This is a genomic window from Streptomyces sp. CB01881, from assembly GCF_002953255.1.
In the GTDB taxonomy this organism is placed as follows: Bacteria; Actinomycetota; Actinomycetes; order Streptomycetales; family Streptomycetaceae; genus Kitasatospora.
Map to the genome: position 1 here is coordinate 1824821 of NZ_CP026498.1, position 56591 is coordinate 1881411.

Sequence of the window (56591 nt, forward strand, 5' to 3'; positions counted from 1 at the left end):
CGGTGACCACCAGTTGCAGCGGCGGGGTGGGGCGGCCGGGCGGGCGGCGGGGGCTGCGGCGCAGCAGCGGGGCGCCGAGGGCGGGGCTGTAGCGGTCGCCGAAGGCGGTGAGGCGCTGCATGAACCGGTCGGCGCGGGGGCGGCCGTAGAGGTCGGGGGGCGGGTTGTGCAGGTCCATCCGGCGGGGTCCTTGGGGTCCTGGGGCGACGGGCGGGGGCGGGGGCGGGCTGCGGTCCGTCAGCGGCCGGCGGCGGCGCGGGCGGCCGGGGAGGTGGCGAGGTAGCCGAGGGCCTGGCTGGAGGAGCCCTCCTGGGTGGGGTGGTAGCCGGGCCGCAGGTAGCGCAGGCCGGAGCGGACCGACCTGAGCGGGTCGGGCAGCAGGCCGCGCCGGGCGATCCGGCCGGCCTCCCGCCAGCTGGGCCGCAGCCGGCCGTCCAGGGTCGGGTCGGCGGCCAGCAGGAAGCGGGCGCCACGCACCCAGAGGTGGACCAGCAGCGGGCCGGAGACCGCCATGCCGCGGACCCGCCGCAGGTAGCCCGGGTCGAGGTGGACCATCAGGTCGAAGGCGACGCTGCGGTGCTCGACCTCCTCCGCGCCGTGCCAGCGCAGCAGGTCCAGCATGGTCGGGTCGGCCTTGGCCCGGTCCAGGCCCGGGGAGTTGAGCGCCCAGTTGCCGAGGAAGGCGGTGAAGTGCTCGATCGCTGCGACGAAGGCGACCCGCTCGATGATGTTCTCGCGCCGCCGGGCCGGTGACAGCCCGGGCTTGTCGCCGAGCACGCGGCGGAACAGCCAGGAGACCTGGCGGACGTACGGGCGCGGGTCGAGGCCCTGGCCGAGCAGGTGGTCCAGCACCTCCTGGTGCGCCTCGGCGTGGATCGCCTCCTGCCCGATGAAGCCGAGCACCTCCTCGCGCAGCTGCTCGTCGCGGATCAGCGGCAGTGCCTCCTTGAACACCTTGACGAACCAGCGTTCGCCCTCGGGGAGCAGCAGGTGGAGGACGTTGACGATGTGGGTGGCCATCGGCTCGTCCGGGATCCAGTGCAGCGGCAGCCCGGCCCAGTCGAAGCGGACGTCGCGGGGCTCCAGGACGAGGGCGTCGTGCACGCGCGCGGCGGGGGCGGCGACGGCGGGGACGGGGGTGGTGCTGGACATGGGAGGGCCCTCCTGACCTGCGGTGGCGGCTCGGCTCAGGGGAAACGTACTCGCGGGTAGCGGTGGCGACAAGGGTTTCGGCACCCCTTATCGACATCGAGTCTAATAAGTGATGTGCACCGGGCGGCACCCCGGGAAACGCGCGGGCCCCGCCGAATCCCGGAGCGGGTTCGACGGGGCCTGCGGTCGGCCTGCCGTACGGCGGGACCTGCGGTTTCGGCGGGGCCCGCGACGCGGGCCGGCGGTCAGACCGCCATCGCCAGCATCAGCGGCGCCGCCCGGGCCGCCAGCAGCTCGGCGGCCGCCTTCAGCCGGTGCACGTTGTCCACCGGCATCGAGGTGGCCAGGCAGCCGACCGTGCTGCCGGCCATCACCGGGACGGCCGCGCAGACGGTGCCGAGCGCGTACTCCTGGATGTCCAGCACCGGCACGGTGGCGGGCTGGCGCTCCAGCCGGTGCATCAGCTGGTCGGCGTCGGTGACCGTCCGCGAGGTGAGCCTGGCCACCGGGTGCCGGGACAGGTGGTCCCGGCGGGCGTCGTGGTCGAGCTGGCTCAGCAGGCACTTGCCGATCGCACTCGCGTGCGCGGTGGCCCGGAAGTCCACCCACTCCTGCACGGCCGGCGCGTGGTCGGCGGCCGAGACCGCCTCCACCGACAACTCGCCGTCGTGGTACCGGGTGAAGTACACTGCGGCACCCAACTCGTCGCGCAGATCGGCGAGTTTGCGGTCCAGCCGGGCGCGCACCAGCTGCTCCCGGTTGTACTGCCCGAGCAGCGCGAAGGTGCCGCCGAGCACCCAACCGCCGTCCTGGCACTGGAGATAACCCTCGATCTCAAGGATCTCGGCGAGCCCGCGAACCGTCGACAGGCTCAGGGACGTCTCCCTGGCGAGGGAGACCAGGGTGGCACCGCCGGGGTGCCGGTCGACGGCCTCCAGCAGTCTGAGGGCGTACTGCAAGGAGGTGAACGGACCGGGCGTGCCCCGGTCCAGTGCGGCGTGACGACCCGGGGCTGGTGTCGACATGTCGTCCCCTTCCGATGTCCGCCCGCGGAGCGACCTGCGGGCGCCTCCAGCCTAGCCACCCCGGGGGCCCGGCAGTTGCCGTCCGCGAATATTCGGTGAAGGTGCTGGACGGGCCCAAGGGCCGCGTGCTTCGCACGGGACCGGCGGACGCCCCCGGGGACTCCCGCGAACGGCGCCCGTCGGCCCCTGAACGCGGACCGGCGGGCCCCGACCGGCGGCACCGTCCCGGACGACGGAACGGGCCCCTCCCCCACTGCCCTGGGGGGAGAGGCCCGGTCGCGCCCGCCGGGGTACGGGCCCCGGCGGCCGGTGAGGGTGGCCAGGCGGGACGTCAGCCCTCGTCGCCGGAGCGCAGCTTGGCGACGGCGGCCTCCAGGCGGGCGCCGTACTCCTCGTCGGCGGCGTGGAAGTGGGCGAGGTTCTTCTCGACGATGTCGTCGCGCGAGACCTGCGCCAGGAAGCCCGCGATGTTGTTGATCAGTCGGGTCTTCTCTCCGGCCGACATCAGGCGGTAGAGCTCACCGGCCTGGAAGAAGTCGTCGTCCTTGGTGTGCGCCGGCGTGGTGTAGGTGCCGGTGTAGCCGTCCAGCCCGACCGGCGCGGCGAGCGCGCTGTCGGTCTGGGCGGGGCCGTCGTACGAGTTGGGCTCGTAGTTCTTGCCGCGGCCGGACTTGTTGACGGCGGAGAAGCCGTCACGGCCGTAGTTGTTCGCCTCGGTGGCCCGGGGGGCGTTGACGGCGAGCAGGGTGTGGTTGACGCCGAGGCGGTAGCGCTGGGCGTCGGCGTAGGCGAACAGGCGGCCCTGGAGCATCTTGTCCGGGGACGGGCCGATGCCGGGCACGAAGTTGTTCGGCGAGAACGCGGACTGCTCGACGTCGGCGAAGACGTTCTCGGGGTTGCGGTTCAGCACCAGGCGGCCGACCTTCACCAGCGGGTAGTCGGCGTGCGGCCAGACCTTGGTGAGGTCGAACGGGTTGAAGCGGTAGTCCGCGGCCTCCGCGACCGGCATCAGCTGGACGTAGAGGGTCCAGGACGGGAAGACACCGCGCTCGATGGCCTGGTGCAGGTCGCGCTGGTGCGAGTCGGCGTCGGCGCCGAGCACCTCGGCGGACTGGTCGCCGTCCAACGAGCGGACGCCCTGGTTGGTCTTGAAGTGGTACTTCACCCAGAAGGCGTCGCCCTGCTCGTTGACCCACTGGTAGGTGTGCGAGCCGTAGCCGTTCATGTGGCGGTACGAGGCCGGGATGCCGCGGTCGCCGAAGAGCCAGGTGATCTGGTGGGTGGAGGCCGGCGAGTGGGCCCAGAAGTCCCAGACGTTGTCGGCCTCCTGGATGCCGGTGTACGGGTCGCGCTTCTGCGAGTGGATGAAGTCGGGGAACTTGATCGGGTCCTTGATGAAGAACACCGGGGTGTTGTTGCCGACGAGGTCGTAGTTGCCCTCCTCGGTGTAGAACTTCACCGCGAAGCCGCGCGGGTCGCGGACGGCGTCGCTGGAGCCCAGGTTGCCGGCCACGGTGGAGAAGCGGAGGAACAGCTCGGTGCGCTTGCCGACCCCGGAGAGGAAGGCGGCCTTGGTGTACTGCGAAACCTCGTCGGTCACCTCGAAGTAGCCGTACGCGCCGGAGCCGCGGGCGTGCACGACGCGCTCCGGGATGCGCTCGCGGTTGAACCGGGCGAGCTTCTCCAGGAGCTGCTGGTCCTGGATGAGCAGCGGGCCGTACTCGCCGGCCGACGCCGAGTTCTGGTTGTCGGCGACGGGCGCGCCGGACTCCGTGGTCAGGATCTTGGACATGGGGGGTCCTTCGGGTGTCGATAAAGGCGTTGCGTGAAGGGTGAGGTGGCTGGCCTCAGGTGACGGATGCTCAGATGACGAATGCTCAGATGCCGAGCAGGCGCCAGGTGGCGGAGCGGCGGCGGGAGGAGTGCTCGCCGTCCGGGCCGTCGGCCGGCCGGAGCGCGGCGACGGCGGCGGCGGCCGTGGCCTGGTCCGCCAGCGGGCGGGCGGCGGCCAGTGCGGCGGCCTCGTCGGCGGCCAGTCCGGCCTCGGCGAGCGCCGCGACGGCCTCGGCGGCCGGGACGGCGTTGAACCAGCGCAGCGCGAGGGCGGCGCGGCCGGCCTCGGTGAGCCGGCCGGTGAGGCGGAGCCGGGCGAGGCCGCCGTCCGGGTGGACGTTGATCCGGACGTGCGTGACGGGGCGGCCGACGTCGAGCCGGAAGCGGTGGCGGGTGTCGGGCTGGAGGCGGGTGCGGGGCAGGATCTCGAACCAGCCCTCCCGGTCCTCGGACGGGTCGCCGCCCGCCGAGGCGTCGTAACCGGTCAGGTCGGCCCAGCCGGGGGCGTTGGCGACGAAATGGGTGGTGTCCACCTCGGCTGCCAGGACCTCGCCGCCCCCGGCCAGGGCGATCTGCACCCAGTCGTTGGCCTTGTCGCGCCGACGCCGGGTCTCCCAGCCCTCGCCCATGACGGAGGCGCGACCGGGAGCGTTCAGGTTGTGCGGGGAGGAGAAGTAGCGGTCGGACGCCGCCTCGGCCACGCCGCCGTACTCCTGGGCGGCCAGGTCGAAGGTGAGGCCGTCCAGTTCGCGCGGGTCGGGCAGCACCTCGCCGTGCACGCGGAGCCGGGCGACGCCGCCGTCCGGGAAGATGTTGAGGCGTACGTGCGTGAAGCGGGTGCCGTTGTCGACGGCGAACTCGTGCGCGGTGTCGCCCTGGAGCGGGGTGCGCGGCAGCAGTTCGACCCACTCGGCCGCGGCCAGCTCCTCCGGCGACGGGTGCCCGGGGACGGCCGCGGCCTCGACCGAGGCGCTCTCCGGGTAGTTGCCGGTGAAGTGCGCGGTGTCGACGACCAGCCCGCGGACGACGCCGCCGACGCCGAGCCGCACGATCGTCCAGTCGTGGTCCTCGTCGGTGGGGTGCGGCTGCTCGGCGCTGACGCCGCGGCGGCGCTTGGACTCCCAGCCGTCCATGATCTGGCCCTTGTGGCCGAAGGTGTGCGCGCGGAACTCGGCGGGCTTGGCGACCAGCAGGTTCTCCGCGTCCGCGAAGGTGTCCTCGTTGGTGGCGACGACGCCGGCGCCGAGCAGCCGGGAGGCCAGGTTGACCAGCTCGGTGAACGGAGCGCTCGGGGTGTTGACGGTGCTCACTGAGACTCCTCGTGACGGGTGACCGGGCGGGTGACCGGGTGGGTGATCTGGCGGCCGAACGGCTCGGCCGTGACGTCGACGACCCGGCCGCGGAGCCAGGTCGTGCGCACGGCGCCGGTCAGCGTCCGGCCCGCGTACGGGGTGACGGGGTTGCGGTGGTGCAGCTCGGCGGCGTGCACGGCGAAGTCGGCGTCCGGGTCGAAGGTGACCAGGTCGGCGTCGTGACCGACGGCGATGGCGCCCTTGGTCCCGGTGAGGCCGACCAGGGAGGCCGGGCCGCTCGCCATCCAGCGGACGACGTCGCCGAGCGTGTGGCCGCGGCGGCGGGCCTCGGTCCAGATCGCCGGCAGGCCGAGCTGGAGGGAGGCGATGCCGCCCCAGGCGGCGGCGAAGTCGCCGCTGCCGCCGAGTTCGGGCAGCAGCTTGAGCTCGGGGGTGGACGGCGAGTGGTCGGAGACGACCGCGATGAACTCGCCGGCGGCCAGGGCCGCCCAGAGCGCGTCGCGGTTGGACTCGTCGCGGATCGGCGGGCAGCACTTGAAGGCGGTGTCGCCGTCCGGGACCTCCTCGGCCGCGAGGGTGAGGTAGTGCGGACAGGTCTCGGCGGTGACCCGGACGCCGTCCTCGCGGGCCTGGCGCAGCAGCGGCAGCACGGCGGCGGAGGAGACGTGCAGGATGTGGACGCGGGCGCCGGTGCGGCGCGCGGTGTCCAGCAGCCGGGCCACGGCCGCGGTCTCCGCGTCGGCGGGGCGGGAGGCGAGGAAGTCCCGGTAGTGGACGCCGGGCTGCTGCGGGGCGGCGGCCAGGACGGCCGGGTCCTCGGCGTGGATGATCGCCAGTGCGCCGATCCGGGCCTGCTCGGCCAGCGCGGCCTCCAGGTCGGCCTGCTCGACGTGCGGGAACTCGTCCACGCCGGAGGGCGCGAGGAAGCTCTTGAAGCCGAACACGCCCGCGCGGTGCAGCGGTTCGAGGTCGGGGACGTTGCCGGGAACGGCGCCGCCCCAGAAGCCGAGGTCGATCCAGGCCTGGCCCTCGGCGACCTTCCGCTTGGCCTCCAGGCCGTCCACCGTGGTGGTGGGCGGGACGGAGTTGAGCGGCATGTCGATCACGGTGGTGACACCGCCGGCGGCAGCGGCCCGGGTGGCGGTGGCGAAGCCCTCCCACTCGGTCCGGCCGGGCTCGTTCACGTGCACGTGGGTGTCGACCAGGCCGGGGAGCAGGGCGGTGTCGCCGAGGTCGGTCAGGTGCTGGTCGCCGGCCAGGAGGGAGCCGTGCTCGGCGATCTGCTCGATCCGCCCGTCCCGGATCAGCACGTCCGCGGGACGCTCGCCGTCCGGCAGGACCACCCGGCGGGAGCGGATCACCACGGTGTCACTGAAGGGCATGGGGACCTCCGAAACCTGGAAGAGGGGTTGCCAGAAGAAGAGTTGAGGACTTCGTCGAAGGATTGCCCGGAGCCTAGGGCCGCCTTCAACAAAACGTCAATGGAGGAACGTACGAGAGGCGTACGGGTCGTCACCGGCCCAGGAGCGCGGCCGCGAGCCGCTCCCCCGCGACCTCGGCCAGCTCGGCCGCCTTGGTCATGCTGTCCCCAGGCTGTTCGGCCAGGTCGGTGAGGGCGTAGGCGGCGGCGAACCCCGCCGCCCGCCACTCACGCTCCGACAGCTCCAGCCGTCCTGCCACAGCGGCCACCCGAACCCCCGCCCGGGCGGCCGCCGCGGCAACTCCGGCGGGTGCCTTGCCATGGAGCGTCTGAGCGTCCAGGCAGCCCTCGCCGGTCACGACGAGGCGTGCCCCACGCACGGCCTCGTCGAAACCCAGCAGTTCGAGCATGAGCTCGATGCCGGGTCGCATGGTGGCGCCGAGCAGGGCGAGGGCGGCGAAGCCCACCCCGCCCGCGGCCCCGGCGCCGGGGGCGTCGCGGAAGTCCCGTCCGACGGCCTCGCCGACCACGTCGGCGAAGCGGGTCAGGCCCTCCTCCAGGATCACCAGGTCGTCGCCGTCGGCGCCCTTCTGCGGGCCGTAGACGGCGGTCGCGCCGCGCGGGCCGAGCAGCGGGTTGTCCACGTCGCAGGCCACCACGACCTCGACCCCGGTGAGCCCCGCCGCCGGTGTCCCGGCGGCCAGCGGGCCGAGGTCCAGCCGGGCCAGCCGGCGCAGCGCGGCGCCGCCGGGCGGCAGCTCGGCGCCGTCGGCGTCCAGCAGCGAGACGCCCAGCGCCTGGACCATGCCCGCGCCGCCGTCGGTGCAGGCGCTGCCGCCGAGGCCGAGCACGATCCGCTTGGCACCCAGGGAGACCGCCCGACCGATCAGCTGGCCGACGCCGTAGGAGCCGGCCGCGAGCGGGGCGGCCCGGCCGCCGGGGAGGCGGGCGAGCCCGGAGGACTGCGCCAGCTCGACCACGGCGGTGTCGCCCCGGACGGCGAGCGCGGCGGCCACGGGCAGGCCGGTGGGGCCGGCCACCTTGGCCGGGATCCGGGTGAAGCCGGCCGCCAGCGCGGCGGCCAGGGTGCCCTCGCCGCCGTCGGCGACGGGCAGTTCACGGACGTCGGCGCCGGGCGCGGCGCGGCGGATGCCGGCGGCGATCCGGGCGGCGACCTCGGCTCCCTCCAGGGTGCCCTTGAACTTGTCGGGAGCTACGACCACATGGCCCTGGGCGGGGGTGGCGGGCATGGCGTGGGCCTCACTTCCGGACGGGTCTGGCGATGGTTCGTCAAGCATGTGCCCTGGCGGCCGTGGCGGCCCGGGTTCGGATGGGGGCAGCCCCCTCCCCGCCGTTCCCCTCGTCCCGCTTCCGACGTACGAGGGGCTCCCCTCGGCGAAGGAGGGGGCCGGGCGACGCGCAACGGCACGACCGAAGTGCCCCCGACAGGGAGTGCGCGTCACCGGCTTGGACGATCGGCAGGAGGCGGATGAGCCCCAGCCCGCCTGCCGATCGGGCCTGGCCTCCTGGTGGCGCGGGCACGACCGGATAGGTACACGCCACCAGGAGGAGTCTGTGGGGCCGGGGCTTCAGCGCCCCGGCACGGGGCCGGGGCCTCACCACCCCGGCCCCGGAGGGTGTCGCGCACCGCGCGCCCGGGAAGGGCGGCGGCGGGCGACGCGTGGGCTACTTGACCTCGCGGCCCGACAGCCGCTCGACGCCGCGCAGCAGCGCCGAGTGGTCCAGGGAGCCGTCGCCGTTGGCACGGGCCGAGGCGACCAGCTGGGCGACGACCGCGCCGACCGGCAGGGCCGCGCCCACGGCGCGGGCGGCGTCGGTGACGATGCCCATGTCCTTGTGGTGCAGGTCGATGCGGAAGCCGGGGGCGAACTCGCGGCCCAGCATGTTCGCCTTCTTGCGGTTGAGCACGGTGGAACCGGCCAGGCCGCCGCCGAGCACGTCCAGCGCGGCGGCGAGGTCGACGCCGGCGTTCTCCAGGAAGACCACGGCCTCGGCCAGGACCTGGATGTTGACGGCGACGATCAGCTGGTTGGCGGCCTTGACGGTCTGGCCGGCGCCGGCCGGGCCGACGTGGACGACCGTGGTGCCCAGCGCGTCGAACAGCGGCTTCGCCTCGGCGAAGTCCTCGGCGGCGCCACCGACCATGATCGACAGCACGGCCTCGACGGCACCGGCCTCGCCGCCGGAGACCGGGGCGTCCAGGGTGCGGACGCCCTTCTCCTTGGCGGCGGCCTCGACCTTGATCGAGGTCTGCGGCGTGATGCTCGACATGTCGATCACGAGGGTGCCGGCCTTCACGTTCTCCAGCACACCGCCCTCGCCCAGGATGGCCTGCTCGACGTGCGGGTCGGCGGGGACCATCGTGATGACGACCTCGGCGTCCTTCACCGCGTCCGCGATGCTGGTCGCACCGTGGCCGCCGGCCGCGACCAGGGCGTCGATCTGCGGCTGGGTGAGGTTGTAACCGGTGACGTGGTGACCGGCCTTGACCAGGTTGGCGGCCATCGGGCTGCCCATGATGCCGAGGCCGATGAAGGCGATCTTGCGGCTCATCGCGTGGTTCCTTTGTACGTGGAGGGGTGTGGGGTACCGAGGGCCGGTTCGGCGGCGCGCGTCAGCGGGACGGGCGCAGCTCGCGCGGGAGCCACTCGAAGCTGTCGGCGCTGACGCCGGTGGAGGGGCGGTACTCCAGGCCGATCCGGCCGGTGTAACCGGCGGCCGTGAGGCGGGCGAAGAGGTCCTCGAAGTCCAGCCCGCCGGTGCCGGGCTCGTTGCGGCCCGGGTTGTCGGCGATCTGCACGTGGCCGAAGCGGTCGGCGTAGGTGTCGATGACGGCCGCCAGGTCCTCGCCGTTCTTGGCCAGGTGGTACAGGTCGCAGAGGAACTTCGCGTTGCCGAGGCCGGTCGCGGCGTTCACCTTGTCGACGACCTCGACGGCGGCGGCGGCGGAGACCAGCGGGTAGTCCGGGGACTCCGGTGCGTTCAGCGCCTCGATCAGCAGGACCGCGCCGATCTCGTGGGCGGCCCGGGCGGCGAGGGCGAGGTTCTCCAGCGCGAGCGCGTCCTGCCCGGCCGGGTCCGCACCCTCGACCCGGTTGCCGTAGAGGGCGTTGAGCGCCCTCGTGCCGAGGGAGGAGGCCAGCCCGGCCGCGACCGGGACGTTGGCCCGGAAGCGCTCCCGCTCGGCCGGCACGGAGACGGTGCCGCGGGCGCCCTTGCTCAGGTCGTCCAGGAAGTTGAGGCCGGTGAGCTGGACGCCGGCGTCGGTGAAGGCCTTGCGGAGCGCGTCCTGCTCGGCCTCCGACGGGGCGTGCTCCTCGCCGAACGGCCACCACAGCTCGGCGGCGGTGAAGCCGGCGGCGGCGGCTGCGGCCGGACGCTCCAGGAGCGGCAGCTCGCCGAACAGGATCGACAGGTTGACCGTGAAGCTGTGCTGGGCGGCGGCCGTCACGTCAATCACCTCTCACTCTCTTCCTTCATCCGCAACTTCCACGATCCGGAAGAGGGATTCTGCTTGGTGGAAGCATGTCCGGAGCGCCGATCGGGTGTCAAGACCGTCGCAACAATTTGTTGAAGCCTCTCCGGAGTGCTCCACCGCAGGCCCGGTCACTGTTCGATCGACCAGCCCCTGACCCCGCCCGCACCCGCTCGCTAGAGTGAGCGGGTGCGATTGATGGTGGAGTTCACGACAGAACCGTTCGAACTGGACACGTTCCCGGAGCACGCGGTGGCGGCCCGGAAGGTGGTCGACGAGGCCGGCCTGGCCGTCTCGGTCGGCCCCTTCGGCACCGGCGCGGAGGGCGAGGCCGAGGAGGTCCTGGCCGCCGTGACCAAGCTGCTCCGGAACACCCTGGACGCCGGCGCGACCCGGATCTCCGTCCAGGTCAGCGTTCTCGGCGAGGAGGGCGGTACGCCATGACCGAGCACCTGGAACACCCGCTCTCCGCGGCGATAAAGCCGCTGCTGGCCGCCGTCGGCGCGACGCCCGTCCCGCTGGACGAGGCCAAGGCCGAGGACGTCGTCCTGGAGTGGGAGGGCGTCCCGGCACTGGCCGTCCGGCTGCCCCACCTGAGCAGCGCGCTGGACCGCCTGCTGGCCGAGATGACCCGCCAGTTCGACGGCCGCCCGCTGTCCGAGCTGGACCGCGGGGAGAAGCAGCGGGTGGTCGCCCTGCTGGAGGAACGGGGCGCCTTCACCGTCCGCCACGGGGTGGAGACGGTCGCCACGGCGCTGGGCGTGAGCCGCTTCACCGTGTACAACTACCTCAACCGCCAGGACGGCTCGAAGTCCGGCTGAGTACGAACGGACGCGCCCCTGCGGGCGCGTCCGGGGGTGCCCCTGCCGGTCCGGCCAGTCTTCACCAGCCCCCGGCGGGGCACACTTGTCTCATCGCACACGAAACGGCCTGGTAACCGGGGGCCGCTCAAAACGTAACCACCAACCGTTAAACAAAGTGTTGACGGCCCGGGTGGGTGGATCTAGCTTGTGCGGGTGGCACCACTCTTCAGGAGGTCCACCCGTGACCAACCACCCCCACGCCCTTGACGCCCTGGCGGCGGCCGACGCCGCCGAGCTGAGGACGATCCTGCTGGAGGTCTGCTCCAGCCCCCGTTGGGCCGACGCCGTCGCGGCGGCCCGCCCGTGGTCCGACCGCGCGGCCCTGCTCGACGCCAACGCGTCGGCCATGGCCGCGCTCGCGGCCGACGACCTGCACGACGCGATGGCCGGCCACGCCCGGATCGGCAAGCCCAGGACGGGCGACGCCACCTCCGAGCGCGAGCAGGCCGGCATCAGGGGAGTGGACACCGCACTCCTCGACGAACTGCACGAGGCCAACGCCGCCTACGAGGCCAAGTTCGGCCACGTGTTCCTGATCTGCGCGACCGGCCGCACCGCGGACACGATGCTCGCCGCCCTGCGCGAGCGCTTCCCCAACGACGCCGCCACCGAGGCGGAGATCGTCCGGGGCGAGCTGCGGAAGATCAACGACATTCGCATCAACCGCCTGCTCGACGAGGCCTGACGCCGCGCGCCTGACGTAGCGTCAGTTCCTTCCGACGTAAAGTCACATCTGCCATCAGTAAGGTCACTTCACCCATGACTGGCATCTCCACCCACGTGCTCGACACCAGCCTCGGCCGCCCGGCCGAGGGTGTCCCGGTCGAGCTCGCACTGCACACCGAGGGTGGCTGGAAGGTGCTCGGCACCTCCGCCACGGACTCCGACGGCCGGGCCAAGGACCTGCCGGCCGTGGAGGCGGGCTCGGTCGTCCGGCTGCTCTTCGACACCGCCGCGTACTACGCGGCGACGTCGGACGAGACGCCGTTCTTCCCCGAGGTCTCGATCGTCTTCACGGTCGCGCCCGCGCAGCACCACTACCACGTGCCGCTGCTGCTCAACCCGTTCGGATACTCGGTCTACCGCGGAAGCTAGACCGCCTCATTGATTGGGAGCCATGTCATGGCCCACGTGCTCGGTCAGAACCAGTACGGCAAGGCGGAGAACCGCATCGTCCGGATCTACCGTGACTCGACCCGTCACGAGATCAAGGACCTGAACGTCTCGGTCTCCCTCCAGGGCGAGTTCGAGGACGTCCACCTCACCGGGTCGAACGCCAACTGCCTGCCCACCGACACGACGAAGAACACCGTGTACGCCTTCGCGAAGGAGTACGGGATCGAGTCGGCGGAGCAGTTCGGCATCACCCTGGCGCGGCACTTCGTGGACGACACCGAGCGCGGTGTGGTGCACAGCGCCCGGATCCGGATCGAGGAGTACGCCTGGGACCGGATCAAGACGCCGGACAACTCGGCCCGCTTCATCGGCTCCGAGGAGGTCGGCCACTCCTTCGTCCGCAACGGGCAGGAGACCCGCACCACCGAGATCGTCTACGACGGCGAGAACGTCCAGGTCATCTCGGGCCTCAAGGACCTCATCGTGATGAACTCCACCAACTCGGAGTTCTGGGGCTACATCAAGGACAAGTACACCACCCTCCAGGAGGCGTACGACCGCATCCTCGCCACCCAGGTGACGGCGCGCTGGAAGTACGGCTTCAACGGGCGTGACGGCGAGGCCCAGCCCAACTGGAACCGCTCCTACGCCCACGTGCGGCGCCACATGCTGGAGGCCTTCGCGGAGACCTACTCGTACTCGCTGCAGCAGACCCTGCACGCGATGGGCACCCGCGTCCTGAACAACCGCGCCGAGGTGGACGAGGTCCGCCTCGAACTCCCCAACAAGCACCACTTCCTCGTCGACCTGGAGCCGTTCGGCCTCAAGAACGACAACGAGGTCTACTACGCCGCCGACCGGATGTACGGCCTGATCGAGGGCACCGTGCACCGCGAGGGCGTCGTCCCGGTCATCCCGGTCGCCTGACCTCCCCACCCTCATGACCCCGCCCGGCACCGCTGCACCCTCCGGCCCCCACGGGCCGGCCGCTGCCGGGCGGCCGGAAACACCCGCTGCACCCGCACCACCTGTTTCTCCACCCCCCACCCACCGGAGATCGTGCCCGCCTCACGGCGGCCGGCCCGGGGCGCCGGGGAGGCCGGCCGAGGGACCCTTGCACCGCCGTCCCGCCCTCGGCCAGGGCATTGCCAGCCAGTCTCCAGCGCCACGGGCGCGCCGCGAGCCACGGGTACAAGAGGGGCTCGACATGGCACCCAGCAACACCAGCAGCACAGACGGCGGTTCCACCCCTGCAAGATCTTCTGGTCCGGACGGTGCGTCAAGCAGCCTCCCCGGCAGGCCGTCCGGACCGGAAACCCACCCCGTGGACGAGTTGCTGCCACCGGTGAAACTCATCACCACCGGCCTGCAGCACGTCGCCGCGATGTACGCGGGAGTCGTCGCTCCCCCGCTCATCGTCGGTGCCGGCGTGGGGCTCTCCCCCACCGAGCTCGCCCTGCTCATCTCGGCCAGCCTGTTCACCGCCGGGCTGGCCACCCTGCTCCAGACCCTCGGCTTCTGGAAGATCGGAGCGCGGCTGCCGTTCGTGAACGGCGTCTCGTTCGCGGGCGTCGCGCCCATGATCGCCATCGCCGAGGAGCACGGGCCGAAGGACGCCCTCCCGGTGATCTTCGGCGCGGTGATCGTCGCGGGGGTCCTGTGCTTCCTCGCGGCACCGTACTTCTGCAAGCTCATCAGGTTCTTCCCGCCGGTCGTCCAGGGCACCGTGATCACCCTCATCGGGGTGTCCCTGCTCCCGGTGGCGGTGAACTGGGCGCGCGGCGGCTCGCCGGGCGCCCCCGGATACGGCTCCGTGCGGGCCATCGGCCTCGCCGCGATCACCCTCGTCGCGGTGGTGCTCTGCAACCGGCTGCTGCGCGGCTTCTGGCAGCAGCTCTCGTTGCTCATAGGACTGGCGATCGGCACCCTGCTCGCCTTCCCGCTGGGCCTGGCCGACTTCGGCCCGGTCCAGGACGCGAAGGTCTTCGCGCTCCCCTCCCCGTTCCACTTCGGCGCACCCGTGTTCGACGCGGCCGCGATCGCCTCGCTCTGCATCGTCATGGTGGTCTCGATGACCGAGTCCACCGCCGACATGCTGGCGCTCGGCAGGATCGTCGACCGTGAGGCCGACGAGCCCGTCCTCGCCGCCGGCCTGCGGGCCGACGGACTGGCCACCGCGCTCAGCCCGGTCTTCAACGGCTTCGCCGCCAGCGCCTTCGCCCAGAACATCGGGCTGGTGGCGCTGACGAAGATCCGCAGCCGCTTCGTGGTCGCGGCCGGCGGAGGCATCCTGATCGTGCTCGGGCTCTTCCCCGTGCTCGGTTCGGTCGTCTCCCTCGTACCGCAGCCCGTCCTCGGCGGCGCCGGGATCGTGCTCTTCGGCACGGTCGCGGCGAGCGGGATCCGCACCCTCGCGGAGGCCGGGATGGAGTCCAGCTCGAACACCATCCTGGTGTCCGTCTCGCTCGGCGTCGGCATCATCCCGATCGCCGTCCCGGCCTTCTACGACGCGTTCCCGGAGGCCGTCCGCACCCTCATGCACTCCGGGATATCGGCCGGCTGCGTGATGGCCGTCCTGCTCAACCTGCTCTTCCACCACGTCGGGGTCGCCCGCCGGTCGCCGGCCGACGGAACACCCGGCACGACGGTGCCGACGGCGACACCGTCCTGACCCACCGGGCGGGCATGCGCCCCATGCCCGCCCGGCCTCCCCCATAGGAGTTCCCCATGGCAGTCCAGCCTCCGCCCGCCGACCAGCGGATCGTCATCGAGAACGTCGCGATCGCGACGGTCGACGCCAACGACACCGAGTACGCCCGCGGCCACGTGGTCATCCTCGGCAACAAGATCGAGTCGGTCGGCGACGGCCCCGCCCCGCAGTGGCTGGACAACGTGGTACGGCGGATCAACGGCGAGGGCCACCTCGTCACCCCCGGCCTGGTCAACACCCACCACCACTTCTACCAGTGGATCACCCGCGGCCTCGCCCAGGACAACATCCTCTTCGACTGGCTGGTCGCCCTCTACCCGACCTGGGCGCGGATCGACGACAAGCTCGTCCACGCCGCCGCGCAGGGCTCGGCCGCCGCGCTGCTCAAGTCCGGTTGTACGACCGCCTCGGACCACCACTACGTGTTCCCCGAGGACGGCGGCGACATCCTCGGCGCCGAGATCGAGGCCGTCCAGGAGCTCGGCATGCGCTTCACCGCGCTGCGCGGCTCGATGGACCGCAGCAAGAAGGACGGCTTCCTGCCGCCCGACCACGCCGTCGAGAAGACCGAGGACATCCTCATCGCCTCCGAGGAGGCCGTCGCCCGGTACCACGACGCCTCCGCCGACTCGATGCTGCAGATCGCCCTCGCGCCCTGCTCCCCCTTCTCGGTCTCCACCGAGCTGCTGCGCGAGTCCGCCGTGCTGGCCCGCCGCCTGGGCGTGCGGCTGCACACCCACGGCTCCGAGACCGCCGAGGAGGAGGCGTTCTGCAAGGAGCTGTTCGGCATGGGCCCGACCGACTACTTCGAGTCGGTCGGCTGGCTGGGCGAGGACGTCTGGATGGCGCACTGCGTCCACATGAACGACTCCGACATCGCCAAGTTCGCCGAGACCGGCACCGGCGTCGCCCACTGCCCGTCCTCCAACGCCCGCCTCGCCGCCGGCATCGCCCGCGTCCCCGACATGCTCAAGGCGGGCGTCCCGGTCGGCCTCGGCGTGGACGGCACCGCCTCCAACGAGTCCGGCGAGCTGGGCACCGAGCTGCGCAACGCGCTGCTGATCAACCGCCTGCACGGCTACCCGACCGCGCTCACCGGCCGGCAGGCGCTGCGCCTGGGCACCATGGGCGGCGCCCGGGTGCTCGGCCGGCAGAACGAGATCGGCTCCATCGAGGTCGGCAAGCTCGCGGACCTCGCGCTCTGGAAGGTCGACGGGATCATGCACTCCTCGATCGCCGACCCGGTCGCCGCCCTCACCCTCGGCGCGCTGCCGCCGCTGGCCACCCTCTTCGTCAACGGCAACGCCGTGGTCGAGAAGGGGCAGCTGACCACGGTGAACGAGGACCGGATCGCCCAGGCCTGCGCCCGCGCCGCCAAGGAGCTGGCCGCCCGCCCGGTGTAGCGCCGGACCCCTTTGGAGGGCCGCTCCGCAGTACCCCCGAACTCCGGGCCGCCCAGGGACGGTGCGTCACCCGGACTCCGCCCGCCGCCCCCCTCGGGACGGCGTGCGGAACACAGCCCCGGACCCACGGCGAGGGTCCGGGGCTGTGGCGTGCCCGCGCACACCCGCCGGCCCGCTCCCACCCCCGTGGGGCGCGGGCCGGCCGGGCTACCCGGCGCGCCCCGGCCCGCGGACGGCCGCCGGCAGGGCCAGCCCCGCCAGGGCGAACAGCCCCGCCAGCACCACCCAGCCGGCACCGCCGTGGTCGACGGCCGTCACGGTGATCACCAGCGGGCCGATCACGTGGGCGGCTGCCTGCCCGCTCATGAACACCCCCTGGTACTCGCCGTGCGCCCGCGGATCGGCCAGCTCCAGACTGAGTGTCCAGCCGCCGGCCGAGGTCAGCAGCTCACCCAGGCTGTGCACCAGGGCCCCCGCGAGGATCACCCCGGCCGCCAGGGCCGCCGGCCCGGACTGCGCCGCCGCGTACACCAGGCAGGCGCCCGCCAGCAGCAGCGCGCCCCGCGCACAGGCCGACGCCGCGCTCGCCACGTCCGTCACCCCCCGGCTCGCCCGGACCTGGAACAGCACCACCAGCAGGCAGTTGGCCACGTTCACCGCGGAGACCACCCCCGGCGGCGCGTCCGTGCCCAGCACGATCCAGAGCGGGAGACCCACCGTGAGCACCGCGAGCTGGAGCTCCAGCACCGCGTGCAGCCCGGTGACCAGCAGGTACCGGCCGTCCCGCAGCGCGGTGCGCCGCTTCACCGGCCCGCCGGCGGCGCCCGCCGCCCGGCCCGGCCCGGCCGGCACGGGCAGGCCGGCCAGCAGCGCCGTCACGCCCAGGAAGCTCGCCGCGTCCAGCACCATCATCGTCACGTACCCGGCGTACGCATCGGCCTGCAGCGCGAGGGCCGCACCGCCGGAGCCGACGACGAGGCCCGCGTTCATCACCGAGCGCAGCAGCGCCCGGGCGCGGACCTGGCCCTCGGCGGGCAGCGCCCGGGCGATCAGGGCGCTGCGCACCGCCACCGCACCGCGCTCCAGCACCGTCGCCGCACAGGCCAGTGCCACGAAGGCCGCGAAGGAGTGCACGAACGCGTAGCCGAGCACCGCCACGGCCTCCAGCGGCCCGACCACCAGCAGCAGCCGCTTGCTGCCGACCCGGTCGGCCAGCCGCCCCATCGGCACGCCGGCGAGCACGCCGCAGATTCCGGCCACGGTGAGGCCGAGTGCCACCCGGCCGGGCGTCAGGCCGACGGAGCGGGTGAAGAACAGGACGCTCACCGTCACGAAGAGCCCGTCCCCGACGGTGTTCACCAGACTCATCAGGACGAGCCGGCGCAGGAGCGGATCGTCCGGCAGCAGGCGGCCGAGAGCAGCGGGGCGCACCGCGGTGGAGGTCATGACAGAAGGACAGCGGGGTTCCCGGGCGGGCGGAATTCTTTTACCGTTGCGGTCAATGTTCGAGTTCCGCTTCGATGTCGACGACCTCGCCGCCACCTGGTTCGCGTACTCGCCGCTCCAGGAGACCGTGCTGAGCCTTCGTCTCCGCCGGTTCGCCGCCCGCTACCCGGAGCACCAGCCGTGGATCGCGGCCTGGCGGTCCCGGTACGAGACGCTGGACACCGCGCTGCTGGAGTCGCTGATCGCGCCGGTCGGCTTCGTGCCGGACTTCCTCACGCCCCGTCCGGCGGCGCCCCGTCCGGAGTTCACCGCCGAACTCGCCCGGCTGGCGGCCACACCGCCAGAGGTGGTGCGCGCCGACGTGCTCGCCGCGTACCGGGGCGACGGGAGCCCGCTGCCGCCCGTGCTCGTGGGGCTCGTCGACGACCCGGCGGCGCTCACCGCCCGGGTGGCCGAGGCGCTGGAGGCGTACTGGCTGCGCTGTCTCGCCCCCGGCTGGTGGCCGCGGGCGCGGTCGGTGCTGGAGGCGGACATCGCGTACCGGGGCCGGATGCTCTCGGAGCGCGGCGCGGAGGGGCTCTTCGCCGACCTCGACGCGCGGCTCTCCTGGTGCGCTGGGGTGCTGCGGCTCACCGATCCCCATCCGGCCGTGCAGGCCGTGGGCGCCTCGGTGGACGTCGCCGGGCGGGGGCTGGTGCTGATCCCGACGCTGTTCGGGCTCGGCGCGCAGACCGACATCACCCAGGTGGGGCCGCCGCTGATCACGTACCCCGCACGCGGGAAGGCCACCATGGCCGAGGGTCTGGGCGGCGGCCACCGCGGGGAGCCGGCGGGGGCGGCGGCCGGGCCGCTGACCGGGCTGATCGGCGCGCCGCGGACCAGGCTGCTCCTCCTGTTGGAGTCCCCCGCCAGCACCACCGAACTCGCCCACCGGCTGGGGGTCACGCCGGGCGCGGTCAGCCGCCACCTCGGTGCGCTCGCCGCCGCCGGCCTGCTGGAGCGCACCCGGCACGGGCGCAGTGTCCTGTACCGCCGCAGCCGTCTCGGCGACGCCCTGGTCGGGCGGGGGCCGCAGACCGGGGACGGCTGACGGGCCCGGGGCCGGCTGACGGGGGCCGGCGGGACGGGCTCAGGCCGTGCGGCCCAGGGTGGCGAGGTAGGCGCGCCAGCCGCCGTGGTGGGTGATCTCACGGTGCACGCCGCGGTCGGCCTCGCCGCGGGCCAGCAGCATCGAGAGGCAGGCGGAGCCGTCGTCCAGCTCGATGACGCCGAGTTCGAGCTCACGGGGCTCGCCCGGCAGGATGACGTCGCGGAGGTGTTCGAGGGTGATGTCGTACAGCTCGCCCTCGATCGCGGTGTCGGCGGCCGGGTCCGGGTGCAGGCCGGGACAGACGTCGCCGATGGAGAAGAAGCGGTAGCCGGGCGCGGTGCGGACGGGGCCGACCAGGGCGTCGGCGACGGAGGCGTGGAACGGGCCGCCGACCATGGCCTGGCCGTTGAAGAAGATGCGGGGCACGGGGGTCCTCGGGGGGAGAGGCCGTTCCGCACGGCGACGGGAAGACGGTGGATTCGTCGCCGTACGGAACGGAGCAATGGAGCGGGAGGAGTGCTACAGCCTGGCAGGCGGCAGCCTCTTCCGTACTGGATAGATTGGGGCTCAGCCCAGCAGGGGAAGCGCGGGGAGGGTCAGGAAGTCCGCGAACTCCTCGGCCAGGGCGACCTGTTCGAAGAGCTTGGCGGCCTCGCGCCAGCGCCCACCGGCGTAGGCCTCGTCGCCCAGCTCGGCCCGGAGCCCGGCGAGCTCCTCGGCCACCAGGCGGCGCACGAGCTCGGCGGTGGCCTTCTCCCCGGTGTCGGAGAGCACGACGCCGTTGTTGATCCACTGCCAGATCTGCGAGCGCGAGATCTCGGCGGTGGCGGCGTCCTCCATCATGTTGAAGATGCCGACGGCGCCGAGGCCGCGCAGCCAGGCCTCGATGTAGCGGACGCCGACCTGGACGGCGTTGTGCAGGCCCGCGTGGGTGCAGGTGCCGCCGGCGCCGGCGATGTCGAGCAGCTGGGCGGCGGTGACGGGCTCGGCCGGGCCGGGGTTGTCCTTCTGGTTCGGGCGGTCGCCGAGGACGGCGTCGAAGCAGGCGCGGGCGACGGGCACGAGGTCAGGGTGGGCGACCCAGGAACCGTCGAAGCCGTTGCCGGCCTCGCGGTCCTTGTCGGCCTTGACCTTCTCCAGGGCGGCCGCGTTGACCGCGGGGTCCTTGCGGCTGGGGATGAAGGCGGCCATGCCGCCGATCGCGTGGGCGCCGCGGCGGTGACAGGTCTGCACCAGCAGCCGGGTGTAGGCGGCCATGAAGGGGGACGCCATGGTGACGGTGTTGCGGTCCGGCAGGATGTAGTGCTCGCCGGCGTCGCGGAAGTTCTTGACGATCGAGAACAGGTAGTCCCAGCGGCCGGCGTTGAGCCCGGCGGCGTGGTCGCGCAGCTCGTAGAGGATCTCCTCCATCTCGAACGCGGCCGTGATGGTCTCGATCAGCACGGTGGCGCGGACGGTGCCGTACGGGATGCCGAGGGCGGCCTGGGCGTGCGTGAAGACGTCGTTCCAGAGCCGGGCTTCGAGGTGGCTCTCGGTCTTCGGGAGGTAGAAGTACGGGCCGGAGTTCGGGTCCTCGGCGCCGCGGGCGGTCAGCCGGGCCACGTTGTGGAAGAAGTAGAGCCCGAAGTCGAGGAAGGCGCCGGCCACCGGCTTGCCGTCGACCAGCAGGTGGTTCTCGTCCAGGTGCCAGCCGCGCGGGCGGACCACGACGGTGGCGAGTTCGGCGGCGGGCCTGAGGGTGTAGGCCTTGCCGGCCGGGGAGGTGAAGTCGATCCGGCCCTCGAAGGCGTCGATCAGGTTGATCTGGCCGCTGACCACGTTCTCCCAGGTCGGGGAGGTGGCGTCCTCGAAGTCGGCGAGCCAGACCCTGGCGCCGGAGTTCAGCGCGTTGATGACCATCTTGCGGTCGGTGGGGCCGGTGATCTCGACCCGGCGGTCCTGGAGCGCGCGCGGGGCCTCGGCCACCGTCCAGTCGCCTTCGCGCACGGCGGCCGTCTCGGGGAGGAAGTCCAGGACGCCGGCGCGGGCGATCTCCGCGCGGCGGGTCTTGCGGCGGGCCAGGAGCTCCTGTCGGCGGTCCTCGAAGGCGCGGTGCAGCCCGACGACGAAGGCGACCGCCTCCGGAGTGAGCACCTCCTCCGCCCGATGGACACGCGGACCGGCGACAGTGACGACCGGAGCGGCGGGGGAGGCGCCGGCGGGTCCCTGATCTGTAGCCATGAGCAGGACACTCCTAAGACGGTTGAGCATGGCGAAGGCAGTTCCGGTGGGAACTTCCTTGATCTGAACCGATCTGAACCCACCTACCGGAGGGTTCGATTCTGTAAGGTGGAGACTAGTTTCCGCGATACAGAATTTCAACGGTTTGTTGAGGTGATCGCAGGGACTCTACTCCTCCCCCGACAGCGAAGGGAACGCCGGTGGTTGCGACCCCCGACACAGCATCGACGACGGGCACGGACCGCGCGAGCGGCGGTGTGCAGTCCGTCGAGCGCGCCTTCCAGCTGCTGGAGGCGCTGGCCGACTCCGGCGGCGTGGCCACGCTCAGCGAGCTCTCCACCTCCTCCGGGCTGCCGATGCCCACCATCCACCGTCTGGTTCGTACCCTCGTCCAGCAGGGCTATGTGCGCCAGGACACCGCACGCCGCTACACCCTCGGCCCGCGGCTGATCCGGCTCGGCGAGACGGCCGGCCGGCTGCTGGGCAGCTGGGCCCGCCCCTACCTGGCCGAGCTGATGGAGGCCACCGGCGAGACGGCCAACCTGGCCGTACTGGAGGGCGGCGAGGTGGTCTACGTCGGGCAGGTGCAGTCGCGGCGCTCGATGCGGATGTTCACCGAGGTCGGCCGCCGGGTGCAGCCGCACTGCACCGGCGTCGGCAAGGCCCTGCTGGCCCAGCTGCCCGAGGAGGAGGCCCGTGCCGTCCTCGGCCCCAACCCGCTGCCCGCGCACACCGAGTTCACGGTGACCGACCCGCAGGAGCTGCTGAACCAGCTGGCCGAGGCGCGCGAGCGCGGCTACGTGGTGGACGACCAGGAGCAGGAGATCGGGGTGCGCTGCATCGCCCTCGCGGTACCGGGCGCGCCGACCCCGACGGCCCTCTCGGTCTCCGGTCCGGAGGCCCGGATCCGGGCGCTGGAGGAGCAGGCCGGCGCGGCCTCGCTGGTACCGGTGATGCACCACATCGCGGCCCGGCTGGGGCAGGTCCTGGCCCCCTGACACGGCGCCACCGGCGCTTTCCCGCGCAGGAGGCCGACCCGGTCGGCCTCCTGCGGAAGCGTTCGCCCGTTCGAGCGGCCCGAGGGCGGGTTGCCCCGGCCGCGACGGGCCGGTCGGTCACGCTGAATGCGGACGCGCCCCGCGACGGTGCGGGGCGCCGGAACGCGAAGGACAGGGTGAGCGGCGATGTCGCGCAGAGGGTCCGTACGGGGTTTCTTCGGCAGGTCGGCGGAGGCCGGGGCGCCGGAGGCCGGGGCGCCGGTGGTCGGGCGGGCGGCGGTCAGGCCGTCGGCAGGCCGGTCGCTGGCCGTCAGGTCGCTGACGGTCGGGTGTGCACTGGCGGCGCTGGCCGCCGGTCCCGCGTGGGCGTGCCCGGACGCCGATCCGGCCCCGGGGACCGACCCGGCGGCGGCACCCGCGGCCCCCGCGGCCTCCGATTCCGACCTGGAGGTGGTCCGGATCGATCCGGACCCCGCCGTACCCGGCGGCACCACCACGGTGCACGCCTTCGTCGCCAACACCGGCCCGGACCGGACGGCCTCCTCGTTCACCGTGGTGATCACCCTGCCGGAGGGCGTGACGCCCGAGAAGCCCTACTTCCCGGAGAACTGCCACGACTTCCAGAACGGCCACCGGGTGCGCTGCACCTTCCCGGCCGGCCGGGGGCGCTACCGGAGCGCGACAGCGCTGATCCCGGTCCGGCTCGCCCCCACCGTCCCCCTCGGCGAGCTGAGCGGCGGCTACGTCGCGGTGCGCAGTGACGACGACCGGAACGAGGCGAACAACCGGCAGCCGTTCAGCATCCAGGTCCTGGAGACCGCCCGCTGCTGACGGGCGGGCGGTCCGCAACGGCCGCTCCTACCGGTAGACGCGGACGTAGTCCGCGGCGAAGGTGATCGGCGCCGTGCCCTGCGGCGCGGGGTGGTACTGCCCCGCGCTCAGGGACAGGTTGAGGATCGGGTACGCGGCCCAGCCGGCGCCGACGCCCTTGCCGTCGGAGAACACCTTGGTCCCGTTGACGTACCAGTCGACCGAGGTGGCCCCGTAGGAGGTGCCGATGGTGACCCAGCTGTCCTTCGCTATCGCCTTGGCATCCGTGTAGTACAGGTGCCCCGGAGTGATGTGGTTGGTCAGCTCCAGCAGGTTCGGGTTGTCGGTGTGGTACTCGAAGGAGTCGATCTCACCGTGGGCGCCGCTGGTGCCGTTCCAGGTCCACAGCGCCGGCCAGGCGCCGGTGCCGGCGGGGAGCTTGACCCGGGTCTCGATGTAGTCGCCGGTCTTCACCTTGAAGCCCTCGCTGGAGTACTCCGTGGTGAGCAGCCCGGTGTCCCAGGCCTGCTTGCCGTTCTCCAGCGTGTGGGTGCTCGGCTTGGCGGTGAAGGTGGCGACGCCGCCGGAGACGGTGACGTTGTTCTTGTTCAGCCAGTCGAGCTTGTTGTCGTTCGGGTTGTGGTCGCCGTACTGGTACGAGCTGCTCCGGTCGGCCGTCCAGCGGGAGCCCAGGTCGAGGCTGTTGAAATCGTCCGACCAGGTGAGCTTCTTGCCAGCGACCGGAATCGCGCCCGGGGCGGCGGTCTGCGACGGGGTCGCGGGCGTCGGGGTCGCGGGCGGCGCGGGCGTCGGGGTGGCGGTGGTCGGGGTGACGGTCGGCGCGGTGGCCGCCTGGGCCCCGCTCACCGCGGGAACGCCCAGGAGGCCGGCACCGCCGATGGCGAGCGCGCCGGTGACGGCGAAGGCGGCGTTGCGACCGCGGTGGCTGGGGCGGGCATGGCGCGGCGTGCTGCGCCGGGCAGGCTTCTGCATGGCAGTGTCCTCTGCGACGCCTGCGAGGTGAGCGTCGGGTTCGGGCTGAGGTTGCCCGGCCGCCTGTCGAGCGGCTTCACCCCTAGCCGCGGCCCGGGCGCGGGGAGCGCACGGACCGGGCACTGACCTGGGTCCCCCGCTCCCGTCCGCTGTGGCGCTCGGTTGCCGGCCGGCGGGTGGACAGGACTCGGCGTCCCGACGGCGGAGGTCCGCGAAGCGGACGTCCCGAGCAGGCTAGGCAGGCCGTCCGGGGGGCGACAACTCGACGGGGGGCGTTGTCGTGCAGGTCATAGTGGAGTCGATCAACGACGGTACGGAGTGGATCAGCTGGCCGGGCGGGCACCGGGAGGACGGTGAGCGGGGCGCCGGCCGGACGGGCGGTCGTGGGTTGGGTGGTCGTGGGTTGGGCCGTCCTTGGCCGGGCGGTCCTTGGCCGGGCGGTCGTCGGCCGGGCGGTCAGCCGAGCCAGCTGTTCACCTGGCTCATCGCGTCCGGGGACCAGGCCAGCTCCAGGTGGTTGAGCCCGCTGAGCAGCCGCGTCCCGCCGACCGTACCGATCCCGGTGGTGTCCAGGGCGCTGCGGGTGAAGACGATGCCGTCGCTGGGCCCGCGGTTCTCGTTGAGGACTCCCGGGATGTCGGCAGAGCCGCCCGCCATCAGGAAGGTGGCGACCGCCGCCGGGACGCCCGCCTGCTGGAGCGGCCCGATCAGCGAACCGGCGTCGATCGCCGCCTGGACGCCCTGGCCGGAGGTGTAGTAGCCCTGACCGCCGTAGTAGGTCGTCCACCAGTCCTGAGCCGAGCCGTCCACCCCGTAGACGCCGTCCCAGCGGGCGAGCAGCTGGCGCTGGCCCGGGTAGCAGTCGTACCCGCCGGTGGGCAGCACCCCGAGGCAGGGCTGGGCGGTGTACGTGCCGTAGCAGGTCATGTACAGGTGCGGCGAGGGCGCGTTGGCGGTGCCGCCGCAGGCCGGCCAGGTGGCCAGCGAGAACGCCCAGCCGTGCGCGTAGACGTAGTCCAGGCCGCCGTTCGGCCCGCCGAGGGTGACCAGGCGGCGGACGTCTCCCGCGTAGGCCCGGCCCCAGGACGGCCGTACCGAGGAGACGTACGCGCGGGCGGCGACCTCGCCCTTGCTCCAGGCGACCACGTCCACCTGGGACACCCCGAGCCGGGCCCGGATCAGGGCGATCGCGTCGCCGACGGCCTGCGCCTGGAGCAGGTTGTCGCCCTGCTTGTGCGCGAAGCCGATCGCGAAGACGCGGTGGCCGGTACCGGCGAGGTACTGGGCGAGGCCGGTGGAGGGGCAGGCGGACGCGCCGCAGCTGCCGCTCTCGTTCGGGTTCGCCCAGGCGCGGTCGGCGTTGTCGTTGGCGCCGTGGACCAGCAGGACCGGGACGTCCCGGCTGCCGGTGTCCCAGCCGGCGGCCGAGTAGAGCAGGAAGCGCCCGGAATAGGGCTGGCGGACGCCGCCGAAGTAGGTCAGGCGGGCGCCGTCCTGGTCTCCCCGCCCGCCGGGCGGGTACTGCTCGGCGCGGAACCCGGCGGTGGTGTCGAGGTAGCGCTCGACCTTGGCCCAGCCGTTGCCGGGGGCGGTGAAGGTGGCCTCCAGGGTGAGCGGGGCGGTGGCCGCCGATGCGGGCGGGGGCGTGCCGAGGAGGAGGGCGGTGAGGGTGAGGAGGACGGTGAGGGCGGCTGACAGACGTCCGGCGGGGGTGGGCGGGGTGGCCGTTCCGGCGACGGGACCGGTGGCTGTTCCGGTGACAGGTCTGGTGGTGGTGGCGGGCATCGGCGGCTCCCTGGCCGGAAGGTGGCGGGCTGCTGGGCCGGCCCACGTCCCGGTGGGCCGGATCCTGCACCGTACGACCGGACCGCCGGGCCGCCCATGTGCCGGTGTCACACCCCGCGGGCGGAGGGCGTGGCGGCCCCGGCCGTGGCGTCGGCGGGCCCGCACCGTGACGGGGTGGGCGCAACGCCGCCGCGAAGGTCACCCGTCGGATAGGTTGGAGGTCCATTCGCAGTGCCGTACGCCCAGACGAGAGACGAGGACCCGTCCCGCCATGACCGCGCCCCTGCCCGCCTTCGCCGGCCGCACCTACCTCTTCCAGGTCGACAACGGCGCGGCCTTCCGCAACGCGTACTCGGCCGACGGCAAGCGGCTGCGCTGGGAGGGCCTCGGCGAGTCGGCCGGCCAGTGGGAGGACGTGGCCCTGCACGTCGCCCAGGTGGGCCCCGAGCTCTACTTCGTCAGCTGGACCGAGCAGAGCGGCATCACCGTCAGCCACCTGATGGACCTCGGAAAGCTGACGGTGCGCGCGTTCTGGACGTACGAGGGCGAGGGCGGCCGGGTCGGCGAGCTGCACACCGGCACGCTGGAGCCGGTGGGCTGAGGCGGTGAAACCGGAACGCCGGGCCCGCTCACCCCTCGGGGTGGGCGGGCCCGGCGTCCGACGCGGGCGGGCCCCGCGTTCCGGTGGTCCGCGCGGCGGACCGCGGTCAGACCGACCGGGCGGGGACCTGGAGGCGCTGGGAGAGCCACTCCAGCGAGGACGGCAGCAGCTTGCTCCAGGTCTCGAAGTTGTGGCCGCCGGTCTGCATCATGCTGTACGAGACCTTCATCGGGCTGTTGACCGCGGCCACGAACGCCTCGGTGTCACGCTTGTAGTCGCCGTCGCCCTCCTTGGTGCCGGCCAGCAGCACGGACACCTTGGGCTGCGGCAGGTTCTTCAGCCGCCACATGAGGTCGGCCTCGTGGCGGCGCTGCTGGCCGCCACTGCCCTTGAAGAGGTCGACGGTGGTCGGGTCGTCGGCCGCCTGGTAGTAGCCGGAGAGCGAGACCGCGGTCGGGAAGGCCTCCGGGTGGCGCATGGCCAGCTTGAGGGCGCAGTAGCCGCCGGTCGAGTTGCCCATGAAGCCCCAGGCCTGCGGGTCCGAGGAGACCCGGTACGACGCCTGGATCGCGGCGGGAACGTCCTTGGTGTAGTAGGTCTCGGACTGCGGGCCGCCCGGGATGTCCTCGCACTCGGTGTCCTGCGGCAGCGCGGGCGACGGCGTCATCAGCACCAGCACGGTCGGCTGCATCCGGCCCTCCTGGAGCAGCTTCAGTGCCGCGCCCGGGTAGTTCAGCCGGGTCACCAGGTTCTTGGCGATACCGGGAAAGCCGGTGGAGACGATGATCGCCGGGAACTGCTTCTGCGCGTACTCCGGCTGGAAGTACTGCGGCGGCAGGTAGACGTACCCCTCGGTGGAGAGCCGGCTGGCGGCGCCGTCGATCCGCACCTCGCGGATCTCGCCGGACTGCCCGGGATCGCGGCCGAGCGCCCCGCCGCCCTGGACGGCGGCGTGGCCGATGGTCTCCACCTGCAGACGGCCCGAGGCGTCCGCCTTGTTCTGGATGACCACCGGGCCGTTGTCGCCGGTGCCGAGCAGGTCGTCCCAGCTGCTGTAGAAGGCGAAGTAGTTGTTGGCCACCAGGCCCAGTGCCGCGAGCACGGCGAGCTGGGTGGCGAGCAGCGTGCCGATCCGGCCGAGCACCGCCTGCCAGGTCCGCTTCGCCAGTCTCGGCCACAGCCAGACCGTGCCCGTCATCATCCCGACGGCGATCAATGCGGTCAGCGCCAGCACCTTGTGGCTCGTCAGACCCATGTCCTACTGCTCCCACGCCTCGTACGTCCCGGCCCCGACCGCCGGCGGCCAGTTGCCAGGACACTCGGGGCGGCCGCCCCGGTTCCCCCGTCCACCACGGAGGCCGTCGCCGAGGCGCGATCAATAACCCTAGCGGTCCGCGGAGGTGCCCCGGACCCGCCGACCAGCGGGGATCGGCGGGCCGGGCGGGGGCCGGAGGTATGACACGGGGCATCGCGAGGTGGCACGAGGTGGCGCGGAGTCAGCTGGCTGGGGTTCAGAGGCGCGGCCTGCGCCCGGTTCGACTCCGGCCCGGTTCGGCTCCGGCCCGGGCGCTCTCCGGGCACCGACGTCGGCACCGACGTACTGCGGCGCCGACGGCGTCGGCACCCGCAGCCCCGGCCGGCGACGGTGCGCGCCGACCGGGGTTCAGCCCAGTCCGCCGTGCCGGGCGGCCGCCAGGGCCGCGGTCACGGCACGGTCGGCGGCCGCGTCGTCGACCGGCTCGGCCGTGATGAGCACCCGGAAGTAGAGCGGTGCGGCGAGGGCCTTGATGACCGCCGCCGGGTCGATGCCGGCGGGCAGTTCCCCGCGCCCGACGGCCCGGGTGACGATCGGCTCGGCCCGCCGCAGCCGGTCGTCGAAGATCCGCGACCGGACCTCGGCGATGCCCGGCGCCTGGGCGGCCTCCGACAGCATCACCGCGAGCACCGCCGCACCGGACGGCCCGCGCAGCCAGGCGGCCAGCCCGCGGGCGAGGAGCCGCAGGTCGCCCTCGACCGTGCCGGTGTCCGGGATCGGGATGTCCGCCGCGATCTGCCCGGCCAGGGCGTCGACGATCAGGGCGTCCCGGTCCTTCCAGCGCCGGTAGACCGTGGTCTTGTGGACGCCGGCCCGGCGGGCGACGGCGTCGACGGTGAGCGCGGCGTAGCGCATCTCGGCGAGTTCGGCGAGCGTCGCGGCCAGGACGGCCACCCGCACCTTCTCGCCCCGCCCGACCGTCGGCCGCCGGTCCGCTCCGGGGGCACGGCCGTCGTCAAAGGCGTGGGGCCGGGAGGGCAGGGAATCGGGACTCATTGCAACTCCTGGTTGCGTTACGACTGCCGGCGTGACACGCTCACCGTATCGCAACCAGGAGTTGCGTTACGCCCAGGCATCGCCACCAGGAGGGGAACGCGCATGTCCAGGCCCTACCGCCACACCACCCCCGTCCCGAAGAAGTCCGCCACCGGCCGGGTCGCCGCCGTGTACGCGCAGATGGAGACCGACTTCCTGCTGGACGACGGTCCCCTGATGAGCCTCTCCCCCGCCCCCGACGTGCTGGCCGGCACCTGGGCACTGCTGCGCGAGGCCGAGATCGTCGGCACCGCCGCGCGCGCCGACAAGGAGGCCGTGGCGAGCGCCGTCTCGCTGGCCAACCGCTGCCCGTTCTGCACCGAGGCGCACGCCCTGCTCGCCCACGGCGCCGGGGACCACGACCTCGCCGAGGCCGCCCGGGCCGGCCGCACCCCGGACGACCGGCGGCACGCCGCACTCCTCGCCTGGGCGGCCGCCACCCGCTCCCCCGGCAGCCCGGACCTGGCCCGGCCGCCGTTCCCCGCCGACCACACACCCGAGTTCGTCGGGACGGCGCTGGCCACCCACTTCATCAACCGGATGGTGACCTCGCTGCTCGACGAAGAGGCGCTGCTGCCGAGCGCACTGCGCCGCTCGCAGTACGTCCGGCGGGCCGCCGCCCTGGCCATCGGGCGCGTCGCCCGGAGCAGCCCCGAGCCCGGGGCCGGCCTGACCGTGCTCGCCGGGCCCGTCCCCGCCGGCCCCGCACCCGCCTGGGCCGGGGAGGGCCCGGTCGGCCCCGCCTACCTGGCCCTCAGGGCCGCCGCCTCGACCGGCGGCGAACTGCTCGGCGAGGCCGGGCGGGCCGCCGTACTCGACACGGTGGCCGCCTGGGACGGCGGCCACCCGCCGCTCGGCGGCGACCCGGCCGGGCGGGAGGTCTGCGTCGACCTCCCGCCTGCCGAACGGCCGGCCGTCCGGCTCGCACTGCTGGCCGCGCTGGCGCCGTACCGGATCACGGAGGCGGACGTGGCGGCGTGGCGCGCCGCGGCCGGGGGCGGGGGCGGGAGTGAGGAGCGCGGAGACGGCGAGCTGACCAGGGTGCTGGCGTTCGGGGCGATCACGGCCACCACGCGGGTGGAGTCCTGGATCGTCGCCGGGGCGCGCGCGGACTCCCCCGCGTAGCCGGCAGCACGGCGCCCGCGCCGGTCGGCCGGGGCCTCCCGAGCGGGCCGGCCGCCGGGCGCGGGAGCGGGAGCGGTCCGGCGGCCACCCTTCGTGGATCGCGGCCCGTCGGGGCTGTTCCGCGGAGGCGGAAGTGGACTTTACTGGTAGGGAAGGCACCCGAGCCGGCGGGCAGGCGGGTCATCGTCACCGCCGGTGGTTCAACGGTTCCGCCGTTCCCACCCGGCAGGAGGTCATGCCATGAGCCCGCCTTCGCAGCAGCAGGCCTTACCGCGCCTCGTCGTCGACAACCCGGGCCGGCTCCGGGGGCAGGTCTTCGTCCTCGCCGACCAGCCGATGCTGGTCGGCCGGGACTCCGCATGCCAGATCCATGTCGGCGAGCCCGGCGTCAGCCGGCGCCACGCCGTGGTGTGGCGGTCCGGCGGTCACACCACCGTCGAGGACCTCGCCTCCACCAACGGCACCCGGCTGAACGGCCACCCGGTCCTCGGGCAGCAGGAGGTGCACACCGGGGACGTCCTGGACTTCGGCCCGTTCGAGGTCCACTACGAGGAGCCGCGCGACAGCGGCGCCACCGTCCCCGGGGTGGGCGCGACGGGGCCGACGGCCAGCTTCCGGACCGTAGCGCCACCCCCGCCGGGGACGCCGCCCCCGCCCTGGGAGCCATCGCGGCCTCCGCCGCAACAGTCGGCGCAGCAGTCGGCACAACGGGCCGCAGCGGCCCAGCAGGCAGCTCAGCAGGCTGCGGCTCAGCGGGCAGCGGCGGGACAGCGGGCGGCTCAGCCGCCGCCGAGGGAGCAGCCACCGCCCGGGGGCGGGCCCCGCTTCGACGTGGGGCGGCAGGAGGCCGAAAACCTCAACAACGTCGCCAGGGACCAGTACAACTACGTGATGCAGGAGCGGCGGGACGGCTTCTTCCGCGAGATCGCCGCCACCCGCACCCGGGCACGGCACCTGATCCTCACCGGGTTCCTGGCCTTCGTGGTCGGCGGCGGGGTCTACGGCTGGGCGTTGGTGAGCTTCATCGTCCGGACCAACAACGCCGCGCAGTCCGGGAACCCCGACTTCACCGTGCCCGACCTGCTCGGGCCGAAGGTGGGCGGCGTGCCCGTCGGGGCCATCGGCTTCGCCGTGGCCGCGATCGGCGTCGTCCTGCTGGTCGTCGGCATCGTCCTGCACATCGTGACCACCTCGCGGCGGCGCCGCTTCGAGGAGGACGAGTCGCGCCGCCTCAGCATGCCGCCACCACCGCGCTGAGTGCACCGCGGCACCGGCTACGGCACCGACCGCGGCACCGGCCGGTTGGGGCCGCCGCATCGAGTCTCACCACGGGAGGCCGTCGTGGTCTTCAACATCGGCAACCAACAGGGCGGCGTGATCAACAACGTCGCCGGCGACCAGACCGTCCACGGCGGCCAGTCGGGCCACCTCACGGCGGACGGGCAGGACGTACGCGACCTGGTCGGCGAACTCCGGACGGCCGTCGAGCAGACGCAGCTGCCGCCGGCGGTGGCGCCCGAGGTCCGGGCCGAGCTCGACTCGCTGGACGCGGAGGTCGCCCGGCCGGAGCCGGACCGCGAGGCGGTGGCGGGCCGCCTGACCCGGATCACCCGGCTGCTCACGTCGGCGGGCGCCCTCGTCGCCGCCGGCACCGGACTGCTCGGACCGCTCTCCGCACTGGCGGGCTGGCTGGGCACCCTGGGACAACCGATCCTGCACGCCCTCGGGGGCTGAGGCCGGGCGTGGAGCGGGCCAGGCCGGCCGGGCATGGGGGGTCAGGCCGGCCCGACGTGGAGCGGGCCAGGCCGGCCGGGCATGGGGGGTCAGGCCGGCCGGGCGTGGGCGCGGCGGCCGGTCGGCGCCGCGCCGCTGCGGGCGGCCCGGCGGTCGCCGAGGGCGTTGCCGGCCCGGAGCAGCGCCGCCCCGACCAGGACGAAGGCCCCCGTCATCAGGAAACTGGCGCCCGCCACCCGGCAGTAGCCGTTCGGGAGGGCGGGGTCGAGGAACGGGTACGGGTACCAGTCGACGAGGTAGCCGCGGACCATCGTGTAGGCGAGGTACAGGAGCGGGAAGGCCATCCAGCCGGCCGCCTGGAGCGGACGGATGCGGCGCTCCGGCGGGTCCGCCAGCCAGTCGGCGAGCACCACGGCCGGCATGAGCTGCTGCAGTACGCGACCGACCCAGGGGATCATGACGGCCTCGGGGTAGCTCGCCAGCCCCAGCCCGTAGAAGATCCCGGTGATGGTCATGCAGAGCACCACCCCGCCCCGCACCACGCCGGGCACGGGACGCCGGCTCGTCAGCCCCGCCCAGCCGCCGCGCAGCAGGACGACCACCGCGGCCATGTTGCTGAGGTTGGTGAAGTAGTGGAAGTAGTCCACCACCCCGACGACGCCGGTCGCGGCGTGGTAGCCGGCGAAGCCGAGCGCGACCGAGGAGAGGACGGCGAAGGCGATCCTGGTGGGGGCGAGCCATCGGTGCATCGTCGGATCCGCCTCTCCGCCGGGGCGTCGTGGTGCTGCCGGGTGCCGGGGTCTCGTACCAGCGGGTCGCCCCGGTAGCACGTCCTCAGATTCAAACCCCGGCGCGGGCATCCGGCCACCGGGCCGTCGGTGGCGGCGGTGTCGGTGTCGGCGTCGGCGTCGGCGTCCGTGGCGGTGACGGTGGCGGGTGGCGGTGGCGGCGTCCGTGTCGGTGGCGGGCAGTAGCGTGCGGGCATGATCGAGACGACCGGTGACGACCGCACCTTCCCGCCCGCCCTGGCCGAGGTGGCCCGGGTGGAGTTCGAGTACGGCGACGACGGCGAGGGCGTCGACTTCGAGCCGTACGACACCTTCGACTCCGCCGAGGAGACGACTCACTGGATCCGGTGCTGGACCGGCAACCAGGAGCTCGACGGCGACGCCTACCGGGTGTTCGGGCAGGACGGCACGGGCGGTCTGGCCGCCCTCTGGCTGGTGCGGCCGGGGCGCCCGCTCGCGGAGCAGCCGGTGGTGTTCCTGGGTTCGGAGGGCGAGAGCGGCGTGGCCGCCGGGAGCCTCTCCGACTTCCTCTGGGTGCTGGCCGACGGCCTCGGCCCGCTGGAGGCCGCCGTCGAGGGCGAGCGGGACGCCCGCCCGGACGCCGCCCTGGCCGAGCTCGCCGCGCGCCACGCGACCACGCCGCGCCGGCCCGCCCGCGAGATCATCGCGGAGGCGCAGGCCGAGTTCGCCACCTTCTCGGAGGACCTCGACGCCCTCTGCCGCTGACCGGCCCGGCGGGTCCGGCGGCTCAGGCGGGGCTCAGGTGGCTCAGGCGGGTCGGACCGGCCGGACCCGCTGAACCTGCTGGACCGGACCGGGCGCCCGGACGGTCAGGACGTCCAGGTCACGGCCAGTGCCCTCGCCGGGTTGGCCGTCAGGAGGAGCCGGGGCAGCTCGGGGCCGAACTCGCGGGCGAGGCGCGGGGCGACGGCGTTCAGGAGGTGCGTCGGGCCGGGGGCGTGCCGGGCGCTGCGGGTGGTGGTGTCGCCGCCGAGGAGGAGCTGCGGCGCGTGGCCCGCCTCCACCAGCGCGGCGATGGTGTCGAACAGGTGGTGGTCGGTGGCGTGGTGGGCGCGGGAGGGGCCATCCAGGGCGAGGTACGCGCCGGACGCGGCGAGGTGCCGGTGCAGCCGCAGGTCGGGGAGGCGGTTGAGGTGGCCGAGGATCACCCGCTGCGGCGGCACGCCGAACCGGCCGCAGAGCAGGTCCAGGACGTCGGAGGCCGCGGTGCCGAGTTCGTGGTGGACGGCGATCGGGGCGCCGGTGGCGTGGTGGGCCTCGGCCGCGGCCTCCATCACGCGGCGGGTGTGGTCGCCGAGGCCGTGGTAGTCGCCGGCCACCTTGATGAGTCCGGCCCGGACGCCGGCGGGTGCGCCGCGCAGCCCGGTGGTCAGCTCGGCGGTGAACAGCCCGGCGAGCCCCTCGTACAGCGCGTCGAGGACGGCCGGTTCGTAGTGGACGGCCTGGTGCAGACCGGTGGCCGCGACCAGGTGGACGCCGGTCGCGCGGGAGAGGCCGGCGAGGGCGTCCCCGCCGCGCCCCATGCCGTGCGGGGTCCACTGGACGAACGCCCGGCCCCCGGCCGCCGCGAAGGCGCGCAGGACCTGCTCGGCCGCGGCCGGGTCGTCCAGCTCCTCGCCGGGGAGGCGGGGGCTCCGCAGGAAGAGGTGGTCGTGGGCGTCACAGACGCCGAGTTCGGCGGGGTCGAGGTCGCCGAGGACGGTGCGGACCGCCGCGGCGCCCGGAGTGGCGGCGGCGGTCACGAGGACTCCGCGAAGGTCGTGGCGGCGACCCGCAGGCCGGCCAGCGCCTTGGGCACGCCGACATAGGGCGCCAGGTGGACCATCACCTCGGTGATCTCCTCCCGGGTGACACCGATCCGCAGGCTGTTGCGGACGTGGTCGGCGAGCTGCGGTTCGACGCCGCCGAGGGCCGTGAGGGCGGCCAGGTTGGCGATCTGGCGGTCGCGCAGGGCGAGGCCCGGCCGCTGGTAGGTGCCGCCGAAGAGGCTGGTGACGATCCAGTCGGGGAAGCCGGGCGCGAGTTCGTCCAGGCCCTTCAGGGTGGCGGCCTGCGTCTGCGGGCCGGCGAGTTCGTCCAGCAGGGCGTAGCCGGCGGCACGGTCCAGCGGGGCGGGGGTCAGCGCGGTGGAGTCCATGGGGAGGAGCGGTCCTTTCACCAGTGACGGCCGGCGGGCAGCCGGTCGAGTTCGGGGTCGGCCAGGTGCAGCACCTCGTAGCGGGTGCCGGCCGGCTCGACGTCGGATTCGACCCGGGGCCCGGGGCCGGACCAGAGGACGATGCGCAGCAGCTCCCAGCGGCCGGGGTCGACGGCGACGGCCGCCGTGTGCAGGTCGGGGTGGTCGGGCAGTGCGGCGAGGGCTGCTTCGACGGCCTCGGCCGGGTCGGTGCTCTCCGGGATGCGTTCGAGGTGGCGGACGGCGGTGACCGGGGTGCCCCGGGCGGGGCCGCGGCGCAGTCCGGTGCCGAGCCAGTGCCGGACGGCGGGGCGGCCGAAGTCCGCGCTCAGACCGCGGAACCCCGGGCCCCAGAGGAAGCTGTTCATGCCCTCCGGGGTACTCCAGAGGTAGAACGGGGCGTACTCGTTGACGGGCGACCCGGCCCGGCCGCGCTCGCGGACCAGGAAGGCCTTGAGGCCGAGGCCGGGGAAGTCGTCGAGCAGGTGCCCCTTGTCGGCGACCCGCCTGCGGATGATCCCCATGTCGTAGTCGGCGGGGAGGCTGATCTCGTACTGCATGGCGTGCACGGGTGGCCCTCCTGGATCATGGCAGCCCGCTCCGGGCCGGCTGCTCCGGCCGACGTGTCAGGCTGCGTGGTGGACGTCTCGGGCTGCGCGGTGGGCGCCTCAAGCCGCGCGGTGGGCGGCGAGCAGGCCGAGGGCGCCGCGGACGGCCTGCTCGAACGGCTCGGCCGTGCCGGCGGCGCGGGCGAGCACGTAGCCGCCCTGGACGACGGCGACGATGGCGGCGGCGGTGTCGGCCGGGTCGGCGGCGGAGGTGAGTTCACCGGTGGCCCGGCCCTCCGCGACGACCTCGGCGAGGCGGCCGCGCAGCCAGTCGAAGATCTCCTCGACGGGCGCGCGCAGCTGCGGGTCGGCGATGACGTCCGGGTCCTGGGCCATCCGCCCCATCCGGCAGCCGCGCAGCACCTCGCGTTCGCGGTGCAGGTAGGCGGCGATCCGGTCGTAGGCGGTGCCGGGGCCGGCCAGGTCGGCCTCGGCGATGGCGCGCAGCTGCCCGGCACTGCGGCGCAGGGCGGCCGCGGCGAGGTCGGGCTTGCCGGTGAAGTGGTGGTACATGCTGCCCTGGCCGACGCCGGCGCGCTGCTGGATGGCCTTGGGGCTGGTGCCGACGTAGCCGCGTTCCCAGAGGAGTTCCTGGGTGCTCTCGATGAGGCGGTCCTGGGTTGCCATGCGGATCACTGTACATACCTGTAGGTACAGATGTACATACCAGTAGGTACAATGTCTTCAGGGCCCGCCGGACGCAGAAGGGCCGTGGGCCGCCCCCCGGCGGTCCACGGCCCTGCGTGATCACCGTCCCCCGGAACGGAGCACGGCATTCACTGCAGGACGGTGGCACGCGTCACCTCGGGGAACCGCCCGGGCGGCGGGGCGGGCCGAAGTCCGGGCGCGGGGCTGCACATCCGGACGTCGGCCCGTCAGGGGGCCCGGCCGTCAGGGCAGTTCGCGGCGGATCACCGGGGCGACCTCGCTCGCGAACAGCTCCAGCTGCTCGTGCTGCACCTCCTCGGTGAGCGAGTCCACCCCGATGCCGACCACCTCGTTGCCGAAGGCCTCGTGGTAGCGGTGGATCTTCTCGATCACCTGCTGCGGACTGCCGACCAGCGCCGACCCCCGTTCCAGCGCGTCCTCCAGCGAGGCGAACGGCGAGTTGTTGTGCCTGCCCGCCGCGGAGTCGAACAGCGCGTCCCAGTACGGGCGGAAGCCCTCGACGGCGTCCTGCGAACGCCTGGCGATGAACAGGCCACCGAAGCCGGTGCCGACCCTGGCATCCTTCGGGTCGTGGCCGTAGTGCTCCCAGCGCTCGCGGTAGTGGTCGACCAGCGCCTTGTACTTCGCCAGCGGGTGAAAGGAGTTGGCTGAGAACAGCGGGTCGCCGTAGCGGGCCGCGAGGTCGGTGGACTGCTCACTGGTGGCGCTGCCGTGCCAGACCGGGATCGGGTCCTGCAACGGGCGCGGCGAGGTGGTGACCTCCTTGAGCGGCGGCCGGGTGCTCCCCTCCCAGCTCACCTTCTCCTCCCGCCAGAGCCGGTGCAGCAGGCCGTAGTTCTCGGCCAGCACGTCCCACTGCCGCTCCTCCGGCAGGCCGAACAGGTCGAAGTGGCGCGGGTCGTTGCCCTTGCCGATGATCAGTTCGAGGCGGCCGCCGGAGAGTTGGTCCAGTACCGCGTAGTCCTCGGCGACCCGGACCGGATCGAGGATGCTGAGCACGGTGACGGTGGTGAAGAGCCGGATGGTGGACGTCCGGGCGGCGATGGCGCTGAGCAGCACGGGCGGCGCCGGGGAGAGAAACGGCTCACCGTGCCGCTCCCCCACCCCGTAGCCGTCGAAGCCGAGCCGTTCAGCGGTGACGGCCTGGTCGATGACGTTGTGCAGCTTCTCGTACGGGGTGCGCTGCACGCCAGTGACGGGGTCGGGTCCATTGGCGACGAGGGACGAGACGGTGAACCGCATGCGGTCTCCTTGTGGGGCGTTCGTTGGCCGGAGGGGCCGTTTCGTTGGCCGTGGGGCGTTCGTTGGCCCTGGGGCGTTCGTTGGCCGCAGGGGCCGTTTCGATGGCCTGCGAGGCGGTCGGCGGCCGGGGGACGTCCGACGGCCTGCGGGGGCGTTCGGAGGGTCGGCCCCGCAGGCGTGCAGCGGGGCCGGGCGACGGCGGTGACCCGGCGAAGCGCCCGGGACACGGCTGCGCTCGCACGGGGGCAGCACCGGGGCGGGATGACGCGGAGTCGGCTCTCGGGCGGTGTCAGCGCGAGGCGGGGCGCGGGCTGCGGGGGCTGCCGGAACGACAACAGCGCAGGGACGCGGCGGACTCGGACATCACCGCTCCCCCCTTCGCCTCGCACACACACGATCCACCGCGAGCTTATGCACCGGCCACGAGCGGGGCAAGGGCTTGATACAGGCCGCCGGACTGGCAGGATGTCCGGCATGACCTACCTCGCCGCGGATGACCGCTATGCCTCGATGACCTACCGCCGGGCCGGCCGCAGTGGCGTTCAACTGCCCGCCGTCTCGCTGGGCCTGTGGCACAACTTCGGTGACACCCAGCCACTGGACGTGCAGCGGGCGGTCCTGCGCCGCGCCTTCGACCGGGGCATCACCCACTTCGACCTGGCGAACAACTACGGCCCGCCGTACGGCAGCGCCGAGCGCAACTTCGGCTACCTGTTCGCGCAGGACTTCCGCCCGTACCGGGACGAGCTGTTCATCGCCAGCAAGGCCGGCTACGACATGTGGCCGGGCCCGTACGGCGACGGCGGCAGCCGCAAGTACCTGCTGGCCAGCCTCGACCAGTCGCTGGGCCGGATGGGCCTGGACTACGTGGACGTCTTCTACTCGCACCGCTACGACCCGGACACTCCCCTGGAGGAGACGATGGGCGCGCTGGACTCGGCGGTCCGCTCGGGCCGCGCCCTGTACGCCGGCATCTCCAACTACCCGGCGGAGCAGCACCGCGAGGCGGTCGCGATCCTGCGCGAGCTGGGCACGCCGGTCCTGATGAACCAGTGCGCGTACTCCATCCTCAACCGGTACGTGGAGGACGGCGTACTGGATGCGGTCGGCGAGACGCAGACCAGCCTGATCGCCTACTCCCCGCTCGCCCAGGGGCTGTTGACCGACCGCTACCTCTCCGGCGAGGTGCCGGCGGGGTCGCGGATGTCGGTCGGGCACTTCCTCAAGGAGGAGGCGCTGACCGGGGCGAAGCTGGAGCAGCTGCGGGCCCTGAGCAAGGTCGCCGAGCGGCGCGGGCAGACCCTCGCGCAGCTGGCGCTGTCCTGGGTGCTGCGGGACGAGCGGGTGGTGTCGGTGATCATCGGCGCCAGCAGTGTCACCCAGCTGGACCAGAACATCGACGCGCTGAACGGCGGCCCGCTGACCGCCGAGGAGATCGCGGAGATCGACGCGCTGAGCCGGTGAGGCCGTGAGGCGCTGAGGCACTGAGGCGTGCCGTCGGCGGCGAGGCGCCGGGACGGCGTGCGGTGCACGGCGTGCGGTCCGCGGTGTGCGGCCTGCGATGCGGCCCGGGTGGTTCCGGGCCGCATCGCCGCCGTGACCTGCGGGGGCTTCGGGGCGTTGCACCGTCCACACACGTCCTTCGAGACCCCGGGAGTCCCCGTGCGGACGATCCTCCTGCGCGCCCTGGCCCGCTTCGCCCGTCAGCTGGCGCTGACCTCGCCGGTGCCGTTCCCGATGCTGCCGGGCACGCCCCCGCGCGCTACCGGCGATTGACGCCCAGTGCGGGCAGCACCGTCTCCGCCACCCGGTGGGCCTCCTCAAGCAGCGGGTTGCCGGAGAGGATGAAGGTGTCCACCCCGAGCGACTCGAACTCCTGGAGGCGCTCGACCACCTGGGCGGTGGAACCGACCACCGCGGTGCCCGGTCCGGGCCGGAACAGGCTCATGCCGGGCCAGAGGTTCGGGTGGCTCTCCAACTCCCGGGCCCGCGCCGGGACCCTGCCGCCGTGCTGGCGGAACTGGCGCTGCCAGCCGACCCCGTCCTCCCCCTTGGCGCCGCCCAGCTGGCGGGCGTACGTCGCCTCGCTGGTGACGTCGAGCAGGCGGTCGGCGGCGGCCCAGGCCTCGTCCTCGGTGTCGCGGACGATCAGGTGCAGCCGCAGCCCGATCCGCAGGCTGCGCCCGTACGCGGCGGCGCGCTCGCGGACCAGGTCCAGTTTCTCCTTGAGCAGGTGCGGCGGTTCGCCCCAGGTGAGGTAGACGTCCACGTGCTCGGCGGCCATCTCGATGCCGGCCGCCGAACTGCCCCCGAACCAGAGCGGGATGCCGCCCGGCTGCACCGGGGCGAGCTCGCGCAGGCTCGCCCCGGCGTTCTTCAGGTCGTAGAACTCGCCCTTGTGGTCGAAGACTTCACCGGCGGTGAGCCGCTTCACGATGGACCAGTACTCACCACTGAGCCGGTAGCGGTCGTCGTGCTCGACGCCCAAGCCGTACTCGCGTAGCTGCGCGGTCGAGCCGTTGACCACGTTGAAGCGCAGCCGGCCGCCGTGCAGGTGGTCGAAACTGAGCGCCATCTTGGCCAGCAGGGTGGGCGAGATCAGCCCGGGGTGGACGGCCAGCAGCGGCTTGAACGCCGGGGTGGTCGCGGCCGCGAGGGCGTTGCCGAGATCCCAGACGTCGTAGAGGTCGGTCGCCAGCAGTGCGCCACTGTAGCCCAACCGCTCGACACTGCCGGCGAGTTGCTGGAGGTAGCGGAGGTCGACCGGGCGGCGGCCGGCCGGCTCCCACGGGTAGTGGCCCTCACGCGGGATGATGTACCAGAGGACTTCGGAGGCCATCGGTTCAGACCGCCTTGGCGATCGCGGCGGCCACCGGGGCCTCCAGGGCGGGCAGATGGGCGTCGGCGACGGTCACCGGACGGTCGATGAACCCGACGCCGTGGAAGATGTCCGCGGCCTCCTGCTGCTCGGCGACGAACCCGGCGGTGGCGGGCTCCAGTTGCCAGGGCAGCGCGGCCAGCGCGGTCCGCCAGTCCTCGGCCGTGCCACCCAGGTCCGCGGCGGCGATCGCGGCCGCCTCTGCCAGGTTGGCAGCCACCCAGGCGTCCGCCCGGCGCAGCGCGGCGCCGATCGCGGCGATCACCTCGGGGCGGTCGGCGGCGAAGTCCCGGCGGGTGAAGAACACCGAGCGGTCGGTGATCACGTCACCCGTGCGGACCAGCTCGCGAAAGCCGCCGTCCCGGCGGGCGGCGGCCAGTTCGGCGCCCTGGGCGATCCAGCCGGTGATCTCGCCGTCGCGCAGCCGCTGCGCCTGGTCCTCACCGGCGGCCGGCCGGACGGGGGTGATGTCGGTCGCGTAGGAGAGCCCTTCGGTGTGCAGGGCCTTGGCGAGCAGGTGGGTCTGCCAGGAGCCGACCCCGAGCACGACGGTGCCGCCCTTGAGGTCGGCGACGGACCGCACCGGGCCGTCGGCGCGGACCAGCAGCGCGCCGTGGTCCGGGCGGGGCGCGGAGACCGCCGCGTACACCAGGTCGTGGCCGGCGGCCTGGGCGGTGACCGGCGGGGTGGAGCCGGTGCCGCCGAAGTCGATGGTGCCGTCGGCGAGCAGGGCCCCCGTGCGGGTGCCGTCGGCGTAGTGGTGGAAGGCGCCGGTCTCGCCGAGCGGGGCCAGTTCCTCGTTCAGGTAGTCCAGCCGGGAGAGGTAGTAGAGCGAGGGGTTGCCGGCGTGGACGCCGAGGGTGATGGCCATGGTGAACTCCAGTGCGAGTGAGGGGGTTTGGCGGCTGCTTCGTCGGGCGGCCGGTGGTCGGGCATCGGGCAGGTCGGGCGTCGGGCGGGGCCGGGTGTCGGGGCGGGGCCGGGTGTCGGGGCGGGGCCGGGTGTCGGGGCGGGGTCCGGCAGCCGCGGTCAGTGGACTCCGAGGTCGGCGAGCAGGCGTCGACGCAGGTCGGCGAAGGCGGGGTCGGCAGGGTCGCGCGGGTGCCCGACCGTGACACGCTCGTCGCGGACGAGCCGGCCCTCCCGCAGAACGGCGACGCGGTCGGCGAGCCGGACGGCCTCCTCCACGTCGTGGGTGACCAGCAGGACGGCCGGGCGGTGGCGGCGGACGAGATCGCCGACCAGGTCCTGCATGCGCAGCCGGGTCAGCGCGTCCAGGGCGGCGAACGGCTCGTCCAGCAACAGCAGTTGCGGCTCTCGGACGAGGGCCCGGGCGAGCGCGACGCGCTGCGCCTCGCCACCGGAGAGGGTGGCGGGCCAGGAGCCGGCGTGCTTCTCCAGGCCGACCTCGGCGAGCGCCCGCAGCCCGGTCTCCCGGGTGGCCGCGCCGCGCGGCAGGCCGACGGTGACGTTGGCGAGCACCCGCTTCGAGGGAACCAGCCGGGGCTCCTGGAAGACCACGGTGCGCACCGGCGGGACGAGGACGGTGCCGGCGTCGGCCTTGTCCAGGGCGCCGAGGATGCGCAGCAGGGTGGTCTTGCCGGTGCCGCTCGCGCCGAGCAGGGCGACGAACTCGCCGCGGGCGATGGAGAGGTCGACGCCGCCCAGGACGGCCCGGGCGCCGAAGACCCTGCGCAGCCCGCGCAGGTGGACGGCGGGGCCCCCGGTGGCGGTCGGGCCGGCGGCCGCGGGAAGCGCGGTCGGGCCGGCGGCCGCGGGCGTCGCGGGAAGCGCGGTCGGGGTGGCGGTCGGGGTGGTCATCGGCCTGCTCCTTGGGTGGCCTTGCGCCAGGGCATCAGAAAGCGTTCCAGGACACGGACGACGCCGTCGGCGCTGAGGCCGAGCAGCCCGTAGATCAGGATGCAGACGGCGAGGACGTCGGTGCGCGAGTAGTTCTGCGCCTGGGCCATCAGGTAGCCGATGCCCTCGGTGGAGTTGATCTCCTCGGCGGCGATCAGGGCGATCACGCTGAGCGTCATCGAGAGCCGCAGGCCGGAGAGGAGCGAGGGCAGCGCCCCGGGCAGCACCACGGTGCGCACGACGGCCCAGCGGCCGAGTCCGAAGCTGCGCATCGCCTCGACCAGCTTGCGGTCGGTGTTGCGGACCCCGCCGGAGGCCGAGACGTACATCGGGAAGCTGGTCGCGACGCCGATCAGGGCGATCTTCGCCGTCTCGGTGATGCCGAACCAGACCATGAACAGCGGCACCAGCGCGAGGAACGGCACCGTCCGCAGCACCTGGACCGCCGAGTCGAGCAGCTCCTCGCCCAGCCGGAAGAACCCGGTGACCACGCCGAGGACGAGCCCGGTGGCGGCGCCGAGGAGCAGGCCGAGGCCGGCCCGGGTGAGCGAGACGGTCAGCGCGTCGGCGAGCTGGCCGTTGCCCCAGAGCTCGCCGACCGCCTCGGCGACCTGGGCGGGCGAGGCGAGCACGTCCTGGGTCAGCGCGCCGGTGGCGGAGGCCAGCGCCCAGCCACCGAGCAGGGCGAGCGGGCCGATGGTGCGCAGGGTGACGGCGAGGGCCCGCGGGCGGGGCGCGGGCAGCCTGGTCCGCGGGGCGACCAGGCCGGCTTCGAGCGCGGCCGCGGTGCCGTCGTCCTCGGCCGCACCCGCGGTCGCAGCCGTGGCGTCCGTGGGAGCCTCGGTGTCCGTGGGAGCCGCGGTGGCCACGGCCTGCGTCGTGGCGGCGCTCACCTGGCACCGTCCGAGAGCGCGCTGATGTCGATCAGGTACGGCTTGACGTCGACCAGCTGCTTGGTGACCTTCTGGTCGGCGAAGAACCGGGCGACGGTGCTGAAGCGGGTGGTGTCGGCCTCGGAGATCACGTCCGCGGCGGCGCCCTGCCTGCCGACGTTGACCGCGACCTCCTTCTCGGCCGCGGTGACGGCGGTCGGGCCGGAGTCGGTGAACACGTTGAGGTAGGCGGCCGGGTCGGCCTTCTCCTTGAGGCCGTTGTCGTGCAGGTAGGTGTAGAAGGCCCTGACCACCGCCGGGTGCTTGTCGGCGAAGCCGTTGCGCACCGCCCAGACCGCGTAGTTGTCGGAGCCGACCTCCTTGCCGGTGGCCAGGAAATGCGCTCCGGAGTTGGCGATCGCCGGGGTGGAGAAGGTGTTCCAGGTCGCCCAGGCGTCCACCTGGCCCGAGTTGAAGACGCCCGAGGTCTGGTCGGCGCGCAGGTAGACGCGCTCGACCTTGTCGGCCGGCACGTTGTTCTTCTCCAGGGCCTTGAGCAGCAGGTACTCGCTGGTGCCGCCCTGGGAGACGGCGACCTTCCGGCCGACCAGGTCCTGGACGGACTTGATGGGCGAGTGGTTCTTCACCAGGATCCCCTCACCCACCCCGTCCGGGGCGGTCTGGGCGAACAGCTTGAACCCGGGCTTCTGGGCGAGTGCGGCGACGGCCGAGGTGATCGAGCCCTGGGCGACGTCCAGTTGGTCGGCGGAGAGGGCCTGGGCCGCGGGGGCGAACGGGCCGGCGCTGCCGGTCCAGGCGACCTTGGCGTGGACGGCGGCCAGGGCCCTGTCCAGCGAGCCGTCCTTCTTGCCGAGCGCGAGGAAGCCGTTGTTGCCCGGGTCGGGCAGGCGCAGCACGACGTCGGCCCCGGCGCCGCCGTCGGCGGAGGCCTTGGCCCCGTCGGCGGACGAGCCGCAGGCGGCCAGGGTGGTGGTGGCGAGCAGCGCGGCGGCCGCGAGGGCGGGACGGGGGGTCTTCACTGGTGACTCCAGGTGGGGTCGGCAGGTGGTCGGAGGGGGGCCGCGCGGATGGTCGGAGGGGGCCGCGCAGGTGGCGCCGTCAGCCGCGCGCGGCGGCCCGGCGGCGTTCGAGCAGCTCGCGGGCGACGCGCAGCGGCTCGGGGTCGGTCCAGGCGCGGACGTCGACGGGCGCGTCGAGGAAGCCGTGGCGGTGCAGGAAGCGCTCCTGCTGCGCCAGCAGGTCGAGGCGCTCCCCGGAGAGGTCGAGGTGCAGGGTGCGGTGGCTGCCGGCCGCGTAGGCCCCGGTGACGCCCTCGGCGCCGGCGCCGGTCTCGGCCTGGAGGATGCGGCCCACCTCGGCGGGGTGGTCCGCGGCCCAGTCGGCGGCCTCCAGCAGGACGGTGAGGAAGCGGGCGACCAGCTCGGGGTGGTCGTCCAGCAGCCGCTGGTGGACGGTGATCGGGCGGGGTGTGCCGTTGTTGACCCGGGTACGGCGCTCGGGCACGGTGTCCAGCTCGACGGCGACCTCGGCACCGATCCGGCGGGCCGCCTCGACCGCCAGCGCGCCCTTGACGTAGACGGCGTCCACGGTGCCGTCGCGCAGCGCGGCCAGCTCCGCCGCCCACTGCCCGCCCCCGGGGAGGGCCGGGACGTCCACCAACTCGGCGTCCTCCAGGGTGAGTCCGGCGAGCGAGAGCGCACCGTGCAGGCCGGCCAGGGCCATCGCCCGCCAGAAGTCGATGCCGATCCCATGACGTGGGACAGCCAGCCGCAGGCCGCGCAGTTGTCCGGGCCCGATGATCCCGCTGCCGGACCGGACCAGGACGACCTGGCGCTCCTCGATCCAGGTGAGGCCGATCAGCCGGGTCCGCTCGCCGCGCGAACGGGCCCAGAGCGCGGGGACGTTGCCGCCCTCACGGAACAGGCCGGTGAGCGCGTGGGTGTAGTGGTGGTCGGCGGCGGCCTCCGGCGGAGCCTCCTGGAGCGAGCGGACGGTGATGCCGTCCGGCGCGAACTCCCGGGCGAGCCAACCCTGGTCGGCGGCGATGCCGGTGGCGGTGGGGACGGGGCAGCGGGTGAACCAGAGGGTGTCCGGGGCTTGGGACGTCGCCTGGACGGCGGTGCGGGCGTGGCTGGGCACGGTGGCGGGATTCCTCTACGGGTGGGTGTGCACGGGCGCGGCGGGGCGGGGCGCGGCACGGACGTGGGACGTCGGGGCATCGGGGCATCGGGGGCGGCGAGGCGCTCGACGGTGCGGGAGGGGCGTCAGCGACAACAGGCGCAGGGGGCGGGGCACCGGCGGGTCGTCACGGCGCTGCTCCTTCCTGCGGCTCGGGACCATCGATGCGGCCGGCGGAGACGGGGACCGTCGGGCCGGCGGCGGGCCGGACGCGCATGCTTCCGGCGGGCGCTCCGGGCGGGGCCGTCCGGAGCGATGTGCCGAGCGTTCCACGGCGAGGGATCGCGAAGCAAGCTATTGCCACATGATGGGATCACTTGTTCATGAACGCCATTCCATTGCAACATCACCGACATCATCCCGAAGCATCAGCTGCCCTAGTCTGGAGCCGACTTCGGTGAACCGGCCGGAGCGCCGGACAGAACGAGAGGTGTCATGGCCGACGCCGTCACCGCCGTCCAGAGCCCACCGGCCGGCGCCCAGGCCGTCCAGCGAGCCCTGGGGCTGCTGCACTGCTTCCACGACAACGGCCCCGACCTGAGCGCCTCGGACCTCGCCCGCCGGATGGGACTGTCGGTCTCCACCGCGCACCGCCTCGCCCGCACCCTCGTCAGCGCCGCGTTCCTGGAGCAGGACGAGCAGACCGCCCGGTACCGGCTCGGCCCGGCCGTCGCCGAACTCGGCCAACTCAGCTTCCACCAGCGCGGACTGCACCTCGCCGCACCCGAACTCGACCTGCTCGCCAGACGCACCGGCGCCACCGCCGACCTCGCGATCCGCAGCGGTCCGCACGCGGTGATCCTGGTCGGCGCCTCGGTCCGCCCGGACACCGGGCTCGGGCTGCGCCGGCCGCTGCACTCCACGGCCCTGGGCAAGGTCCTGCTGGCCTGGCCGCGGCCCGGCGACGCGGGGGCGGCCGCGATCGGCCCGCTACAGCCGTTCACCGACCGGACGATCACCGAACCGGAGCTGCTGGCCGATGAGTTGGTGAAGGTCCGCACCGCGGGCCACGCGCTCAACGACGGCGAGTCGGCCGCCGGTGTCCGGACCGTGGCCGTCCCGGTACTGGACCGCACCGGGCAGGCCCGGTTCGCACTGGCCGTCCGCTCGACGCCGGCCCACCTCACGGACGACCGGCTGGACTGGTTCCTCGGTCACGCCAGGACCTGCGCGGGCGCACTGTCCGTCCTGCTCCTGCCACCGGACCAGCGCGCCTGAGCGGCGGCCCCGGACGGCGGCTCCGGCCCGGGCCTCGCACCGCGCCTCGCACCGCGCCTCGCACCGGGCCGACGCGCCGGACCGACGGGCCGAGCCGACGAGCCGACGAGCCGGCATCCGGGGGGCCGCCGACACATCGGTGCGGGCCGGGCGTTCACGGTGAACGCCCGGCCCGCACCGGCCGGTTCGGTTCAGCGGCGACCCGTACGGGCGGCCGCACCCGGGATCACGCCACCGGGGCGTACTTGTAGCCGACCCGACGGACCGTCACGATGCTGTCACGGTAGGCCGATCCGAGCTTGCGGCGCAGCCGCGCCACGTGCACGTCCACCGTGCGGCCGTCGCCGACGTGGCCGTAGCCCCAGACGGCGGACACCAGGTGGTCGCGGGTGTGGACCCGCTGCGGGTGCTCGGTCAGGTGGGCCAGCAGCTCGAACTCCAGGTACGTGAGGTCGAGCAGCCGCCCGTCGACGTAGGCGTTGCGGCGCTCCACGTCGACGGTGATGCCGCGGCCGGTCGGCCGCACCGGGCGGACGGCGGCCGGTCCGGCGGACGGCACCCGGGCGGCGCCGGCGGCGGCGACCGTCGAAGCCGCGGCGACGGCCGTCGGGCCGGCCGGGGCGGACCCGTTCTCGGCGGGCACCAGCACCAGGTACCCGACCATCGGATGGCCGCCCGCGCTGCCGAACTGCGCACCGAACTGCGCGCCGTACTGGGCCAGCAGTGCCTGCGGCAGCGCGCCCTGCGGAAGTGCGGCGACGACGGTGGCCCCCTCCGGTAGTGCGGCGAGCAGGGCCTGCGGCGCCGGGACGCCCGGTACGGCACCGGCCGCCGGATGCGCCGGGGCGGCCACCGGATGCGGCTGGGCGGACGGCTGCTGGGGAGCGGCGGGGTGCTGCGGACCGGCGGGGTGCTGGCCGTGCCATCGCTCGGCGGTCGAGGGGACGGAGCGGACCGCGCGCAGGTGCGGGGTCGCGGCGGGCAGGGGAAGGGTGGCGGTGGAGGAGGAGGACATGGTGCCGCTCATTTCGCGCGTGACGGACGGAGTGGAGTCGTCTTGCGCGTCGACCGGGCGTACTGCCGGGGCTGATCCGAGGTCAGCGGGCGGAGTGCCGGGACGCGCTGGGCGAGCCCGGACACGTCTGGTCGAACAGGTGCGGCTGCCGGGACGGCCAGAACGGCTTGAGGTCGAGGTGACCCCGGCCGCTGTCCGCGACGGCGTCCGTGCGCCCGTTCAACCCGGCGAACGGACCACTGCTCCGTGCTCGCCGCACCGCCTCCGTCACGCCGACGACACCGACGACCGCGCCGACGGCGCCGACGGCGACCCCGTCACCGGCGGCGGCGAGGGTGGAAACTGGGGCTGGGACAGGGTCGGGGACGGGGGTGGAGGTGGAGCAGAGGAGGTTCACTGGTGCTCTCCGCGAAGCGGGTCCGGGGCACGGCGCGGCGCCGGACGGGGAGACGTCCGATGCGGCCGGGTCGATGATGTGATGGATCGTCATGTGACGGGCGACGCAATGACCCGGCAACCATGGGGTGCGGGGCGTGCGGGGCCGGCCGGGGGATCCGTCGGAAGTGCGGGGACGGGCTGGTCCGTCACCGACAGCAGGCGCTGCTGATCAATGCGTGGTCGATGTACCGGCGGATCGTCAGCGCCGGGGTGACCGGGGCGGGGACGGGTACGGCGGCAGTGCGTCGCTGGTCGACGGTCACGGCTCTGCCTTCCCCCCTCATTGCTGTCGATCGCCTTGCGGTCGATCGCCCTGCCGTGAATCGCGTCGGCGCGACATCACGGTGACGTGCATCGCCGCCGGACGGGTCCGGACGGCCTTCGTCGACAGAGCCTTCCATGCCGCGCCGGTCAAGGCAACCTCCCGGCACCCGAACGTCCGGGATGCGGACAGCGAAATGAGACGACGGCCTCCCGGGCCCCTCGGCGGAGCCGTCGTCAGGCCCGTGCCGGGGCGCGCCGGGACCGCTCGGCGGCGTGCTCGACCAGCGTGACCAGCAGGTTCTTCCCGTCCTCGCGGCGGCGTGCGTCGCAGAGGACCACCGGGATGTCCGGGTCCAGGTCGAGCGCGTCCCGGACCTCCCCGGGTGTGAACACCTCGGTGCCGTCGAAACAGTTCACCGCCACCACGAAGGGGATGCCGCGCTGCTCGAAGAAGTCCACCGAGGGGAAGCAGTCCGCCAGCCGGCGGGTGTCGGCGATCACCACGGCGCCGAGCGAGCCGCGTGCCAGCTCGTCCCAGACGAACCAGAACCGGTCCTGGCCCGGCGTGCCGAAGAGGTAGAGCGCGAGCCCGGGCCGCAGGTCGATCCGGCCGAAGTCCATGGCCACGGTGGTGGTGCGCTTGGCCTCCACACCCGAGGTGTCGTCCACCGGGCGGCCGAGCTCGCTCAGCTCCTCCTCGGTGCGCAGCGGACGGATCTCGCTGACCGAACCGACCAGCGTGGTCTTGCCCGCGCCGAAGCCCCCCGCGACCAGGATCTTCACGGCGACGCCCGGACCTCCCCGCCACTGCGGGTCGTCGACGTTCCCCTGTTCCTCACGGGGCTGGTGGTCAGAGCGCACGGAGTCCATTGATCACGTCTCGCAACAGGCGCTCGTCCGGCAGCTCGGCGAGCGGAACGGGTCGGGTGACGCTGATCAGCTCGGCGTCGTAGAGGTCGCCGAGCAGCACCCGGACCACACTGACCGGGAGGTCGGTGTAGGAGCCGAGTTCGGCGACGGACAGCGGCTCCCGGCGGCACCAGGCCAGGATGGTCTGGTGCTCCGGGTCGAGCACGTGCGCGGGTACGGCCCCCGCGTCCGGCCCGGGCTCGGCGGCGGTGACCAGCGAGATCAGGTCGAACAGGCCGTCCTCGACCGGCCGGGTGCGGCCCCGGGTCATCGAGTAGAGCCGCACCACCGGGCCGGCGTCGTCGTCGAACCAGCGGTCGTCGACCGGGGTTCGCGGCTGGAACAGGTCGACGTCGGGCTCGTCCCCGCCCGGGTCGTCCTGTTCGCGCGTCGGCTCCTCCTCCGCCATCGGGCCGCTCATCTCCCCGGCGGGGCGGCTTCGGTACGCGGCTCGGCGGCCAGGTGCTCGCCGACCCGCTTGACCAGCAGGGCCATCTCGTAGGCGATCTGGCCGATGTCGGCCTCGGCCTCGCTCAGCACCGCCAGGCAGCTGCCGTCGCCGGCCGCGGTGATGAAGAGGAACGCCTCGTCGAGCTCCACCATGGTCTGGCGGACGCCGCCGACCTTGAAGTGGCCGCCGGCGCCCTTGGCCAGGCTGTGGAAGCCGGCCGCCACGGCGGCGAGGTGCTCGGCGTCCTCGCGGTCGAGGTTGCGGGAGGCCCCCGTGGCCAGCCCGTCACTGGAGAGGATCACCGCGTGGCGCAGGGCTGCGACGCGTCCCACCAGGTCGTCCAGGAGCCAGTTGAGGTCCCCGGATGACTGCGTCGAAGTGGTCATGAATCTGTTCCTTCCGCTGGAGCGGGTGGTGCGGGCTGTGCAGGTCGTACGGGCTGTGCAGGTGGTGCCGTTGGTGAGGGTGTTGACGACGGTGTCCGGGCCGCGCGCGGCGCCGGGGGTGCGGACGGCACGCGGCGGGCGAGCGGCGCCGAGCCGGTGGCGGGCGGGGCGGGAAGCGCCGCCGGGGCGGGTGCCGGGCTGATCGCCCGTCGGGCCGGGTCCGGGGGCAGCCAGGCGGGTACGGCGACGGGCCGGGCGGGCGGGGATACCGGCGGGGCGCCGGCGACGGCTCTGGCGCCGGCGCCGCGCCCGCGGGTGTAGCCGCGCTGGAACGAGGCGAACGTCGCCCGCGCCTCCTCCGGCGAGCGTTCCCGGGCGGCCTCGGCGGCGCCGGCCTGCCCGGTGCCCCGGGAGGCGTCCTGCGCGGCACGCTCACGCAGCTGCGGCGCGAGGCTCGCCTGACGGACCCGGCGCGGCAGCGTCCTGACACCCGCAGGGGCGGCGTCCCCCGGCACCGGGGCAGGCGCGACGGCAGACCCGGCGGTCGGGACGGCAGTCGGCCCGGCGGCAGGGACGACGGTCGGAACGGCGGCAGGCGTGACGGCAGGAGCCCCCGTCGGCCCCTCGGCAGGCGCGGCGGCCACGTCCTCGCGGCGGTGCCTGCCGCTGCCCGGGGAGTCCTCGTCGGTGGGCGTCGGCACCAGCACCGGGCCGCCCTTGGTCCGGGAGCGCCGCGGCAGCCCGCCCGGGGTCCGGGCCGGTTCGGGCGCCGACGGGCGCGGCCCGCCGCTCACCCGGTGCCGGCCGCCCTGGCCCGCCACCGCGCCACCGGTCCGGCGGTCCTCCGCCCTGGCGGCGCCCTGCCCCTCGTGCTCCTCGCTGCTCAGCGCCGGCACCGCGACCAGGTCGCGCTGCCCTCGCCGGCCGGGCACCGCACGCTGCCCGGCAGCGGCGGCCCCGGCTCCCGGAACCCCGGCAGCCGGAACACCGGCGGCGACGCCACCCGCCGAGGGCGGCTCCGCCAGCCCGTCCGGCGCCTCCGCCAGCAGCTCGCGCGGGATCAGCACCACGGCCGTCGTCCCGCCGTACGGCGAGGGCCGCAGGTGGACCCGGATGCCGTGCCGGCGGGCCAGCCGGCTGACCACGAAGAGGCCCAGCCGGTCGGTGTCGGCCAGGTCGAACTCCTGCTCCACCGCGAGGCGTTCGTTGATCTCGGCGAGCGCCTGCTCGCTCAGCCCGAGGCCGCGGTCGTCGATCTCCAGCGCGAAGCCGTGCGCCACCACCTCGCCCTGGACGGACACCTGGGTGTTGGGCGGGGAGAACACGGCCGCATTCTCGACCAGTTCGGCCACCAGGTGGGTCACGTCGGCGACCGCGCTGCCGAGCAGCCCGGTGCCGGGGAACGGCCGGACGGTCACCCGGGCGTAGTCCTCCACCTCGCCGACGGCGGCGCGGACCACGTCCACCATCCGCACCGGCTTGCGCCAGGCCCGGCCGGGCGAGCCGCCCGCCAGGATGATCAGGCCCTCGGCGTGGCGGCGCATGCGCGTGGTGAGGTGGTCGACCTTGAAGAGGTCCTCCAGCTCGGCCGGGTCCTCGGTGCGGCGCTCCATGGTGTCGAGCAGGGTCAGCTGGCGGTGCAGCAGCACCTGGCTGCGTCGGGCCAGGTTGACGAAGACCGCGGAGACGCCGCGCCGCAGCTCGGCCTGCTCGACGGCGGCCTCGACGGCGGCCCGCTGTACGGCGTTGATCGCACGCCCGACCTGGCCGACCTCGGCCGGGCCGAACTCCAGCTCCGGCGCCTCGGCCGCGACGTCCACCGCCTCGCCCTTGCGCAGGCGCAGCATCACCGAGGGCAGGCGGGTGCCGGCCAGCTCGTTGGCGGCGTTGCGCAGGCCGATCAGCTCGCGGGCCAGGCCGCGGCCGATGCGGTAGGAGATCACCACCGACAGCACGACGGCGACCAGGCCGATCACACCGGCGATGCCGCCGCGCCAGAGCATGCCGATCGCGTACGAGCGTTCGCGGTCGCCGATCGCCACGGCGAGGCGCGAGTTGATCGCGGCGAGGTCGCCCAGGGCGCGGTCGGCGGTGTCCCGCCAGGAGTCGCCGTTGATCGCCTGGACCACCCGGTCCGGCCCGCCCGCTCCGACGAAGTCCGCCTCGGCCCGGGCCAGCGCCGCCCAGGCCTCGCCGCCGCGCAGCGCGATGTAGTCGGTCTGGTCGGCCGGTTCGAGCTCGGCGATGTAGACGGTGAACAGCGCCTGCTGGTTGTGCAGGGCGTCCAGCGCCACCTGGTACTGCTCGGCGGTCGGCCGCCCGGGGGCGGTGCGCAGTCCCTCCATCGCCGCGTCCTCCTGCGCGAGGTACTCGCGGGCGCGGGCCAGCTCGATCAGGATCGTTCCCTGCCGCGGGAGTTGGCCGCTCTGGCGGGCGACGAAGGCGGACCGGAAACCGAAGGTGGGCTTGATCAGGTCGCTGTACTGGCCGAGCGCGAACTCCCAGTTGAGCGCCGAGCGGTTGATCTGCCCGCGCAGCGGGGCGAGCTGGTCGGCGGCGGCGAGGATCTGCACGTAACGGCCGCGCTGCGCGGCGTCGAGCCGGCCTCCGCCGCTGTCCTTCTTCTGCCGCAGCACGGCGAGGCCCTGGTCGGTGACGGCCTGGGCGTGCTCGAAGGCGTCCCGGGCGGCCCGCGAGGACGGGTCGGCCAGCCGCTGGACGGCGGCGCGGCGCTCGCTCTGCAGGTTGGCGGCGTGCTGGTCGACCGGCGTCCCGAACTCCTTGTACGTACTGCTGACCTCCAGCCGGCTCCAGACGTCGCCGGTGGTGGCGAGCGTCGCGTACGCCCACAGGGCGGTGAGCGCGACGATGGGCACCAGGAGCAGCGCGATGATCTTCGCGCGGATCGAGCTGCTGCGCAAACGCATGGAGTCCTCGGTCGGGAAGTGCCAGGCGCGGACGGGGAGCGGATCGAGGGGTCGGCCGGGGACGGCCGCGACGGGACGGCTGTGACAGGCGGACGGCGGGCAGGCGGACGGCGGGCAGGCGGACGGGGCGGACGGATGGTTGGCAGGCGGATCAGGCCTGGCCGGGAGGTCCCGGCCGCAGGTCTGCGAGAGCCTACTACGCCCTGACCACTCGTTCGAGGGTCGAACCCGTCCTCTGCTCCGCTTCGCCCCGACCGTGTCCGGATCATCCCCGACGTCCGGATTCGCCCTCTCCCGCGGCCGTCCCCCTCCGCCGCGGCCGCGACCCACTACGGCACTTTCCCAACGGGCCGGTGCCGATCTCGTCGCGTCACGGTCACACCCCTGGGCAGTGACAGTGCAATCCGATAGTTTCGCTCCCACCTGCCCGACCGGTCAGCGCACCGCCGATCCGGACGCCCGTACGGGCCCGGCGACGCCCGCACGGGCCCGGCAGGCAGGGGACGCAACGGGATCGGGGGCAATGTGCGCGAGTTCACCACCCCTGCGCCGGCCGGGCCACCGGCCAGTGGCGGGCTGGCCGACTCGCTCTACGACACCGCGGAACGCACGCCGGGGCTGGTCCAGCTGGCCCGCCGGGACGGCGACGACCAGGAGTGGCGGGGAGTCACCGCGGCCGCCTTCCGGGACGAGGTGCTGGCGCTCGCCAAGGGCCTGCTCACCCGGGGCGTCCGCTACGGCGACCGGGTCGCCCTGATGTCCCGCACCCGCTACGAGTGGACGCTGTTCGACTACGCGCTCTGGTCGGTCGGCGCCATCCCCGTCCCGGTCTACCCGACGGCGGCCCCCGAGCAGGTGCGCTGGATCCTGGCCGAGACCCAGGCGGTGGCCTGCCTGGTCGAGGACGAGGACCACGCCATGACGGTCGGCGCGGTCTGCGACGCGCTGCCGGACCTCACCGGGATCTGGCAGCTGGACCGCGGCTGCGTCGCCGCGATCACCGAGGACGGGCGCGGGGTGCCGGACTCGCTCGTCCACCGCCAGCGGCTCGGCGTCGCGCCGGGGAACATCGCCACCGTCGTCTACACCTCGGGCACCACCGGCCGGCCCAAGGGCTGCCTGCTCACCCACGCCAACCTCGCCGCCGCGGCCGACGCCATGCTCGACGGCTGGGGCGACGTCTTCCAGGACACCGGCGGCGCCCAGCCGTCCACCCTGCTCTTCCTCCCGCTGGCGCACGTCTACGGCCGGTTGGTGCAGGTCGCGGCGGTCCGCGGCGGCTTCCGGATCGGGCACATCCCCGAGGTCGCCACCGAGGTGCTGCTGCCCGCCCTGGCCTCCTACCGGCCGACCTTCCTGCACGTCGTCCCGTACGTCTTCGACAAGATCTTCCAGCGGGCCCGGCGGGCGGCCGAGGAGTCCGGGCGCGGCGAACTCTTCGAGCAGGCCCGGCAGGTGGCCGTCGAGTGGGCCGCCGCCCGCGAGCAGCGCGCGCTCGGCCACGGACCCGGGCCCGGCCCGAAGCTGCGGCTGCGCCACCTGGCGTACGAGCGGACCGTCTACCAGCGGCTGCGGGCGGTGCTCGGCGGCCGGGTGCGCGGCGTGATGTGCGGCGGCTCCTCGCTCGGCCGGGAGCTCGGCCTCTTCTTCACCGGCATCGGCCTCGACCTGTACGAGGGGTACGGCCTCACCGAGACCTCCGCCGCCATCACCGCCAACCCGGCGCGGCGGCAGAAGCTCGGCACGGTCGGCCGGCCCGTACCGGGCGCCACCGTGGCGATCGCCGACGACGGCGAGGTCTGGGTGCGCGGCCCCGGCGTCTTCGACGGCTACCTCAACCACCCGCAGTGCACGGCCGCGGCACTGTACGACGGCTGGCTCGGCACCGGCGACCTCGGCAGCCTGGACGAGGACGGCTACCTCACCATCACCGGCCGCAAGAAGGACCTGATCGTCACCAGCAGCGGCAAGAACCTCGCGCCGAGCTCCCTGGAGGAGCGGGTCCAGGCGCATCCGCTGGTCTCGCAGTGCCTGGTGGTCGGCGACGACCGCCCGTACGTGGCCGCGCTGATCACGCTGGACCCGGCGGCGCTCGCGCACTGGCTGAAGTCGCACGGGCGCGAGCAGCTCGACCCGTGGGCGGCCCTCGCCGACGAGGAGCTGCACGCCGAGATCCAGCGGGCGGTGGGCGCCGCCAACACCGCCGTCTCGCGCGCCGAGTCGATCCGCGCGTTCCGGCTGCTGCCACGGGAGTTCGACGTGGACCAGGGACTGCTCACGCCGTCACTGAAGCTTCGGCGCGCCGCGATCACGGAGTACTACGGGCAGGACATCGAGGAACTGTACGCACCCTGACGGTGCGTCTTGTCCGTTTTGCCGCAGGGCGGATGGCTTCTGCGGCTTTGGCGCGGGCGGTGCGCGGTTCACCCGCCGTTCCCTTGACGATCCGAGTGGTCCAGTCCATTGTTCTGCCACGGTCCGAGTGCGGCACGCCGACGGCTCCCACCCCTCGGGGAGCGCTCCACCCCGCTCCACCCGCCCTCCCCACGGGCGTGGTCCCCCACGGCCTCACGGCCCCACGCAGGAGTCCTCACGTGTCCATGTCCTCCCGCCCGTCCGCGTTCTCGCGGCGGTCCTCACGCCTGTCCGCGCTGGCCGCCTGCGCGTCGCTCGCCGTCTGTGGCCTCGCCGCCCCGGCGTCCGCCGAGCCGGCCGCGGCCCCCGCCGGCGCCGCTGCCAACCTGGCGACCAACCCCGGGTTCGAGATCCCCGCCTCCTCGCTGGCCGACTGGGGCAGCGTCCCCGGCTGGCGCTGCACCGGCGGCCCGGCCGAGGCCGCCGTCACCACCTCGGCCCCGCACTCCGGCGGCTCCGCCCTCGCCGTCACCCCGGCCGGCGACGACTCCAACGGCGAGTGCGCCCAGACCGTCTCCGTCCAGCCCAACACCACGTACACCGCCTCGGCCTGGGTCCGCGGCAAGTTCGTCCACCTGGGCGCCACGGGCACCGGACGCGACGTCGCCCCCGCCTGGACGGAGACCACCAACGGCGGCTGGCAGCAGCTGACCACCCGTTTCACCACCGGCCCCGACGCGCGCACCGTGCGGCTCTACGTCCACGGCTGGTACCAGCAGGGCCCGTTCGCCGTCGACGACGTCCGGATGGACGGCCCGGCCCCGGCCCCCGCGACCGGCTCCGGCTCGGTGCCGACCACCGACAGGGTGGTCTTCTTCACCGTGGACGACGGCTGGCAGCGCACCCCCGAGGCAGAGCGGTTCATCACCGACCACAAGCTGCCGATCACCGCCTTCCCGCTGCCGATGCCGGCCGCCACCGACCCCGACTTCTTCCGGCGCGTCACGGCCGTCCCCGGCTCCTCCGTGCAGGACCACAGCGTCTCCCACACCGACCTGACCAAGCTCTCGCCCGCCGAGCAGCAGGTCGAGATCTGCGACGCCCGGGACTCGCTCACCCGCCTCTTCGGCACCGCCCCGACCGTCTTCCGGCCGCCGTACTTCGCGTGGAACGCCGACACCCTCCAGGCGGCGGCCAACTGCGGCATGCGCACCGTCCTGACGGCGGACGCCGACTTCAGCTGGGGCGCCTCCAACATCTGGCACGAGGGCACCCTGTCGCCCGGTGACGTCGTCCTGATGCACTGGACCGACACCCTCGCCACCGACCTCCAGCGCGCCCTCGCCGCCGCCGACGCGGCCGGCCTCAAGCCCGCCGGCCTGACCTCCTACCTGCACTGACCGGCGCGGGGCCGCTCCGCCGATCCCGGGGGCACCGGCAGGGCGGCCCCGGGTCTACCCCGGGCCTGCTCCGGGACTGTTCCGGGACTGCTTCGGGCGCCGGGCCCACGGCCGGCGGCGGCGGGTCGACGGCCGGCAGCGGCGGGTTACGGTCGGACGCCGAAGACCCGGTGCAGCCACCCGTCGAGCCGCCTGCCGAAGGCCGCGGCCGAGGCCGACCGCGCGCCACCGGCCGATCCGCGCGGCCAACTCCCCGGCCGCCAGGTCGAGATCGACAATGCGTTCCATGCCGGAATCGTCCACCACCCACCACCCACCACCCACCACCCGCCGGGCATCGGGTTTCGCGACGCCGGCCCCCAGCCCGGCGATCTTGCTCGTTGACAGACGGCCGGGCGGATGGCTCTCATGTGAGGCGTGCAGCGCGGCGTC

Annotated in this window: 53 protein-coding genes and 1 riboswitch (1 of these 54 cut by a window edge); of the genes, 19 read left to right on the plus strand and 34 right to left on the minus strand. The window is 73.8% G+C overall.

What is annotated here, in order from left to right:
- From C2142_RS07975 to C2142_RS08015, 9 genes are all read right to left on the minus strand, one after another.
- Positions 1-178, minus strand: partial view of a PDR/VanB family oxidoreductase gene (locus C2142_RS07975; protein ID WP_148641743.1) — the 5' end (the start) only. It extends 911 nt beyond the left edge of the window; the window shows 178 of its 1089 coding nt (coding positions 1-178); the start codon lies at positions 176-178; its stop codon lies off the left edge, out of view.
- A 59-nt stretch (positions 179-237) separates the two neighbouring features.
- The gene (locus C2142_RS07980) at positions 238-1152 is read right to left on the minus strand and encodes a metal-dependent hydrolase (protein ID WP_148641744.1); all 915 of its coding nucleotides are present in this window, start codon (positions 1150-1152) and stop codon (positions 238-240) included.
- A gap of 245 nt (positions 1153-1397) precedes the next feature.
- On the minus strand, positions 1398-2177 hold the full coding sequence (locus C2142_RS07985) for an IclR family transcriptional regulator C-terminal domain-containing protein (protein ID WP_148641745.1): 780 nt from the start codon (positions 2175-2177) through the stop codon (positions 1398-1400).
- Positions 2178-2508: 331 nt separating this feature from the next.
- On the minus strand, positions 2509-3969 hold the full coding sequence (locus C2142_RS07990) for a catalase (RefSeq protein ID WP_148641746.1): 1461 nt from the start codon (positions 3967-3969) through the stop codon (positions 2509-2511).
- A gap of 85 nt (positions 3970-4054) precedes the next feature.
- Positions 4055-5320, minus strand: a complete 1266-nt coding sequence (gene alc, locus C2142_RS07995; protein ID WP_148641747.1) for an allantoicase — start codon at positions 5318-5320, stop codon at positions 4055-4057.
- The gene (gene allB, locus C2142_RS08000) at positions 5317-6705 is read right to left on the minus strand and encodes an allantoinase AllB (protein ID WP_148641748.1); all 1389 of its coding nucleotides are present in this window, start codon (positions 6703-6705) and stop codon (positions 5317-5319) included. The genes alc and allB overlap by 4 nt, the downstream gene beginning before the upstream one ends.
- Positions 6706-6835: 130 nt before the next feature.
- A complete protein-coding gene (locus C2142_RS08005; RefSeq protein ID WP_148641749.1) occupies positions 6836-7993 on the minus strand; it encodes a glycerate kinase in 1158 nt (385 codons plus the stop codon).
- 436 nt (positions 7994-8429) lie between these two features.
- A complete protein-coding gene (locus C2142_RS08010; protein WP_148641750.1) occupies positions 8430-9317 on the minus strand; it encodes a 2-hydroxy-3-oxopropionate reductase in 888 nt (295 codons plus the stop codon).
- A gap of 61 nt (positions 9318-9378) precedes the next feature.
- On the minus strand, positions 9379-10224 hold the full coding sequence (locus C2142_RS08015) for a TIM barrel protein (RefSeq protein ID WP_148641751.1): 846 nt from the start codon (positions 10222-10224) through the stop codon (positions 9379-9381).
- Between the two features lie 204 nt (positions 10225-10428).
- Between C2142_RS08015 and C2142_RS08020 the strand changes: the two genes are divergently transcribed.
- From C2142_RS08020 to C2142_RS08050, 7 genes are all read left to right on the plus strand, one after another.
- Positions 10429-10683: a thiamine-binding protein gene (locus C2142_RS08020; protein ID WP_174315599.1), complete on the plus strand. Its 255-nt coding sequence runs from the start codon at positions 10429-10431 to the stop codon at positions 10681-10683.
- Positions 10680-11060: a helix-turn-helix domain-containing protein gene (locus C2142_RS08025; protein ID WP_148641752.1), complete on the plus strand. Its 381-nt coding sequence runs from the start codon at positions 10680-10682 to the stop codon at positions 11058-11060. Before C2142_RS08020 ends, C2142_RS08025 begins: the two co-directional genes overlap by 4 nt.
- Before the next feature lie 223 nt (positions 11061-11283).
- Positions 11284-11787, plus strand: coding sequence for a 2-oxo-4-hydroxy-4-carboxy-5-ureidoimidazoline decarboxylase (gene uraD / locus C2142_RS08030; protein WP_148641753.1), 504 nt, complete (start codon positions 11284-11286; stop codon positions 11785-11787).
- 74 nt (positions 11788-11861) lie between these two features.
- Positions 11862-12197, plus strand: coding sequence for a hydroxyisourate hydrolase (gene uraH, locus C2142_RS08035; protein ID WP_148641754.1), 336 nt, complete (start codon positions 11862-11864; stop codon positions 12195-12197).
- Between the two features lie 27 nt (positions 12198-12224).
- Positions 12225-13145, plus strand: a complete 921-nt coding sequence (pucL, locus tag C2142_RS08040; protein ID WP_148641755.1) for a factor-independent urate hydroxylase — start codon at positions 12225-12227, stop codon at positions 13143-13145.
- A 397-nt stretch (positions 13146-13542) separates the two neighbouring features.
- On the plus strand, positions 13543-14889 hold the full coding sequence (locus C2142_RS08045) for a nucleobase:cation symporter-2 family protein (protein WP_241002443.1): 1347 nt from the start codon (positions 13543-13545) through the stop codon (positions 14887-14889).
- 56 nt (positions 14890-14945) lie between these two features.
- Positions 14946-16331: an 8-oxoguanine deaminase gene (locus tag C2142_RS08050; protein ID WP_148641757.1), complete on the plus strand. Its 1386-nt coding sequence runs from the start codon at positions 14946-14948 to the stop codon at positions 16329-16331.
- Between the two features lie 207 nt (positions 16332-16538).
- Here the strand turns inward: C2142_RS08050 and C2142_RS08055 are convergent, their stop codons facing one another.
- Positions 16539-17777: an MFS transporter gene (locus tag C2142_RS08055; protein ID WP_148641758.1), complete on the minus strand. Its 1239-nt coding sequence runs from the start codon at positions 17775-17777 to the stop codon at positions 16539-16541.
- A gap of 55 nt (positions 17778-17832) precedes the next feature.
- Between C2142_RS08055 and C2142_RS08060 the strand changes: the two genes are divergently transcribed.
- Positions 17833-18867: a winged helix-turn-helix domain-containing protein gene (locus C2142_RS08060; protein ID WP_148641759.1), complete on the plus strand. Its 1035-nt coding sequence runs from the start codon at positions 17833-17835 to the stop codon at positions 18865-18867.
- A gap of 39 nt (positions 18868-18906) precedes the next feature.
- Here the strand turns inward: C2142_RS08060 and C2142_RS08065 are convergent, their stop codons facing one another.
- Together C2142_RS08065 and aceB are read right to left on the minus strand one after the other, a co-directional pair.
- On the minus strand, positions 18907-19293 hold the full coding sequence (locus C2142_RS08065) for a gamma-glutamylcyclotransferase (RefSeq protein ID WP_148641760.1): 387 nt from the start codon (positions 19291-19293) through the stop codon (positions 18907-18909).
- Positions 19294-19434: 141 nt separating this feature from the next.
- Positions 19435-21087 (minus strand): malate synthase A, encoded by a 1653-nt coding sequence (gene aceB, locus C2142_RS08070; RefSeq protein ID WP_148641761.1) that lies wholly within the window; start codon positions 21085-21087, stop codon positions 19435-19437.
- 200 nt (positions 21088-21287) lie between these two features.
- Between aceB and C2142_RS08075 the strand changes: the two genes are divergently transcribed.
- Together C2142_RS08075 and C2142_RS08080 are read left to right on the plus strand one after the other, a co-directional pair.
- Positions 21288-22085 carry an IclR family transcriptional regulator gene (locus tag C2142_RS08075; RefSeq protein ID WP_148641762.1) on the plus strand — a complete coding sequence of 266 codons (798 nt, stop codon included), beginning with the start codon at positions 21288-21290 and terminating at the stop codon, positions 22083-22085.
- A 186-nt stretch (positions 22086-22271) separates the two neighbouring features.
- Positions 22272-22916 carry a hypothetical protein gene (locus C2142_RS08080; RefSeq protein WP_148641763.1) on the plus strand — a complete coding sequence of 215 codons (645 nt, stop codon included), beginning with the start codon at positions 22272-22274 and terminating at the stop codon, positions 22914-22916.
- 27 nt (positions 22917-22943) lie between these two features.
- Here C2142_RS08080 and C2142_RS08085 read toward each other — a convergent pair whose 3' ends face one another.
- Complete coding sequence (locus C2142_RS08085) at positions 22944-23888, minus strand: glycoside hydrolase family 16 protein (protein ID WP_148641764.1); 945 nt, start codon at positions 23886-23888, stop codon at positions 22944-22946.
- A gap of 2 nt (positions 23889-23890) precedes the next feature.
- A riboswitch (cyclic di-AMP (ydaO/yuaA leader) is annotated at positions 23891-24055 on the minus strand.
- 289 nt (positions 24056-24344) lie between these two features.
- Entirely contained in the window at positions 24345-25673 is a 1329-nt protein-coding gene (locus tag C2142_RS08090) for a lipase family protein (RefSeq protein WP_241002444.1), read from the minus strand.
- Between the two features lie 271 nt (positions 25674-25944).
- Here C2142_RS08090 and C2142_RS08095 point away from each other — a divergent pair, with 271 nt between their 5' ends.
- A complete protein-coding gene (locus C2142_RS08095; RefSeq protein WP_148641765.1) occupies positions 25945-26274 on the plus strand; it encodes a MoaF N-terminal domain-containing protein in 330 nt (109 codons plus the stop codon).
- Positions 26275-26380: 106 nt separating this feature from the next.
- Here C2142_RS08095 and C2142_RS08100 read toward each other — a convergent pair whose 3' ends face one another.
- The gene (locus C2142_RS08100; RefSeq protein ID WP_148641766.1) at positions 26381-27529 is read right to left on the minus strand and encodes an alpha/beta hydrolase-fold protein; all 1149 of its coding nucleotides are present in this window, start codon (positions 27527-27529) and stop codon (positions 26381-26383) included.
- A gap of 408 nt (positions 27530-27937) precedes the next feature.
- Positions 27938-28585, minus strand: coding sequence for a TetR/AcrR family transcriptional regulator (locus C2142_RS08105; RefSeq protein ID WP_241002445.1), 648 nt, complete (start codon positions 28583-28585; stop codon positions 27938-27940).
- 102 nt (positions 28586-28687) lie between these two features.
- Between C2142_RS08105 and C2142_RS08110 the strand changes: the two genes are divergently transcribed.
- The 3 genes from C2142_RS08110 to C2142_RS08120 all read left to right on the plus strand — a co-directional run bounded on the left by C2142_RS08110 (position 28688) and on the right by C2142_RS08120 (position 31483).
- The gene (locus C2142_RS08110; protein ID WP_148641767.1) at positions 28688-29749 is read left to right on the plus strand and encodes a carboxymuconolactone decarboxylase family protein; all 1062 of its coding nucleotides are present in this window, start codon (positions 28688-28690) and stop codon (positions 29747-29749) included.
- 240 nt (positions 29750-29989) lie between these two features.
- Complete coding sequence (locus C2142_RS08115) at positions 29990-31006, plus strand: FHA domain-containing protein (RefSeq protein WP_148641768.1); 1017 nt, start codon at positions 29990-29992, stop codon at positions 31004-31006.
- Positions 31007-31090: 84 nt separating this feature from the next.
- Positions 31091-31483, plus strand: a complete 393-nt coding sequence (locus tag C2142_RS08120; protein WP_148642270.1) for a DUF2236 domain-containing protein — start codon at positions 31091-31093, stop codon at positions 31481-31483.
- Between the two features lie 89 nt (positions 31484-31572).
- On the opposite strand, the gene C2142_RS08125 is transcribed toward C2142_RS08120, so the two are convergent.
- On the minus strand, positions 31573-32232 hold the full coding sequence (locus C2142_RS08125; RefSeq protein WP_148641769.1) for a Pr6Pr family membrane protein: 660 nt from the start codon (positions 32230-32232) through the stop codon (positions 31573-31575).
- 234 nt (positions 32233-32466) lie between these two features.
- Between C2142_RS08125 and C2142_RS08130 the strand changes: the two genes are divergently transcribed.
- On the plus strand, positions 32467-32997 hold the full coding sequence (locus C2142_RS08130) for an SMI1/KNR4 family protein (RefSeq protein WP_148641770.1): 531 nt from the start codon (positions 32467-32469) through the stop codon (positions 32995-32997).
- 104 nt (positions 32998-33101) lie between these two features.
- Here C2142_RS08130 and C2142_RS08135 read toward each other — a convergent pair whose 3' ends face one another.
- The 5 genes from C2142_RS08135 to C2142_RS08155 form a co-directional block, all read right to left on the minus strand.
- Positions 33102-34034: a phosphotriesterase gene (locus C2142_RS08135; protein ID WP_148641771.1), complete on the minus strand. Its 933-nt coding sequence runs from the start codon at positions 34032-34034 to the stop codon at positions 33102-33104.
- Positions 34031-34429, minus strand: a complete 399-nt coding sequence (locus C2142_RS08140; RefSeq protein WP_148641772.1) for a carboxymuconolactone decarboxylase family protein — start codon at positions 34427-34429, stop codon at positions 34031-34033. The genes C2142_RS08135 and C2142_RS08140 overlap by 4 nt, the downstream gene beginning before the upstream one ends.
- A gap of 17 nt (positions 34430-34446) precedes the next feature.
- Complete coding sequence (locus C2142_RS08145) at positions 34447-35037, minus strand: DUF4865 family protein (RefSeq protein ID WP_148641773.1); 591 nt, start codon at positions 35035-35037, stop codon at positions 34447-34449.
- Between the two features lie 99 nt (positions 35038-35136).
- A complete protein-coding gene (locus C2142_RS08150) occupies positions 35137-35703 on the minus strand; it encodes a TetR/AcrR family transcriptional regulator (protein ID WP_148641774.1) in 567 nt (188 codons plus the stop codon).
- A gap of 264 nt (positions 35704-35967) precedes the next feature.
- Complete coding sequence (locus tag C2142_RS08155) at positions 35968-36987, minus strand: LLM class flavin-dependent oxidoreductase (protein WP_148641775.1); 1020 nt, start codon at positions 36985-36987, stop codon at positions 35968-35970.
- Between the two features lie 474 nt (positions 36988-37461).
- Here C2142_RS08155 and C2142_RS08160 point away from each other — a divergent pair, with 474 nt between their 5' ends.
- Positions 37462-38451, plus strand: a complete 990-nt coding sequence (locus C2142_RS08160) for an aldo/keto reductase (RefSeq protein WP_148641776.1) — start codon at positions 37462-37464, stop codon at positions 38449-38451.
- Between the two features lie 298 nt (positions 38452-38749).
- Here the strand turns inward: C2142_RS08160 and C2142_RS08165 are convergent, their stop codons facing one another.
- The 6 genes from C2142_RS08165 to C2142_RS08190 form a co-directional block, all read right to left on the minus strand.
- Positions 38750-39826, minus strand: a complete 1077-nt coding sequence (locus C2142_RS08165) for an LLM class flavin-dependent oxidoreductase (protein ID WP_148641777.1) — start codon at positions 39824-39826, stop codon at positions 38750-38752.
- 4 nt (positions 39827-39830) lie between these two features.
- A complete protein-coding gene (locus C2142_RS08170; RefSeq protein ID WP_148641778.1) occupies positions 39831-40736 on the minus strand; it encodes an ABC transporter substrate-binding protein in 906 nt (301 codons plus the stop codon).
- A gap of 158 nt (positions 40737-40894) precedes the next feature.
- On the minus strand, positions 40895-41686 hold the full coding sequence (locus C2142_RS08175; RefSeq protein WP_148641779.1) for an ABC transporter ATP-binding protein: 792 nt from the start codon (positions 41684-41686) through the stop codon (positions 40895-40897).
- Complete coding sequence (locus C2142_RS08180; protein WP_174315622.1) at positions 41683-42489, minus strand: ABC transporter permease; 807 nt, start codon at positions 42487-42489, stop codon at positions 41683-41685. Before C2142_RS08180 ends, C2142_RS08175 begins: the two co-directional genes overlap by 4 nt.
- A gap of 125 nt (positions 42490-42614) precedes the next feature.
- The gene (locus C2142_RS08185; RefSeq protein ID WP_241002446.1) at positions 42615-43637 is read right to left on the minus strand and encodes an NrtA/SsuA/CpmA family ABC transporter substrate-binding protein; all 1023 of its coding nucleotides are present in this window, start codon (positions 43635-43637) and stop codon (positions 42615-42617) included.
- Between the two features lie 79 nt (positions 43638-43716).
- On the minus strand, positions 43717-44757 hold the full coding sequence (locus C2142_RS08190) for an ABC transporter substrate-binding protein (protein WP_148641780.1): 1041 nt from the start codon (positions 44755-44757) through the stop codon (positions 43717-43719).
- 474 nt (positions 44758-45231) lie between these two features.
- On the opposite strand from C2142_RS08190, the gene C2142_RS08195 reads away from it, so the two are divergent.
- Positions 45232-46014 (plus strand): IclR family transcriptional regulator, encoded by a 783-nt coding sequence (locus tag C2142_RS08195; RefSeq protein WP_148641781.1) that lies wholly within the window; start codon positions 45232-45234, stop codon positions 46012-46014.
- 226 nt (positions 46015-46240) lie between these two features.
- On the opposite strand, the gene C2142_RS08200 is transcribed toward C2142_RS08195, so the two are convergent.
- The 6 genes from C2142_RS08200 to C2142_RS08225 form a co-directional block, all read right to left on the minus strand.
- Complete coding sequence (locus tag C2142_RS08200) at positions 46241-47029, minus strand: winged helix-turn-helix domain-containing protein (protein ID WP_148641782.1); 789 nt, start codon at positions 47027-47029, stop codon at positions 46241-46243.
- An 82-nt stretch (positions 47030-47111) separates the two neighbouring features.
- Positions 47112-47426, minus strand: coding sequence for a hypothetical protein (locus C2142_RS08205; protein ID WP_148641783.1), 315 nt, complete (start codon positions 47424-47426; stop codon positions 47112-47114).
- Positions 47427-47965: 539 nt separating this feature from the next.
- A complete protein-coding gene (locus C2142_RS08210; RefSeq protein ID WP_241003140.1) occupies positions 47966-48514 on the minus strand; it encodes an ATP/GTP-binding protein in 549 nt (182 codons plus the stop codon).
- A 67-nt stretch (positions 48515-48581) separates the two neighbouring features.
- Positions 48582-48911 carry a DUF742 domain-containing protein gene (locus C2142_RS08215; protein ID WP_241003141.1) on the minus strand — a complete coding sequence of 110 codons (330 nt, stop codon included), beginning with the start codon at positions 48909-48911 and terminating at the stop codon, positions 48582-48584.
- Positions 48912-49057: 146 nt separating this feature from the next.
- Complete coding sequence (locus C2142_RS08220) at positions 49058-49477, minus strand: roadblock/LC7 domain-containing protein (protein WP_148641786.1); 420 nt, start codon at positions 49475-49477, stop codon at positions 49058-49060.
- The gene (locus C2142_RS08225; RefSeq protein WP_148641787.1) at positions 49474-52404 is read right to left on the minus strand and encodes a nitrate- and nitrite sensing domain-containing protein; all 2931 of its coding nucleotides are present in this window, start codon (positions 52402-52404) and stop codon (positions 49474-49476) included. The genes C2142_RS08220 and C2142_RS08225 overlap by 4 nt, the downstream gene beginning before the upstream one ends.
- A 525-nt stretch (positions 52405-52929) precedes the next feature.
- On the opposite strand from C2142_RS08225, the gene C2142_RS08230 reads away from it, so the two are divergent.
- Positions 52930-54759: an AMP-dependent synthetase/ligase gene (locus C2142_RS08230; RefSeq protein WP_148641788.1), complete on the plus strand. Its 1830-nt coding sequence runs from the start codon at positions 52930-52932 to the stop codon at positions 54757-54759.
- Between the two features lie 245 nt (positions 54760-55004).
- The gene (locus C2142_RS08235) at positions 55005-56159 is read left to right on the plus strand and encodes a polysaccharide deacetylase family protein (RefSeq protein WP_277347323.1); all 1155 of its coding nucleotides are present in this window, start codon (positions 55005-55007) and stop codon (positions 56157-56159) included.
- Positions 56160-56591 lie beyond the last annotated feature (432 nt).

Coding starts and splice junctions, on each gene's coding strand:
- C2142_RS07980 (WP_148641744.1), bottom strand. CDS start 1,152: ATGTCCAGCACCACCCCCGTCCCCGCCGTCGCCGCCCCCGCCGCGCGC.
- C2142_RS07985 (WP_148641745.1), bottom strand. CDS start 2,177: ATGTCGACACCAGCCCCGGGTCGTCACGCCGCACTGGACCGGGGCACG.
- C2142_RS07990 (WP_148641746.1), bottom strand. CDS start 3,969: ATGTCCAAGATCCTGACCACGGAGTCCGGCGCGCCCGTCGCCGACAAC.
- allB (WP_148641748.1), bottom strand. CDS start 6,705: ATGCCCTTCAGTGACACCGTGGTGATCCGCTCCCGCCGGGTGGTCCTG.
- C2142_RS08005 (WP_148641749.1), bottom strand. CDS start 7,993: ATGCCCGCCACCCCCGCCCAGGGCCATGTGGTCGTAGCTCCCGACAAG.
- C2142_RS08010 (WP_148641750.1), bottom strand. CDS start 9,317: ATGAGCCGCAAGATCGCCTTCATCGGCCTCGGCATCATGGGCAGCCCG.
- C2142_RS08025 (WP_148641752.1), top strand. CDS start 10,680: ATGACCGAGCACCTGGAACACCCGCTCTCCGCGGCGATAAAGCCGCTG.
- uraH (WP_148641754.1), top strand. CDS start 11,862: ATGACTGGCATCTCCACCCACGTGCTCGACACCAGCCTCGGCCGCCCG.
- pucL (WP_148641755.1), top strand. CDS start 12,225: ATGGCCCACGTGCTCGGTCAGAACCAGTACGGCAAGGCGGAGAACCGC.
- C2142_RS08050 (WP_148641757.1), top strand. CDS start 14,946: ATGGCAGTCCAGCCTCCGCCCGCCGACCAGCGGATCGTCATCGAGAAC.
- C2142_RS08055 (WP_148641758.1), bottom strand. CDS start 17,777: ATGACCTCCACCGCGGTGCGCCCCGCTGCTCTCGGCCGCCTGCTGCCG.
- C2142_RS08060 (WP_148641759.1), top strand. CDS start 17,833: ATGTTCGAGTTCCGCTTCGATGTCGACGACCTCGCCGCCACCTGGTTC.
- aceB (WP_148641761.1), bottom strand. CDS start 21,087: ATGGCTACAGATCAGGGACCCGCCGGCGCCTCCCCCGCCGCTCCGGTC.
- C2142_RS08080 (WP_148641763.1), top strand. CDS start 22,272: ATGTCGCGCAGAGGGTCCGTACGGGGTTTCTTCGGCAGGTCGGCGGAG.
- C2142_RS08085 (WP_148641764.1), bottom strand. CDS start 23,888: ATGCAGAAGCCTGCCCGGCGCAGCACGCCGCGCCATGCCCGCCCCAGC.
- C2142_RS08090 (WP_241002444.1), bottom strand. CDS start 25,673: ATGCCCGCCACCACCACCAGACCTGTCACCGGAACAGCCACCGGTCCC.
- C2142_RS08095 (WP_148641765.1), top strand. CDS start 25,945: ATGACCGCGCCCCTGCCCGCCTTCGCCGGCCGCACCTACCTCTTCCAG.
- C2142_RS08100 (WP_148641766.1), bottom strand. CDS start 27,529: ATGGGTCTGACGAGCCACAAGGTGCTGGCGCTGACCGCATTGATCGCC.
- C2142_RS08105 (WP_241002445.1), bottom strand. CDS start 28,585: ATGAGTCCCGATTCCCTGCCCTCCCGGCCCCACGCCTTTGACGACGGC.
- C2142_RS08110 (WP_148641767.1), top strand. CDS start 28,688: ATGTCCAGGCCCTACCGCCACACCACCCCCGTCCCGAAGAAGTCCGCC.
- C2142_RS08115 (WP_148641768.1), top strand. CDS start 29,990: ATGAGCCCGCCTTCGCAGCAGCAGGCCTTACCGCGCCTCGTCGTCGAC.
- C2142_RS08125 (WP_148641769.1), bottom strand. CDS start 32,232: ATGCACCGATGGCTCGCCCCCACCAGGATCGCCTTCGCCGTCCTCTCC.
- C2142_RS08130 (WP_148641770.1), top strand. CDS start 32,467: ATGATCGAGACGACCGGTGACGACCGCACCTTCCCGCCCGCCCTGGCC.
- C2142_RS08140 (WP_148641772.1), bottom strand. CDS start 34,429: ATGGACTCCACCGCGCTGACCCCCGCCCCGCTGGACCGTGCCGCCGGC.
- C2142_RS08150 (WP_148641774.1), bottom strand. CDS start 35,703: ATGGCAACCCAGGACCGCCTCATCGAGAGCACCCAGGAACTCCTCTGG.
- C2142_RS08155 (WP_148641775.1), bottom strand. CDS start 36,987: ATGCGGTTCACCGTCTCGTCCCTCGTCGCCAATGGACCCGACCCCGTC.
- C2142_RS08160 (WP_148641776.1), top strand. CDS start 37,462: ATGACCTACCTCGCCGCGGATGACCGCTATGCCTCGATGACCTACCGC.
- C2142_RS08165 (WP_148641777.1), bottom strand. CDS start 39,826: ATGGCCTCCGAAGTCCTCTGGTACATCATCCCGCGTGAGGGCCACTAC.
- C2142_RS08170 (WP_148641778.1), bottom strand. CDS start 40,736: ATGGCCATCACCCTCGGCGTCCACGCCGGCAACCCCTCGCTCTACTAC.
- C2142_RS08175 (WP_148641779.1), bottom strand. CDS start 41,686: ATGACCACCCCGACCGCCACCCCGACCGCGCTTCCCGCGACGCCCGCG.
- C2142_RS08195 (WP_148641781.1), top strand. CDS start 45,232: ATGGCCGACGCCGTCACCGCCGTCCAGAGCCCACCGGCCGGCGCCCAG.
- C2142_RS08200 (WP_148641782.1), bottom strand. CDS start 47,029: ATGTCCTCCTCCTCCACCGCCACCCTTCCCCTGCCCGCCGCGACCCCG.
- C2142_RS08215 (WP_241003141.1), bottom strand. CDS start 48,911: ATGACCCGGGGCCGCACCCGGCCGGTCGAGGACGGCCTGTTCGACCTG.
- C2142_RS08220 (WP_148641786.1), bottom strand. CDS start 49,477: ATGACCACTTCGACGCAGTCATCCGGGGACCTCAACTGGCTCCTGGAC.
- C2142_RS08225 (WP_148641787.1), bottom strand. CDS start 52,404: ATGCGTTTGCGCAGCAGCTCGATCCGCGCGAAGATCATCGCGCTGCTC.
- C2142_RS08235 (WP_277347323.1), top strand. CDS start 55,005: ATGTCCTCCCGCCCGTCCGCGTTCTCGCGGCGGTCCTCACGCCTGTCC.